Here is a 57,671-nt window from a genome sequence, read left to right as displayed (position 1 = left end):
AAGCGGCTCCGCCCTCCGGAGAACCGCAAGGAAAAGCGAGCGGAGAGCCGGTAACGATCACGTTTTTTACAGCGCAAAACTCCGTATACGCACAAGAAGCAGGCTTCGAAAACGAAATCGGGCAGTACATTAAGCGGAAATTTCCGAACGTGACGATCAAGCATATTCATAAGGCGACCGGTCAAGATTATCCCGATTTGATCGCCGCCGGCACCATTCCGGATATCGTCCTCGAATCGAGCGGCAATATTTTATCCAAGCTGAAAGAGCTGGATCTTGCGGAAGACGCTGCGGGCTTGATCAAGAAACATCAATTCGACCTCGGACGTCTTGACGAGGCTTCCGTTGCCCAGGTGCGAAACGCCAATCCGGACGGGCAGTTATACGGCATCCCGTTTACGCTCAGCAACATCATTTTGTTTTACAACAAAGATCTGTTCGACAAGTTCGGCGTTCCGTATCCGAAAGACGGCATGCAGTGGGATGAAGTATACGATTTGGCCAAAAAGTTAACGCGAACGGTCGACGGCATATCGTACAAAGGGCTTTCCGCGCATCCGGGCGTCATGATGGGCTACAATCAGCTTTCGCTCACACCGCTCGATTTGAAACAAAACAAAGCGGCCGTCAATACGACGGAATGGAAAACGCTCGTCGAAAACTTCAAGCGCTTTTATGAAATTCCCGGAAATGAATACACGAACATCGACGACTTTCCGAAGGGACAGATGGCGATGGCTGTGCATGTGGCCGAGAAAGTGACGAGCTGGTACAACGCCAATAAAGATTTGAAGTTCGACATCGCCTCGCCGCCTTCATTCAAAGAAGTGCCGGGCACCGGGATGCAGCCCAATACGTATTCGCTGTTCGTGACGAAAAACTCCAAGTATAAAGATCAATCGTTCCAGATCGTCCAGCATCTGCTGTCGGACGAGGTGCAGTCGGAGCTGTCCAAGCAAGGTATCGTTTCTCCTTTGAAAAGCAAAGCCGTGCGCGAGTTGTACGGGAAAAACATGCCGCAGCTGAACGGGAAAAATACCGGCGCGGTGTACTTCAGCAAAAACGCGCAGCCCCCGGCGCCGAGGGCGCCCGGCCTTGTGTACTACAGCGTGAACACAAGCAAAATTTTCGACAACATGTTCAAAGGCGGCATGGACCTGAACACTTCGCTTCGTTCCGTAGAGGAGGAAGCGAACCAAGCGATTCAGCAGCTCGTCACCCAGAAGGGCGGTAAGTAAAGCGCGGGGATGGCTTTCGCTTCTCGGGACTCGGCGGTCACCTTGATGGTCAATGGTGGCCGATGGCTGGGGAATGATGATGTCGCCCGTTGTGCACGTTGTTCGCTGCCGATGCGTCCGTCCCATCCCATGTGCAGACGGACGCATCGGCATGAAGAACAAGCGGGTGACGACGATCGACCAAGCCGAATTGCTCCATGCGTTCGATGCTGCCGTCGAGCGGCTGCCGGAGCGGCTGGATTAACCGCCGCAGCAGCCGGCTGCGGGAAGATACAGGCAAGGGGAGGGCAGCCTTCTCTTTTTGGCGCGGCACCGGCGGGAAGGCTTGAGCAGAAACCGCATGTCGATCACGCCGCTGCCCACCGTATTCATCCCGTATTTGAGCGGGAAGGCGTGTTTCTTCAATGTCTTTTTCACTTGCGCAGGCGTAAGGCACGGTTTCTTCTGCAGCAGCTGCGCGACTGCGCCGGAGACGATCGGCGTGGACATGCTCGTTCCCGACAGGGTGAAGTAGCCTTTGCCGACCCGCAGCCACGGCAAGCTGCGGTCCAGGAAGGAACCGGGGGACCGCAGCGAAATGATCGCTTCGCCGGGGGCAACCAGATCCGGCTTCTTGCTCCCGTTGCGGCTTGGGCCGCGGCTGGAGAAGAATGTCGGCGTATCGTCCGCTTCCCTGACGGTCCGCCGGTCGTCCACCGCCCCGACGGTAATCGCCGACGGAGCGTTGCCGGGAGAGTCAATCGTCCGCGGAAGCGGTCCTTCGTTGCCGGCGGCGACAACAGCGACGAGACCGGCCCGGACAGCCTTTTCCACCGCTTGACTTAGCGGATCATCTTTCAATGAACCGGGAGCCGGCCCGCCCAGCGACATGGAAAGAATGCGCAATTTCAGCCGTTTCCGGTTCGCAATGCACCACTCGATCCCTTTGATGATCGTGGAGTCGGAGCCGTTGCCGAAGCGATTCAGCACTTTGACTGCGACGATTCCCGCCTTGGGAGCGGGTCCGCGGTATTTCCCCTTGCTCATCCACCCGTTTCCCGCCGCGTCCCCGGCCACATGGGTGCCGTGTCCGTTATCGTCATATGGGCATTTCCGGCAGCCGACGAAATCTTTGAAGGCGACGATGCGGTTGACGGGACGTGTCAGGTCCGGGTGCGGATACACGCCGGTATCGAGGACTGCGATCCGGATCCCTTTGCCGGTCAGTCCGCGTTTTTTTTGCAGGGCGGTAGAGCCGATCGAGGGCGTTGCAAAATCGAGCGACGCTTTCTTAATGCCGTCCAAATAAATTTTACCGATGGATTTTAAGCTGCACATACAGCGCAAGCCTTTCATCGTGACTCTCAGCCTTACCGCATTGATCAACGGCAACCGGCGATGCTTCGGCAAAGCGTCGGAGCCTAGACGGCATCGCAAGCGGCGGAGGAGGGCCGGGGTCATTTTCATGTGAAATTGAACGATGACTGGAAGGGATGCCGGTCTGCGCTTGGATTTATGCGATTGCCGTACTTTTTTGCGCAGATGGGAATTCATCTTCGCAGCGTGCTTGTGCGGCCAAGCTTTTCGTTTCATGCGGGAGGTTCACCTTCTTTCTCATGCAGTATATGTGCCGCGCTTGAAATGTTGAGGGAGCGGAGTATATGGGCGGGTAGCCGGTTCTAGTAATGAATTCGCCTTTTCTAGTAGGGATAGGTACTTGAGGTTTCAAAATGTAAGCGTCTTGCATTACTATGACTATCCCTGCGAAAAGGAGTAGTGATTTAAGATGCCGATGGTTAAAAAACCGATGGCTTCACCCAAAAAGAAAATGACCGCTGTCAAGCCGAAAAGAAAAAAAGCGAAGCAAACGTTGACCCGTTTTCACGTCATTGTGACGAACGCTAATGGCATTCCTCTAGATACCCCGGGATGGACAGCCGTATTAACGAGAACGGGCTCGCCGACGCTCACTGCGAATTTTGATGATACGGGGGTTGCCCGATTCGATTCGCTGGCTACGTTGACCACAGTATCTCGTACACTGCGGGTGCGGAATGCGGATGGCGATCAGGTCGCTCAGAAGTTTGTTCCTGCAGATATCGAAGCGATCGTCGTCAGAATGTGATTTGGTTCAAATGAGATAAGACAACGCAGCCGTGCACAAAAAAGCTCCAACCGCCGGCTGCGTTTTTATGCGGTCGGTCATTTTTGGGAGAAAGGACCGCTTGACATTTTGCAGAAAATCGTGTAGAACTAAACGTAATTGAAAACAGTCGTTAAATTCGTTGACGAGAACGAGTACGCTAAACCCCTTGTTCCCCAGAGAGTTGGCCTTGCGCTGAAAGCCAACGTTCAAGACTTAGCCGAACATCCTCTCCAAGAAGGAAAGCCGAAGCAAGAAGTAAGCTGACCCGGGATCCCGCCGTTACAAGGGACGCGTATGATGGTACGTAGTATGAGGTGCTGCGAAGCGATGTTTCTCGTCGCTTGCGGAACAAGGGTGGTATCGCGAGATGGAATCTCGTCCCTTACGGGGCGGGATTTTTTTGCGTTTTCGGATGCAGGTGCCGAAAGGGCTGCCCGGACGCGGGCTTGAGCGATTCTACCCGATTACCATCGCCATTTGATCCGAGAGAGGATGGGTACGATGAACAAAGTGGATGTGAAGGAGCCGGCGAGATCGCGCGAGCTGCGCGTGCTTGAGCGATGGAAGCAGGAGGGGACGTTCCGCAGGTCGATCGAGCATCGCCGGGGAAAACCGAATTTCGTTTTTTACGAGGGGCCGCCGACCGCCAACGGCAAACCGCATATCGGGCATGTGCTGGGCCGCGTTATCAAAGATTTCGTCTGCCGTTACAAGACGATGTCCGGATACCGCGTCGTCCGCAAAGCCGGTTGGGATACGCATGGACTTCCGGTTGAGCTGGGCGTCGAGAAGCAGCTGGGCATCTCCGGCAAGCAGGAGATCGAGAATTACGGCGTTGAAGCGTTCGTGAAGCAGTGCAAGAGCAGCGTGTTCGAATACGAGAAGCAGTGGCGCGAATTGACGGAGGCGATCGGTTACTGGACGGATATGGACGATCCATACGTGACGCTGACAAATGATTATATCGAGAGCGTCTGGCATATATTGGCCGATATTCACCGCACAGGGCTGCTGTACAAAGGCCACCGGGTCAGCCCGTACTGTCCGGACTGCCAGACGACGCTCAGCTCCCACGAAGTGGCGCAAGGGTATGAGGATGTCAAAGATTTGAGCGCCACCGTCAAATTCAGGAGCGCAGCCGGGGGCGTGACGTTCCTGGCCTGGACGACGACGCCTTGGACGCTGCCGGCCAACGTAGCGCTGGCGGTCAACCGCCACATCGACTATGTCAAAGCGGAACAGCATGGCGAAGTATTCGTCGTCGCCCAAGCTTTGGCGGCCAAGGTGTTGAAGGACGGATACGTCGTCTTATCGACGCATAAGGGCTCGGAGTTTGTCGGGCTTCCTTATGAGCCTCCATTCGGTTACATCCGCGCGGACAAAGGGCATATCGTCGTCGATGCCGACTATGTAAGCGACGCAAGCGGGACCGGGATCGTTCATATCGCGCCCGCCCACGGAGAAGACGACTATCGCACGGCGCGCGAGCATGGACTCGATTTCGTGAACGTGGTCGATGCCGCCGGGCGGTATACCGGCAGGATTGCCGATTTCGCCGGACGCTTCGTCAAGGAATGCGATGTGGACATCGTGAGGAGCTTGGCCGAACGCAGCCTGCTGTTCGCCAAAGAACGTTACGAGCATAGCTACCCGTTCTGCTGGCGGTGCAAATCGCCGCTGCTGTACTATGCGATGGAAAGCTGGTTTATCCGCACCACTGCGGTAAAGGAGCAACTGATCGAGAACAACAGCCGCATCGACTGGCATCCTGCGCATCTGCGCGAAGGGCGCTTCGGCAAGTTTCTCGAAGAGCTGGTCGATTGGAACATCAGCCGCAATCGCTATTGGGGGACGCCGCTGAATGTGTGGTCCTGTCCGGACTGCGGGTCGGAATATGCGCCGGGCAGCCGGCAAGATTTGCAAGACAGGGCGGCGGAGCCGATCGATGCGGAGCTCGAGCTTCACAAGCCGTTCGTCGATCGCGTGAAGCTGCGGTGCGCCTGCGGCGGCCGGATGGAACGAACGCCGGAAGTGATCGACGTCTGGTTCGACAGCGGCTCGATGCCGTTCGCGCAGTATCATCATCCGTTCGGAGACAACGAGCGGTTCCAGGAGCAGTTCCCCGCAGACATGATCTGCGAAGGGATCGACCAGACGCGCGGCTGGTTTTATGCGCTGCTGGCGGTATCGACCTTGTACCGTGGCGCCTCTCCTTTTCGAGCGGTCCTTTCGACCGGGCACGTGCTGGACGAGAACGGGCAAAAAATGTCCAAGAGCAAAGGCAACGTCGTCGATCCTTGGGAGATCATCGGCGAATTCGGAACGGATGCTTTCCGCTGGGCGTTATTGTCCGACAGCGCGCCTTGGAACAACAAACGGTTCTCCAAGTCGATTGTGGCTGAAGCCAAATCGAAGGTCGTCGACACGATCCATAACGTGCATGCTTTCTATGCGCTGTATGCGGCCCTCGATGAATTTGCTCCGGAGCAGCATCCGTCTCAAACCTCTGCGAATTTGCTGGACCGCTGGATCTTGTCGCGGGTGCACAGCACGCTGCTGCAGGTCGGTAAAGGGCTCGCGGCTTATGATTTCCTGAACCCGGCGAAGCAGATTGAAGCGCTCGTCGACGAGCTGAGCAACTGGTATGTCCGGCGCTCGCGCGACCGTTTCTGGGGCAGCGGCTGGACGGAGGATAAGGTGTCGGCGTTCCGCACGCTGCACGAGGTGCTGCTCACGCTCGCGCGCATGATCGCGCCGTATGCGCCGTTTCTTGCTGATGACATCCATACGAATCTCGGCTGCGAGGACAGCGTGCACTTGGCGGATTACCCGCAGGCGGACGCATCGCTGATCGACGCCGGACTGGAGCGCGATATGGAGGCAGTGATGCGGATCGTCGAGCTGGCACGCAGCGTCCGCAGCGAGACCGGCATCAAAACGCGTCAGCCGTTGTCCGAGCTGATCGTTTCGCTTGACACCGAGCTGGATTTGTCCCGCTTCGAGGACATTATCAAAGAGGAAATCAACGTGAAGCATATCCGCGTGGAACGCAGCGACAGCGGCTTCGTGCGGTTGAACTTGAAGCTGAACTTGAAAGAAGCGGGTAAAAAGTACGGCAAATTCGTCGGGCCGCTGCAAAGCCGTCTGAAGCAGCTGACCGCGGCGGAAACGAAGCGGGCGGCGGACCAAGGCTTCGTCGAGCTTACAACCGATGACGGCGCAACGCACCGCGTGACGCTGGATGAGCTGCTTGTGGAGAAGCAGGCGAAGGAAGGCTTTGCCGCCGCATCCGGCTACCGGATGACGGTCGCCTTGAACACGGCGGTTACCGAGGCATTGGAGCAGGAAGGGATGGTGCGCGAAGTGGTACGCGCCGTGCAGGATTACCGCAAGAAGCTGGAGCTGCCGATCGAGAAGCGGGTGAAGCTGGTGCTCGATGCCGACCCGTCATTGAAGCTTGCGCTGGAACGTTTCGGGCAAGTGCTGCAGGAGCATGTGCTGCTGTCGGGCGTTTCCTTCGCGAGCGAGCCGGAGATGGTATCCGTGCCGATGGGAGACCGGAGCTTGCGCCTGCGGATCGAGCTCTGAGTTTTGGCCGAGGAGAGGAAGCGGGGAGGCCGACATGAAGGCCGGAAGCGGGCGGGGCGCCTTGCTTTCGCAACAAGCTCAGGCGGCCAGCGGCTGCCGGTACCACAGGACAAACAAGCGAAGGAGAGAAGCCGATGCTGCGCAAGCTTGAACGCGATGACCGTATTTTGAATACACCGCCGTTTATCGACGCGGAAGTTCCGTACAATTTACTGCACCGGATCAGCGATGACTCCGACATGTTCGGCTTGAAGTCGGCGGACGGTCGGATGATCTTCGCGCAGACGCCGGGGCATCGCGCATGGTTATGGATTTGCGGCAGCGTGCGCAGGGCGGAGCGAGACCGGCGGATTCGCGAATTGGTTGAAGCGCTGGGCAGCAAGACGCTGCCCGGCATATGCAGCGAGCCGGAAACGGCTGAACGGTTTGCGAGGGCATACGCCGAAGAGCGGCAGTGCGCCTTTCGGACGCATATGGCGATGGAAGCTTATGAGTGCCCCGAGGTTGTACACCCAGCCTGCGTAAAAGGAACGATGCGCGAGGCGTCGCCGCAGGATGCGGATACGGTCGCCGGATTTCTAGCGGATTTCTCTACCGATGCGTATGGGATCCGCTCCGAGTCCCCCGCTCAACGGCAGACGGCCGAACGTATGATTGATGCCGGGAATGTGTACCTATGGCTTGTTGAAGATATTCCGGCGTCCATGGCGAATATCGCGCACCGTTCTGCCAGACACGCGAGAATCAACAGCGTGTTCACTTGAAGTTTACGTAAACCCCAGTTGAACCGTAAGGAAGGGTACAGTTGCATTAGCGCCTGGGAGTGAGTGGCGCAGCATCCATAAGCTTGCGATAGACAGGTGTTCAAGACGAAAGGGGATCAAGGCCGCTTGTTTGCGGTCCTGGTCCCCTTTCCCCTTTCTACATAGTGTCCATCGGGCGTATTGCGGTTCGTACCGCCTACGGTCAAAAGGTTTGGATATTAAATCGGTTGCCGTCCGGATCGAATAGATGAAATTTGGCGAGGCCCTTCAAGCTGCCTTCGATTTCGCTGACGGCGAGGTTCTGCTCGGAAAGAAACCGGCGGTATTCCACAAACGCCGATTTGTCGACGAAGGTACACGGTCTTGCTCGTTCATCCTTATGAACACCCGCGTCGTTGCCGGACGAAGCGGCCGCGCCTTCCGGCAGCTGCTCCAATACCCAAAAAGGGTGCTCCTGATCGCCGGTCTGGAAATTCGCCCGCATCCCCATCACGACATACCCTTCCTCGGGGTGTTCGGAAAGAACGGACATGCCGATATAACGGCTGTACCACGCCTTGGCTTGGTGAATATCGGTTACGCCGATTCGAACCCAGTCATGCGACCATTCTTCATTAGGAATGTCCGGAGCTCCTTGGAGGGTCAGTCGAACGCCTTCCGATACCCATACGTCAATATAGTCATATCCCATGGGGCCGCGGTACAGACCCGTCATATTCTCGCCGTTCGCCGACATTTCGCCATGCAGCTTTTTCAGGTCGCGTACTTTAAAGCACCACCGGATATTCGAATGTGCAGCCTCGGGCAGCGTCACCCGGTCGTCGCAGTAGATCCATACGCCCCATTGCAGTTCGGTATTGATGTACGCGTCGCTTTTGAACTCTTTGCCCGAGCGTTTCCAGTCGGCATATTTCTCAAACCATGCGACCGTCGCTGCATGCCGTTCCCTCGAAACGTGAACCGAGCCTCCGTCATAGACGACCCGCGGTATGCGGTAAGCATTGGTTTGCTTCCCGTCTGCTTCGGCATTCTCCTTATTGCTGTCGTTGTCCGCTTGTCCCTGGATCACTTTGAAAGCGTTCGGAACGGCTGTCGGCTTATAGCCGTCGGCATTTTTTTGACCTTTCCAATCCTTCGGATTCATCGCATTTTTGCCCATGTGTGCATGTCCTCCTTATTGTTCTATGATCGGAACATAACATTTTACAGAAGTCGATCGTTCCAGATCACCCCCGTCTCCGGCGACGTATTCGGCGAACCATTGCCTGTTTCTCGTCGAGTGCGTAGTTTTCGTTCGCGTACAGCCAGCGGTGCATCTTCTCGAGCAATCCGCTCATGAGTCCGTAGGCGCCGGAGGTGAGGCAGGCGTACATTCCGCCGCCTAGCGTATGGATGCGCTGGAGAGGGTCGCTTCCTGCCGGGAAGCCGTCCGGACGGGAGCAGTCAGCAGGAGCGGAGTTCGGCGCAGCCGTGGCGCAGCTTGCGGATGCCTGCACCGGGATGCTGACTTCTTCCGGTATCGCAACGCCAAGCTCATACCAATAGCCTTCGTCCGGCTCAACGCCATAGCTGTAGGACATGTACAGCCTCATCTGCGGCATTCCCGTCATTCCTGCACGTAACAGCCAGGCGCTTAGCTCATGGTCTGCCCGCCCCCGGGCATCCGGCCCGAAAGCTCTGCAGGCGACGACGGCAAACGGAGCGATCGAGAGCGTTTCGAGCGCGGCGGACGGCTCCTGCTTTCGCTTCACCGGGAGATATAGCTTCAGGCGTGTAATGCTGCCTTGATACGTCAGAAACTCTTCGACGTAGGCATGATCGCCGAGCTCAAAGGTACTTCGGGGAAGCCATTCGGACAGCAGCCGGTCCCAGGTGGCCACGATGAGCGGCTCGCTCGTTTCCGCGCATTTGCCGACCGCATACAAACCGCCGGGGAATGTTGTGATGCGAAAATCGTCAGGAGCCGCCCGCTTTCCGTCCGCCGGCAAAGGGACCATGACGTCGTAGCCGTGCGGCAGCGTCCTGGACGCCCGCTCGACGTTCGTACCGAACAAGCGGATTCGCTCCATCGGCCATCCGGCTTGTTCGAGCTTCGCGAATACGATACGGAAAGCGTCTTCCTCGATCCCTTGCGATGATGACGCGCAGCGCCGGTATACGGCCACTGGCAGCGGAGGGAAGCGAATGACCGATACGTCGGGATACCTCGCGAAGAGCTCATTATCCGCTGTGTACGTAACGTCCGCCAGCAGATTCACGGCCTCGAAGGAGTAGTACAGGTCGGCATTCCGGTAGGCACCGGGCGTCATGCCCACCACTTTCTTGAACATTTTCGTAAACGCTTGGTACGAATCAAACCCGCAATCCAGCGCAATATCCCACACCGGTTTGCCGGAATGCCGCAAATGCATCGCCGCCATATGAATGCGCCGTTTGCGGATGTATTCTTTAATCGGATGACCGGTAAGCGAATAGAAGGCCCGGTATAAATGCGGGAGCGACACGTACGCTCGACCCGCGATTTGCTGCAGCGCCAAAGGCTCGTCCAGATGCGCTTCAATGTAATCGATCGCTTGCTGAACGGAATGGATATATTTCATGGAACACCCCACTTGCTGCACGGTATTTCATTTTTTTCCAGTGTAGCAGATGTGTGGGCCGGGCAGGTGTATTTTTTTATCAGATTCGATCGTTCCGGGGGAGAATACCGTTTGACACCGTACGGCGGTTTGGATAGAATACTTCGTAACAGAATGACTCTCGATGAAGGAGAAAGTAGTCGGTCGTCGTCAGCAAGCGCAGCGAGCCGGGGATCGTGCAAGCCCGGAGAGGCGGACCGAGCGAAATGGCGCTCCGGAGAGAAGGATGGGAAAAGAGCGGGTTCTCTTTGGGAGAACCAAGTAGGGTGGAACCGCGAGAGCTTCGGCTCCCGTCCCTACGTCTGCCACGGCGGCGGACGTAGGGATCGGGGGCCTTTTTGGCGTAATCGATCGTACGGACGCAGGCCGGATCTCATGCCCCGCGGAGGAGTGATTCGCCATGAATTTTCAGCAAATGACGTTAACCTTGCAGCAGTTTTGGGCTGAACAGAACTGTATCGTCATGCAGCCGTATGACACGGAAAAAGGCGCCGGGACGATGAATCCGATGACGTTCCTGCGCACGATCGGTCCGGAGCCATGGAATGTAGCTTATGTGGAGCCGTCGCGCCGGCCGGTAGACGGACGCTATGGCGCCAATCCGAACCGGCTGTACCAGCACCACCAGTTTCAAGTCGTGATGAAGCCGTCGCCCGGACCGATTCAGGAGCTGTACCTGGAAAGCCTGAACCAGCTCGGCATCGATCCGCGTCGGCACGATATCCGGTTCGTCGAAGACAACTGGGAGGCGCCGACACTCGGCGCTTGGGGACTCGGCTGGGAAGTGTGGCTCGACGGGATGGAGATTACGCAATTCACTTATTTTCAGCAAATCGGAGGAATCGATTGTCGTCCGGTGGCCGTGGAAATTACTTATGGGATGGAACGGCTCGCCTCCTATATTCAAGACAAGGAGAACGTGTTCGATCTCGAATGGGTGCCCGGCGTTACGTATGGGGACGTATTCGGGCAGCCGGAGTTCGAGCATTCCAAATATACGTTCGAGGTGTCCGATCCCGACATGCTGTTCCGGCTGTTCTCGACCTATGAGGCGGAGGCGCTGCGCGCGGTACAGGAGCATCTCGTATTTCCCGCCTATGATTACGTATTGAAATGTTCGCATACGTTCAACCTGCTGGATGCAAGAGGAGCGATCAGCGTTACCGAGCGAACCGGTTATATCGGACGGGTGCGGCATTTGGCCAAGTCTGTCGCTTCCGCCTATTTGCAGGAGCGGGAACGGCTCGGATTTCCTCTATTAAAGGAAGGGGGATGAACCATGCCTAAAGATTTGCTGCTGGAGATCGGCTTGGAGGAGATGCCGGCCCGGTTCGTGCGTGCCGCGATGGAACAGTTGCAAGACAAGACCGAGAAATGGCTGGCGGACAGCCGTCTCTCTTACGGGAAGATCAAGGCGTATGCGACGCCGCGCCGGCTGGCCGTCTCGGTCAAGGACGTCGCCGACAAGCAGTCCGATCTGTATGAGGAAGTGAAGGGACCTGCAAGGCACATTGCGCTGGATGCATCCGGTGAGCTGAGCAAAGCCGCGCTCGGATTTGCCCGGAATCAGGGCGTGCCGCAGGACGCGCTGTTTTTCCGGGAACGGGACGGCGTCGCCTATTTGTACGCACGCAAAATCGGGGAAGGCGAAGTGACGGGGCGGCTGCTGCCGGAAGGGCTTAGCTCACTCATTACATCGCTGACGTTTCCGAAGCAGATGCGATGGGGCGGTCATGATCTTCGCTACATTCGCCCGATTCGCTGGCTCGTTGCGCTTCACGGAGCGGATATCGTCGATTTGGAAATCGCGGGCGTCGCTTCGGGCCGTGCCACCTGCGGACACCGGTTCCTCGGGCAATATGCCGAAGTCGAAGAAGCTTCGCAGTATGCGGATGTGCTGCGAGCGCAGCATGTGATCGCCGATGTCGAGGAACGGCGGCATCGCCTCGTCTCGGGGCTGGAGTCGCTTGCAGCGGAACGCGGCTGGCATATCGACATCAGGGAAGATTTGCTGGAGGAAGTATTGTTTCTGATCGAGACGCCGACGGTGCTGGCCGGCTCGTTCGACCCTGCGTTTCTTCGCATTCCGCAGAAGGCGCTCATTACCTCGATGCGGGAGCATCAAAGGTATTTTCCCGTGCTCGATCAAGCGGGGAAACTGCAGCCGTATTTCGTGACGGTGCGCAACGGAGGCGGGGAATCGCTGGACATCGTAGCCAAAGGAAACGAGAAAGTGCTGCGGGCGCGGCTTTCCGATGCGAAGTTTTTTTACGAGGAAGATCAGAAGCTCTCCATCGCGGATGCGCTGAAGAAGCTGGAGGCGATCGTCTACCACGAGGAACTTGGCTCGATGGCCGATAAGGTGCGGCGCATTCGAATGATTGCGGATCGGCTTGCCGCGCATTTGCTTCTCGATGAAACGGTACGCAAGGATGTCAGCCGCGCCGCGGAGATTTGCAAATTCGATCTCGTGACCCAGATGGTATACGAATTTCCCGAGCTGCAAGGCGTGATGGGGGAGGCGTACGCGCGGCTGGTAGGAGAAACGGATGCGGTCGCCCGTGCCGTCCATGAGCATTACGCGCCGCGCAGCGCGGCCGACCAGCCGCCGGCATCGATCATCGGTGCGGTCGTCGGAATCGCCGATAAAATCGATACGATCGTCGGCTGCTTTTCGATCGGCATCGTGCCGACTGGCTCGCAGGACCCGTACGCGCTTCGCCGTCAGGCGGCGGGGATCGTCGGCACGCTGCTGGCTCACGAGCTGGAGCTGACGCTGCCGGAGCTGTTCCGCATCGCGCTGGATGCCCACGCCAGCCGCGAACATAAGCGGGAGGCCGCCGATGTCGTTCGGGAGATGCAGGAGTTCTTCGCGCTGCGCGTCAAAAACGTACTGGCTGAGCGGGGCATTCGCTACGATATCATCGATGCCGTGCTTGGCGCCGTTACGGACGACGTGCGACGGACGGTGCTGCGCGCCGAGGCGCTAGCGGTGGCGGCGACGGAGGAGGGCAAGGAGCGGTTCCGTCCTGCGCTGGACTGCTTCCACCGCGTCTGCGGCTTGGCGGCCAAGGCGGAAGGGCGGCACGTGGATGCGGGGCTGTTCGCGAGGCCGCCGGAATCGGACCTGTACGATACGTGGCAGGCCGTTCACGACCGATACGACAAGGCCATAGCCGACGCCCGTATGGACGAGGCGCTGGCGGCATTGACTTCGCTGTGCGAACCGGTTAACGCCTTCTTCTCCTCCGTTATGGTCATGTCCGAGGACGAAGCGGTGCGACGCAACCGGCTTGCGCTGCTGGCGAACATCGCGGATGACGTGAAGTCGTTCGTCGATTTCTCGAAGCTGGTCGGCTAGGAGCGGAAATTCACCGAACCGATCTATATTGAATTAAGCGTGTGCATATCAATAAGGGGGAGCTGCCATAGGACGGCTCCCCTTCGTCTTTACCAACCGTCGATTCTCCTGCGGAACGCTCTCGGGCCGACGCCCGTTGTCCTCTTCACAAACCGCGAGAACGAAAAAATATCCTTGAACCCGAGCTCCTCGGTAATATCCGAAATATTAAACTCGCTGTACAGCAGCATTTCCTTCACTTTTTCCATCCGCACCCGATCGATGAACGATTTCAAGCTTTCGCCGGTGTATTGCTTGAACTGCTTGGACAGATGCCCCCGGGTATAGGACAAACGAGTCGCAAGCTCGTCTACGGTCACCGGTCTGCCGTTCGCTTCCCGGATCATGTCGGTTACTTCGCGCACCAGCTTGCTTGCGTCGTCTTCCGTATGGCTGCGCTCGTCCGAGTGAAGGTAGACGAACAGCGCATCGATCAGCGCTTCTACGAACGCTTTCTCGTAGGGCCTCAGGACCGTGCCGGTTACCATCGTTTGGAGCGCTGCGCTGAATTTCTCCGTGAAGGCCGACTTCCGGATGACGCCGCCCGTCCCGCCTGTTCCGATCGGCTCCGTTCCGTTATAGTCGAATTTGAGGCTGATCCAGGCCGTTCCGGGATCGTCGTAGTAAAATTGATGCTCGCGAAAAGGAGGAATCCACAGCACATCACCGGCATGCAGCTCCTCGTTTTCACCGTCCAGCGAATACCGGATGTGCCGGCGCGTTGCGACCTCCACCTGCCAGAAAGGGTGCGAATGCAGGCCGGTTTTACCGGCGTTCTGTCTTACGGTTTTATAAAACGTGAGCAGATTCGTACTCATACACTTGGCCGCCTCCCTGTAGCTCAACCATACCAATAATGATACAAAACGACAAGTAATGAAGCGATTTTGCCATTCGTTTCGTCTGTCGTACGATGATATATTGAATGTGAGAACATAACAGGAAAGGTTGTGTCATGAACCATGGTGCAAATTGGAGTGCTGCTGCCGGTCAGCATGCAAAAAGCTATCTTTTCCGAAACGAGTCGCAAAGAAATGGAAGCGATTGCAGCTGTGCGCTGGAATGAAACGGACGAACAATTGACGGAGGAGCAGGCGTGTCAATTTCTTCAAGGCTGCGAAGTGTCTGTCGGTTCATGGAAAACGCCGAAGCCGAGCAGGGCGATCCTGGAGGCGTGTCCGGAGATTAAGCTATGGGAGCATGCCGCCGGGTCGGTCAAAGCATTTTTTAGCGATGAATTGCAGGGAAAAGACATCATGATCGCTTCCTGCGCTCCGGCGATTGGGCGGACGGTCGCGGAGATGGTGCTCGGCGAGATGATTATCGGCCTGCGCCGCATTATCCCGAACGCGCAGAGCAACCGCACCGAGCGGAGAGCGCCCGTGCCGAACAAGCTGTATTTGGCGGCGGCGACGATCGGAATTATTGGCGCTTCGCAGGTCGGTCGTTACTTTTTGCAGTTGGTTCGTCCGTTCGGTCCGCGCGTACTGCTGTACGATCCGTACATTACGCATGAAGCGGCGGCGGAGCTGGGCGCTGCGAAGGTCGATTCGCTGCTGGAGCTGTGCGCGCAGTGCGACGCCATTACGATGCATACGCCGATGACCGAGAGCACGCGGCATATGATGGGCGCGAAGGAATTTCAGACGATGAAGGACGATGCCGTCTTCATCAATTCCTCGCGCGGCGGGTGCATTGACGAGCAGGCGCTTATCGCCGAGCTGCAAAAAGGCCGGTTGTTCGCTTTTCTCGACGTATCCGATCCGGAACCGGCGGACATGGATAATCCGATCCGTACGCTGCCCAATGTCATCTACACTTCCCATTTGGCTGGAGGACAAAGCTACCATATCGGCAATCAGGTCGTTGAAGATCTCAAAGCTTATTTGAGCGGGCAAAAGCCGAAAATGGTCGTCACCTGGGATATGCTCGACCGGCTTGCCTAATTTCATTTACGGAGGGATGCTCCATGAAACAGATGACAACCTCGCTGTTCCCCAAGTTTTTTCAGAGCTGCAGTGCTGATGAGCTGGCAGAGCTTGCTCAGGAGTGCGGGTTCGAGGCGGTCGATCTCGTGGTGCGCGACGGCTATTGGGTTACGCCGCAGCGTATGGCCGAGGAGGCGCCGGCCTTCATCCGGACGATGCAGCGGCATCATGTGAACGTGACGTTTGCGACGACCGGCTACTCGCCGGAGATGCTGTCCGAGGACGATACGCCATTGCGGGTTATGGCGGACAACGGCATTACAAGCTTCCGCATGTCGTATTTCACGTATCAAGCAGGCGAAGATTTGATGGCGCAGATGGAGCAGGCGCGCATGCAGATGCAGCGCATGGCCGAGCTTTGTGAGAAATTTGGCGTGAAGGCGGTGTACCAGCTGCATCACGGCGACCGCATGCTGATTCAGCATGCGTACGAGGCGCTCGCCCTGGTCAACGGCATGCGTTCCGAATATATTGGCATTATGCTGGACCCCGGCAATCAGTTTCATGAAGGCTCGGACAACTGGAACAAAGCGATTGCCGGATTAGGAAGCTACACTGCCGCCGTGGGCGTGAAGGACGGGGCATACCGGTTTCGTCCCGAGGATGCGGCCGCTCCGAACAAAGGCTGGTCCAAAGTATGGACGCCGTGCCAGGAAGGGGTTACGAACTGGCATGTGATCGTCAAGGCGCTCCGCAAGGCGAATTTTGGCGGTGTATTCAACTTTCAGCCATTTTACCATAGCGCCAGCCTGGACCTGCTGATTCCTGCGTTAAAAGAAGAAGTACGGTATATGACGAAGGTGCTGGAGCAGACGGAGGCCGCCAATGAAGCCGTATGATATAATGGTCAAAGGACTCGAGCTGTTCTATTTGCCGGTGCAAACCCGCGTACCTTTGAAGTTCGGCTCTGAAGTGCTCACGAGCGTAACGTGCGCCAGAGTGTGCGTTCGAACGGAGAACCGGCGCGGAGAACAGGCGCAGGGATGGGGCGAAACGCCGCTCAGCGTGCAGTGGGTATGGCCGAGCGCACTGAGTTACGACGTGCGTGAACGTGCACTCAAACGCATGTGCGAGCTGATCGCCCAAGATTTGGCCGTTTGGCAGGAACAGGGCCATGCGTTCGAGCTGGGCCACGCGTACCAGAAGGAGCGACTTCCGAGGCTGGTCGAGGCGTTCAACGCAGCATCGGGCTTGTCGGAGCCGATCCCGTATTTGGCGGCGCTCGTCTGCTTTTCCCCTTTCGACATCGCTCTGCATGACGCCTACGGCGTTACGAATCAGGTCCCTGTCTACGAGACGTACAATGCCCGTTATATGAACACGGATTTATCCGCTTATTTGGAGCCGGCTGAAGGGTCAACCGTCCGGTTCGACGGGTTGTACCCCGAGCGATTCTTCGCTACACCTCCCGCCAAGGAACTGGTCGCCTGGCATCTGGTCGGCGGCAAAGACCTGCTGTACCGGCATGAGCTGAGCGGTAGCGAAACCGACGACGGGTATCCGTATACGCTGGAGGACTGGATTGAGCGGGACGGCCTGCAATGCTTGAAAGTAAAGCTTGCGGGCAACGACGCAGCTTGGGATTACAACCGGCTCGTGCAGGTCGGCGAGATCGCCATTGCCGGACAAGTGCCGTGGCTGACCGCCGATTTCAACTGCCAGGTGACGGATTGTGCTTACGTGAATGACATCCTCGACCGGTTGCTGCTGGAGCATCCGGCTATTTACAAATCGATATTGTATATCGAGCAGCCGTTTCCATACGATTTGGAAGCGAACCGGCTCGATGTCCGCAGCGTCAGCGCCAGGAAGCCGCTGTTTATGGACGAGAGCGCCCACGACTGGGAGCTCGTGAAGCTTGGAAGAGAGCTCGGCTGGACCGGCGTCGCGCTGAAGACGTGCAAGACGCAGACGGGCGCGCTGCTCAGCCTGTGCTGGGCCAAGGCGCACGGGATGACGCTGATGGTACAAGATTTGACGAATCCGATGCTGGCGCAAATCCCGCATGTGCTGCTCGCGTACTACGCAGGCACGATTATGGGAGTCGAGACGAACGGCATGCAGTTTTACCCTGAAGCTTCCGGGTACGAAGCCCGGGTGCATCCGGGTTTATATCAGAGGCGCCAAGGCAAGGTGCGGCTGCACAGCCTATCCGGCAGCGGATTCGGTTACCGTGCTGCGGAAATGGTGAGGCCGCTTCCGGAGCCCGCAGCTCGCTATTAGACAGCATAAAGGCGGTGATTCCGGTGATACCGGGAAATGGCAAAGTCAACATCGGCATAATCGGAATGGGCAATATGGGGCAGCTGTATTTGGAGCAGCTGTCCCGCATCGATCGCTGCCGGGTCGTATCGGTCTGGAGTCAGAAGGAAGAGAAAGTCAGGAAGCTGTCCGCGGAGCATCAGGTGCAGGGCTATACCGATTATCTCGCTTTATTGGACGCCGGCGACGTGGATGCGGTCATCGTCGCTACGCCGCATTACCAGCATACGCAAATGGCGATCGAAGCGCTGCGCCGAAACATTCACGTCCTCGTGGAAAAGCCGGTTGCCGCGCATACAAAGGACGCGGAACGGATGATTGCCGCTCATGAAGAGCAGAAACGGCATCATCCCGATCTTGTATTCGCCGCCATTTACCAGCAGCGTACGAGCGAGCATTGGCGAATCGTCAAGGAGATGATCGAGAGCGGCAAATTCGGGAAGCTGCTGCGCTATTCGTGGACCAATACGAGCTGGTTCCGGCCGCAGGCGTATTTCAACGTCGGCAATTGGCGGGGGACATGGTCCGGAGAAGGCGGCGGCGTGCTGCTCAATCAATGTGCGCATAATCTGGACATCTTGTGGTGGCTGTTCGGGCTCCCGCAATCGATCACGGCGACGGCGTCGTTCGGCAAGTATCATCATATCGAAGTCGAGGACGAAGTGCAGGCGCTGCTGCAGCACGAAGGGGGACTGGTCGGAAGCTTCATCGCCTCCACCGCCGAATGTCCCGGCACCGATCGGCTCGAAATCGTCGGGGAATACGGCAAGCTTGTTTATGAAGACAAAAAAATTACAATGCGCATCAACGAGCAGTCGGCGCTCGATTATATCCGGCAATCGCAGCAAGCTTTCGGCACGGTGAAAAGCCATGGGGAGGAGCTGGAGTTCACGGGAACGAAGGGGCCGGGGCATGAACGAATACTGGAAGATTTCGTTCAAGCCATTCTTGAACGGAAAGCTCCGCTCGTTCCTGCGGCTGAAGGACTGAACTCGCTCATGATGATTAACGGAATGGTGCTGTCGGCGCTGCGCGAGAGCAGGGTGCTTCTGCCGCTGGACGGCGGCGAATTCGAACGGACGCTCCAAAGCCTGATCGAGCGATCCACTTACAGCAAACCGGCTGCCAATAACGACAATGTCCATGTCGATGTCAAAGATTCGTTTCGTTAACGGAAAGGCAGGACGGGTCCAAGTCATAGCAGGACTACCTTATATAGTGGATGCATTCAAGCATCGCCGCCCCGGACGCGAATAAGCTTGATTGCTTTCGATGAATGGACAACGGGCTGGCGGCGGCCAGTGGCTGCCGCTTCTGTTCAGGCGGCTCTACTTGCTGCGTGCTGCCGCCGATCGAAGTGAAGCAGCTAACGATGCCAGACCCGGATATGGAGCAGGAAAGGGGGGCTGCGCCTTTAATCGCCAAGCGTGACGCCTGCCTGCACGATTCGTTCCCCGGCGATCAGCGCCAGCTCCGCATACAGCCGGGACTTCATGGACGCCAGCTCCGCCGCATCGGGCTTTGCTTCGTCGGAATACATGACGCTGCGATCCGTCCACCATACCGGACCTTTCGGACCCGTTTCGTCCTTTCGTCGCGGAAACAAATGCCAATGCATATGCGCGTCGCCGTTTCCGAGCAGCTCGTAGTTTAATTTGTCGGGCTTGAAGCAGCGATGCACCGCCTCGGCGACAAGGCTCATTTCGATCAGAAAGTTCTCCTTCATTTCCTTCTCGCAATGATACAGTTCGGTCACATGCTCCTTGCACAGAAAGAGCGTATACCCTTTAAAATACTGATGATCCCCGATGACGACAAATCCGGTCGTAAGCTCGGCGACAAAATGGGGGTTCGCGCCTTGATGAATTTGCGCGATTCGACTGCAAATCAGGCAATCGTCTGTCATGGTCATTCCCTCCTCCATGTGAGACATTTCATTCACTACGTCCACTGTAAACCATCGCGCGACGAATCATAATGGATTTATGTCAGTCCGTTATGGAATTATATTCCGCAAAAGCTTTGTAATCGGCCGCCTTACATTTGATTCGACCGAACGTGGAGGTAGGTCCAATGAACGGATTGGGTTTGTCGAAATATAAAGTTTTTTTTAGTTGACAATATCTGACTGAGGAACTATGATGATTATAATCATATGAGCATACGGCAAAGGCTTGAGTCCTGGAGAAAACCTTACCCGTAATCATATCCTTCCATTGTTGTGGTCTGGGTATGTTTACTAGGATAAGGTTTTTTTATCTCTCTGCAACATGTTCACGTTTGCGTAAGCGGTTGCAGCTATGTTTCGGAAGGATTCGATCCTTGGTCATGCAGCAGCGCAATTTGTAAGCGTTTCAGCGTGTTGCGGAAGTTTGGCGCTGCGCGGTAATCGGTCAAACTTCACGGGAGTCTCGCTGGCGATGTTCGTTTTTCCGTACTTGGACATCTTGAAGGTCTCGGCAGCGGCGGTTTTGTAAGCGCAACGATTGTTTCGGAAGCACTTACATTGCCAACGTGTCGAATCGGGGGAAATCTTTACAAATCCTTATCATTTTTCGAACATCGTTTTAACATTCCTCCATTATGATAGGAAAGGTTTCTCGCTTGTCCACTGTTTAATGCCGTAACGGCCGGAGCTTCTGCGCAGGAACAATATCCGGAGGGAACGCTTGAAAGGGGGGATGGAATGACCGGGCATCCTGAAGCCGGGATGAACGGGACGAGATGAGCCGTATTCTCGCATTAATGAAGCAGCATAACACATTCGTACAAAAGGGGAGTAGAAAGATGAGCCATCATTACAAAAAAATGACTGTGGCCATGCTGGCCGGCATGATCGCATTGACAGGATGTTCCTCCGGGAGCAAGCCTGCCGAACCGAACAAAGCGGCGCCGGAAGCCGAACTGAAAGTATCTACCGATCCGGTCACTTTGAAGTTTTACGTTAACGTGACAAGACTTTCGCCAGTAGAATTCCAGACGTTCTTCGTAGATCCTGTCAAGAAGAAGTATCCGAATATTACGCTGGAAAAAATCGAAGGCGATCTCGAGAAGTTGATTGTCGCCGGCGAAGTGCCGGACTTGATCTTCTCCGATAACGACTGGCATATGCCGCTCGCTGCATTGGATCTTCCTGCGGATTTGACCGATCTGGTCTCGAAATTCAAGATGGACCTGAATCAATTTATTCCGGAGACGATCCAGGCGGTCCGCAACCTCGATTCCAAAGGCAAAGAGCTTCAAGGGATTCCGTTCAGCAGAAATACGGGCGCTTTATTCTACAATAAAGACATCTTCGACAAGTTCGGCGTTCCGTATCCGAAGGACGACATGCTCTGGAGCGAAGTGCTGGATTTGGCACGCAAGTTGACGAGACAGGCGGATGGCGTTCAATATATCGGTTGGGATCCTCGCTTCCCTGACCATATCATCAGCCCTTATACGCAGCCGTTCGTCGATCCGAAGACGAACAAGGCGCTTGTAGATATTCCGATGTACCACAAAATTCTTGATCTGTTCCAGGCGAACTACAATATTCCTGGCGTTGTCAACGGCAAATCGTATGCCTATGCAGAAGCGACCTTCATGAAAGAAAAGAGACTGGCTATGGAAGCGGACTGGGTGTCCAAACTGATCAGCCAGCTTCTCGAGGCGGAAGAAACGGGCGGTGCTCCGAACTGGGATATCGTGACGAACCCGACCTTCGAGGATGCCAAAGGGAAGGGACGCCATGCGCTGGCGGATATGATGGTCATTACGAAACCAAGCAAGCATAAGGAACAAGCGATGCAAGTGATTCAGCTCGTAACGTCCAAAGAATCGCAGCTGCTCATCAGTAAGTTTTCGCGGATTCCTGTCCTGAAAGATCCGGATCTTGTCAAAGCGTTCGGAACGGAAAGCCCGCTGTTGAAAGGCAAAAACTTGGCGGCTATTTTCAAATATTCGAATACGCCGACGCCGCCTCCGAACAAATATGACAAAGACGTGCAAACGCTGATTCGTGCAATGCGCGCTGAACTGGCTCTCAATAAAAAGGACATCAACACGGTGCTCAGAGAAACGCAGGATGCAGCCGACAAGAAAATCGCCGAGCTGATGAAGCAGTAAAGTTAGGTGTTCATGTAAAAACAAAAGCTATGAAACACGCACCACTATCCAACCACTGACCCTTGCGGTCGGTGGTTATTTTTTTGGCTCCGTTTCTCGCATAATCGGCAGCGGAGATGGCAGGCTTTTCATTTTCAGCAAGCGCTCAGCTAATCTTTAACATCCATTAAGTTTGTATTCATTTTTAATTCATAATTTCGTTCTATTATATAAAGCGTAGGGTAAATTATCCAAATGAGAGGCGGATTACATATGAACAATAAAAGCAAAAAAGTGATTGCTAGCGCCATTGCGGCGAGCTTTTTGATCGGGGCCGGCTTGATAGGAGCGCATTCGCAAGTACTTGCAGCCGATACGGGGACTAGCGACACGGCGAAGAATAAATCGGAAACAAGCAAGAACAAGTCGGACAAGGAGCGCGGTAAAGGGTTCGATGCTAGAGGACAACGAGGCGGCGGTCCAGGCTTTGGCTTTGCGGGCGGCAACCTAACGAAGGAAACGGCGACGATTCTGGGCGTGGAAGAGAGCGTGGTTCAGAGCGGGCTGAAGGAAGGGAAGACACTTGCGCAAATCGCCGAGGCGAACGGACTGGCGTTGGATGCTTTCGTGCAGAAGCTGGTGGACGCACAGACGAAAGCGATCGACGAGCAGGTAGCAGCAGGAAAGCTGAAGCAGGAGATGGCCGATAAGCTGAAATCGGGTCTTGCGGATCGGATCAAGAAATCGGTGGAGAGCAAAGGCTTCGGCGGTCCGGGAGCGCGTCCTCAAGGTCCAGGCCAAGGTCAGGGATTCGGCTTTGCGGGCGGCAACCTAACGAAGGAAACGGCGACGATTCTGGGCGTGGAAGAGAGCGTGGTTCAGAGTGGGCTGAAGGAAGGGAAGACGCTGGCGCAAATCGCCGAGGCGAACGGACTGGCGCTGGACGCTTATGTACAGAAGCTGGTTGACGCGCAGACGAAAGCGATCGACGAGCAGGTAGCAGCAGGGAAGCTGAAGCAGGAAATGGCCGATAAGCTGAAATCGGGCCTTGCGGATCGGATCAAGAAATCGGTAGAGAGCAAAGGCTTCGGCGGTCCGGGAACACGCCCACAAGGTCACGGTCAAGGTCCAAGCTTTGGCTTTGCGGGCGGCAATCTGACGAAGGAAACGGCGACGATTCTGGGCGTGGAAGAGAGCGTGGTTCAGAGCGGGCTGAAGGAAGGGAAGACGCTGGCGCAAATCGCCGAGGCGAACGGACTGGCGCTGGACGCTTATGTACAGAAGCTGGTGGACGCGCAGACGAAAGCGATCGACGAGCAGGTAGCAGCAGGAAAGCTGAAGCAGGAAATGGCCGATAAGCTGAAATCGGGTCTTGCGGAAGGCATTAAGAAAAGAGTTCAAAGCGCGCTTCGCGACGGAGGACATGACAAGCGGCACGAGGCATGGGCGGCTCCGGGCGAGTTGGCGCAAAAGCTGGGAATGACGACAGAAGAGCTGATGAAGCAGTTGCAAGCGGGCAAGTCGATTGCCGACCTCGCCAAGGAAAAAGGAATCACGCTTGATGCTGCGGAATTGAAAGTGAAAAAGAATCACAAAAGTAAAGAAGAGCAGAAGCAAGAAGCTTCTTCTCAAGCAGCCGCCAATTAATTGTGGCGCAGCGCATGCTGCACAGTGACAGAAAGACGGTATCCAACTGTGGATGCCGTCTTTCGCTGTACCGTTAGATGGATAGATTGAATCCAGCAGGATAAAACATCACGCTTCTATTCGTTCCTGTGATACGATAAAGAGTATGTGAAAGCTAGGAGGGCAGAGATGAGCGAAATGACCATACGAAAGGCGCAGTTATCGGATGCTTTGCCGCTATGCGGCTTGTCCGAACAGCTGGGATATCCCGCAGAGGAGCGGCTAATGCGCGAGCGGCTCTCCCGGATTATGCAAGATACCGATCATGCGGTATTCGTGATGGAGCATGAAACCTATGGTGTCGTCGGTTGGGTGCATGTCCATGGCCGACATTTGCTCGAGAGCGATCCGTTCGCGGAGATCGGCGGGCTGGTCGTAGATCAGCGCTGTCAGCGCATGGGAATCGGCAAGCAGCTGATGCGGTCCTGCGAGCAGTGGGCGCGTGAAGCCGGTTATGGCATCGTGCGGGTGCGGTCCGGCGCGCAGCGAACGGATGCGCATGCGTTTTACAAAGGGATCGGTTACGAGCATGTGAAAGCCCAGCAAGTGTTCAATTTGAACTTGAACGCGAACCGGTAGAGTCCGCCTGCGGCTTGAGCGATCCGGTCCGCAAGTCCATCCATGAGAGAGGCCGTTCCTTCTTGGCAAGGAACGGCCTGTTGAATATAACGAATACATCTGCATCAACCCAAAAAGGTCCTTTTCCTATCGCAGCAGGAGGGGATCAAGCGTATGCAATCAAGGCCGCCCGCGCAATATCCGGGGCGGCCTGATCAACATGCCGGACCGGCGTCGCTTATCAGGCGAGCGTGCTCAGCGCAGACGCTTCGACTTCGCCGGTGAGCGGCTGGCCGGATGCAAACTGCCGGACTTCCGTGACCGCGAAACGTCCGAGCCGGCGCAAACCGTTCGTCACGGCTCCGGCAATATGCGGCGTCAGCACGCAGTTGGGCAGCGAGCGGAACGGGTGGTCCGGCGCAGGCGGCTCCGGATCGGTGACGTCCAGGCAAGCGAACAGCCTGCCGCTTTGCAATTCGGGAATGAGGGCACTTTCGTCGATGATGGATCCGCGGGCCGTATTGATCAGAATGGCGCCGTCCTTCATCAGGGCGAGCCGATCCTTGTTGATCATTTTGTTCGTGGAGGGCAGCGACGGCGCATGAATCGAGACGACATCGGAGGCGGCCAGCATCTCCTCAAGGCTGCACAGCGTAACGCCGAGCTGCTCCGCTTCAGCAGCGCTCAGGAACGGATCATGTACGAGCACCTGCACGTCGAACAGCTTCAGCAGCTGAATGTAGTGCCGCCCGGCTTTGCCCGCGCCGAGCACGCCGATGCGCACGCCGACCATTTCCCTTACGCGATCGCGGCCTTCCTTCCATCCGCCGGCGTGGGTGGCGCGGTTCAAGGTCCACATGTTTTTCAGTGCGGTGATCGTGAACCCGAGGGCGGTTTCCGCGACGCCTTGGCCAAGCGGCCCGTTACCGCTGGAAACCCGGATGCCTCGCGCCCACACGTCCGGTGAAGCGATGCCTTTGATCGTCCCGGCGGCATGCACAATCAGTTTCAGTTCCGGCGCCCGGTCGAGCACATCGGCGGTGAGCGAAGGGCAGCCCCACGACGTGATCGCGATGTCGGCGCCTTGAATCACTTCCATGACCTGTTCCTTGGAAGGGTCGCCTTCCGTGGCGTTGCAGACGACCGCGCCGAACGTTTCCAGCTCGGCGATATGCTCTTGGGAGAACACGGCATGCTGTCTTGCGGCTGAGGGTAGTATCGCAATTTTCATTGTTATTCCTCCAGTAATTTATGAAATGGGTGAACGGGCGTGCGCCTTGCATCTTGTGAAAATTATACAAGCGGCGTAAAGCGCATACAATCGATTTGGCTGACGAAAAAATGACCAAAAAAGAGTTCTTGCGGGCGTAGGTAAGTACGGGCCGGAATGTATTCATTTTTTGGCAATTCATCGAGTTGTCCGACGGAAATCTGTAGTTTACAATAGCACTGTCTGGTGAAATTTGTTAGTTTGGTCTTGGAATCGACAGTACCGGAAACGAAAGGGAGCGAACGCAATGGACTTGGCTTTGAGCATGTGGAGCGTGCACCGGACAGCGAAGGAGAAGGGATGGCGCGCGACCGACTTCCTGCGGTTTTGCGAAGCGGAAGGCTACCGGAAGGTAGAGCTGCTTGCCCATTTTTGGCAGGATGCGGCGAGCGAGCTGGAGGAAACGGCGGCCTGCGCGAAGCAATGCGGCATTACCGTCGTCAGCTACGCCGTCAGCAACAATTTCGTAAGCCAGGATCCGGAAGCGCGCCGGAAAGCGCTGCTGCAGATTACGGAAGCGTTTCCTGTTGCGCAGCAGTTAGGAACTCGTACGATACGCGTTTTTTCCGGAAATTTGCTGGACGGCATCGATTATGGCGACGCGCTGCAGTGGATCGTGGATGGACTCGGCGCTGCCGCCAAGGAGGCGGAAGCGGCGGGTATGTCGCTGTGCCTTGAGAATCACGGCAAGCTGGCGGGCAGAGGCGAGCAGGTCCGCCATATCATTGAAGCCGTCGGATCGCCCGCGCTCCAATCTACGCTGGACGTCGGCAACTTCCTGCTCGTTGACGAGGACCCGGTTCACGCTGCCCGGTTGCTGCTGCCGTACATCGGCCACGTTCATGTGAAGGACTTCAAGAAAAGCGACGGCGGCCGGTACAAATCGCTCGGGAACCAAGCGTTCGACGGCGTGCCGGCCGGTGGCGGAGATGTCGATATTCCGGCCATTCTCGATCTGCTCAGGAAGTCGGGCTATGACGGGGCCTATGTGCTGGAATACGAAGGGCAAGGCGTGGAAGCGGACGGGATTCGCGAAAGCTACCACAATATGAAATTACTTTAGGAGGCAGGCATACAGATGGGCGACAAATTAAAAATCGGCGTGATTGGCGTCGGCTCGATTTCCGAGCATCATATCAAATCGTATTTGAACAACAAGGAGGTCGTGCTGCACGCGTTTTGCGACAGTAACGAAGCGCGCGTCAAGCAAAAGGCGGAGAAGCACGGCGTCCCGAATACGTATACGGACTACCGCGATCTGTTAGCCGATCCGGAGATCGACGCCGTCAGCATCTGCACGTGGAATAATTCCCATGCGCCGATCAGCATCGCCGCACTCGATGCGGGCAAGCATGTGCTCGTCGAGAAGCCGCTGTGCAAAACCGTCGAGGAAGCGTATCAGGTGCAGGAAGCGGTCAAGCGTTCCGGCAAAGTGCTTCAGGTCGGATTCGTGCGCCGTTTCGGCACGAATACCGAGGTGCTGAAGACGTTCCTCGACAACGGGGATCTGGGCGAAATTTATTATGCGAAAGCAACCTGCATCCGCCGTCTGGGCAACCCGGGAGGCTGGTTCTCCGACGTCGAGCGTTCCGGCGGAGGACCGCTGATCGACCTTGGCGTTCATTTTATCGACTTGTGCTGGTATTTGATGGGCAAGCCGAAAGTAAAAACGATCAGCGGAAGCACGTTCAAGCGTCTCGGCAACCGGTCGAACGTACGGAACCTGAACTTCTACAAAGCGTCCGACTATAACGCGGAGCATAACGATGTCGAGGATTTGGCTTCCGCGTTCATCCGCTTTGAGAACGGGGCTACGCTGACGGTGGACGTGAGCTTTACGCTCCATGCCAAGAAGGACGAGGTGTCGGTCAAGCTGTACGGGGATAAAGGCGGCGCAGAAGTGGAACCGGAGTTCTCGATCGTCTCGGAAAAGCATAACACGATCTTGAACATCACGCCGCAGATCAACCAGGTCGGTTTCGATTTCGCGCGCGGCTTTCAGGAGGAGATCAACGGCTTCGTCAGCGCCTGCTTCGGCCGGACGGAGACGAGAAGCCCTGTCGAGGACGGCATCGAAGTGATGAAAATGCTGTGCGGCATTTACGAGTCGGCCCGCTTGGGACGCGAAGTGGAGCTGTAGGCTCCAGTATAAAGGCGGTATCGGACCTAGGGTCCGAACCGCCTTTATCTCGTTAAGCGTATGTATATCGGTCGATCTTGTGCATGGAAACGTCGCAGCCGGTTCCGGGTCTGCCCGACAGCCGGATCGCGCCGTCCTGCAAATCCGGGAAGCTTTCGACGGGATCGTCAGCAAGGAAGAAGGGCCCGTTCAGGTCGACCGGCGTGCGGATCTGCAAATGGTGGAACAACTGGGCCGAGGCCGATAGGCCGAGTCTGGACTCCGTCAAGCCGCCTCCGAGCAGGCCAAGGCCGGATGCTTTGGCGATTTCACCGCACAGTTTGGCGCCGGACAGTCCGCCCATCTTCGTCACCTTCACGACGATCATATCGCATGCTTCGAGCCGGATCGCCTGCAGCGTATCTCCGGGGGACCAGACGCTTTCGTCCAGCGCGATCGGGACGCCGATCTTTCTGCGCAGCTCGGCGTGGCCGAGCAGGTTGCCCGCTGCCAGCGGCTGCTCAAATACGTCGACGCCTAGACGTTCCAGCGCCTTGCCGGTCCGAACGGCGGCAGGCAGGTCGTACGCCTGATTGGCGTCCACCCGGAAGAACAGGCCTGGCGCATGCTGTTTGACTGCTTCGAGGATCTCCATGTCTTTGGCCGGGTTCAGGCCGATTTTGACATCGACGCCGAGATAGCCCTGCTCCTTGGCGGCCATCGCATGAGCGGCCGCTTCATCGGGGCTTGCGGTGCTGATCAAATAAGACAGGTTCACGGCGCCTTGCCCTGAAGAAAGCCACAGCCCCGCAAGCGGAACCTGCCGGCGCCTGGCGATCAAATCATGCAGCGCCATATCGACGGCGGCTTTGGCGATCGGCTGTCCTGCGCTCTGACCGCCGGCGATATGCCGGTTCATTTGCGCCGTAAGCCCTTGCACGTCTTCGGCCGGCTGGCCGAGGAGCAGCGGCTTGATATAGTGCCGAAGCGTCGATACGACGCTCTCGAGCGTTTCGTAGCTCCACCGGTGACTGGGCCGGCATTCGCCCCAGCCGACATGGCCGGCCTCATCCGTCAGCTTGACATAGACGTGCGGGGCGCCGGATGAAGGGTCGCCGACCTTGCCGCCCGATATGGCAAAGCTTTGCTTCATCGGCAGCCGCAGCGGATATACATCAACGTCTTTAATGATCATCGGTCGTCCTCCTGATTGTTCTAAACATGAATTCATCTTCAACGAGCCGGCTTCGGCTAGAAGCTTTCTGCACGCGAAGCGGTTTGCCACGCGCAAACCCTCGGGTCTGCTGCTGTGAAGCACTCCGATAAGGAGCTTTTCTTAATTCTAGTATAGCTTCTCTGAAAATGTCATCCTTGTCATTAATATGTCTTTAAATCGCGCAGCGGGAAAGACGGCGAAGACGGAGGATGAATCGGATGGAGCGCATAGAAAATTTCAGATTGCTGTCGGTCCGGATTCCTTGTATTATGAAACTGAAATGACCGAATACTTCTTTTTAATGATCGAAAGAATCATTATGAATACGCGTAAACATTAATAATCAAGATTGCAATCGCAATCGGAGGAGGAAACGGGAATGGTACAGCAGCATGCAGGCGGTGGATCGGAACGGTGGATGACAGGCACTTCGACGAGCATAGCGTCGACGCTTGAGATGAACGAGATCCGGGCGGCGGGTCTGGGGGCCATCGAGCTGACCTGGCAAAAGATGAATATATTCGATCCGGAAATCAAAGCGCGGTGCGATGCAAAAATCGCTGCGGCCCGGGCGGCCGGTCTCGAGGTGTGGTCTGTTCATATTCCTTACGGGACGGACTGGGACCCATCGTCACTCGACCCGGAAGTGCGTAAAGACGTGGTCGATAAAGTGAAGCGTGTCCTTGGTTACGCGCAGGAATGGGGCGTCGGACGTGCCGTCTTTCATCCGAGCTGGGAACCGATCGCGCCGGAGGATCGCGCGCGCCGGCTGCAAATTTGCAAGGAAACGCTGAGCGTTCTGGCGGAGGAATCGGTGAAGTACGGCGTTCGTCTTGCCGTCGAATGTTTGCCCCGCACGTGCCTTGGCAACTGCGCGGACGAGATGGAATATTTGGTCGGTGATGCGCCGGCCCTGGGCATTTGCTGCGATGTAAACCATCTGTTCAAGGAGACGCCGGACCGGTTTATCGAGCGGCTTGGTTCGCGGATCGTCACGACGCATATTTCCGACAACGACGGCAACGACGAGAAGCATTGGCTGCCCGGCGACGGCGTGATCGGCTGGCGCGCGGTACTGGATGCGCTGGTTCAGGCCGGCTACGACGGAGCCTTCATGTACGAAGTAAGAAACCCCGACCCGCGCGTATTGGCGGACAACCGGGAGGCGTTGAACAAGCTGTACCGCGGAGAAGCCGGAGCGCTGCTCAAAGGCTGAGCAGACCGGCGGCAAGGAGGCTGCTGAGATGGATAATACAACATACATCGACGATCGTCTGATCGCGGTGACGGATCAAGGGTCCCGGCGCATTCTCGTATTTGATCCCGCAGGGAAAGACTGGAACGCGTCCGAAGCGCTCAAGTGGTCCTGGGCGCCGAATGCCTCGAACGGCTTTACCGACGAGCCCCAAGGATGGGGGCTTCCGTCCGACGTCAAGCTTCGAAAGAACGCCGCGCTCGGCGGCGAATCGATGATCGTGTGCGACTCGTACGGCTTGGCGGCGATCGTTCCTTACCCCGCAGGTAATGCGCGTCAATGGTCGCAGACCATTCCGGGCAACCTGCATGCGGTCGAGCTGCTGCCGGACGGCAATCTCGCGATTGCGGCCAGCACCGGAGGCTGGGTGCGGCTCTACGCTTCGTCGCAGGGACCTGATGCGGCGCAGCATGCGCATTGCGATCTGCCCGGCGCGCACGGCGTCTTGTGGGACCCGGAGGAGCGCGTGCTGTGGGCGGTCGGGGACGAATGGCTCGTAGCGCTCCGCGTAGGCGGTACGGCAAGCGAGCCGGAACTGGCGGAAGACGCGGAGCGTAAATTCCGGCTGCCGACCTTGTGGGGGCATGATCTTTATCCCGTATATGGCGATCCCGACAAGCTGTGGGTTACGACGAACACGGCCGTCTATCAGTTCTCCAAGTCAGCCCAAGCGTTCTTGACGACATACACTGGCGCCGACGAAATCAACCGGGCGCACGTGAAAGGAATCGGCAACCGGCGATCCGGTCAAGTCGCGCTAACGGCGCCCCGGAAGGGCGGGCTGTATGCGTGGACGACGGATACGGTTCATACCTATCACCCGAACGCATCCTTCTCGTTAGAAGGAGGCGCTTTCTATAAGGCGCGAATCTGGAGCGCCGAATACCAGTAGGCGAGCCGGCTGGCGCAGAAGGCGGGACATAGCTATAGCTGCCATAGCGGCACGGCGTTGCTGCTGCGAGGCGTTGCGGGCGCTGCTCGAAGCCTTGCGTGTGCTGGGAATGCTCCCATGCCGTTCTCAAGCCTCCCGCCTGTCTGTCTGCCCGCCCGCGATCACCTTGCTTTCGTCCGAACCGAGGAGGCGATGCGTACGCGATGGATACGCCAAATCCGTTAGAGCATGTGCGGTTTGTGAAGTCCCGCAACCGGGGGAAGCGAACGTGCGAGCCCGGCTGGCTGTGGGACCACCAGACGCCGTTTCACGATTACGATATTTTCTACGTCGTTTCCGGCAAAGGCGTGATGCGGCTTGGAGACGAGCTGTTTCCGTTGACGCGCAAAAGCTGCGTCGTCCTGCGCCCCGGCGATTTGCCCAAAGCGACGCAGGATGACAACGACCGGCTGGTCGTGCTTTATATGCATTTCGACATCGAGGATACGAGGCCGCGCGAAACCCGCGCGTTCCCGTTCCCTTTTCCGCGTTTTACGCAGATGAACGATAACGTGCAGGCCGAGAGCATGCTATCGCAAATGCTGGAAGCGCTGGAGTTTCCTTCGCTGTGGCAGGACTTTGAGTTCGACTGCTTAATGAAGCGTTTTTTTGTCATGCTTTACCGTCAGCACTGGAGCGACAAGGATCATCTCGGGCTGTCGGCGAAGCAGATTCAGAGCATTAAGAAAGTGATCGCGTCGATTCATGAGCAAAAGGGGAGAGACGTACACATCCCGCAGCTGGCGGAAGCGGCGCAAATGTCGCCGCAATATGTAAGCCGGCTGTTCAAACGGTATGCCGGCTGCTCGCTGAAGGCGTATATCGCACGGATCAAGCTCGACTACGCGCTGGATTTGCTCGCCCAGTCTTCTCTGACCGTGACCGAAGCGGCGCTGGAGCTCGGCTACGCGGATGTGTACGCGTTCAGCAAACGGTTCAAGGCGCTGCACGGCATGTCGCCATCGCATTATATCGCGCAGCTGCGTCCCGCGAAGCCTGCGTCGGGCGACCGGAGAAGAGCGCCGTAGCCGGAGTTTTGAAAAATATACGTCTCGGGACATCAATGTATGCCGCAATCCATTCCTTCCTTATTGGCGTTCGGGTTATGATGAAATCAATCCAGCGATAGGAGGAATGAACATGTTTAACCCGGCCGAAGATCCGAAAACCATTGCAGAGAAGCTGTATCGCTTCGATAAAACGGCGACGCACCGCATTCGCACGCCGGAGGAAGCGGATGAGCGAACGGCGGCCGCGTACAAGGAATTGGGCTACGTGGCCATTGAGGAAGTGTTGACGCAGGAGGAAGTCGAAGCGGCGCTTCAGGACATCGACGACGTGATTCACGGCCGTATCGCCGGACCGAAAATTCAATATTTTCGCGGCCGCAACGAACGGAAGGACAGCCCTGATTTCGATTCGCCGGAAGAGAGGGAGCAGGCAGTAAGGAAGCTGCATAAATTCATCGATTATTGCCCCGCGCTGCATCATATTTGCTATCATCCGAAAATTTGGAGCGTGCTGGAGAAGGTGTTTGGCGACAAACCGAGATTTTGCGAAGACCAGGCTTTGCTCAAGCCGCCCTCGAAGGACGCGGGGATCGAAAAGCCGTGGCACCAGGACATGGCGTACAACAGCTTCTCGTACGATCGGATGGTCGCCGGCGTTTGGGTCGCCTTGGACGAAGCGCTGCCGGAGAACGGCTGTATGCACGTCATTCCCCGTTCACATCGCAGCGGACCGGTACCGCATTATGCGGTACGGGATTGGCAATTATGCGACACTGTGGTGGATGTGGACAAGGATGAGATGGTACCGCTGAAGCCTGGGGGCATCCTTATATTTTCCGGTTTGCTGCATCACGGTACCCCGCCGAACTTGTCGGATAAACGCAGAAGAGCGCTGCAATTCCATTATGCGCCGGAACCCGCCGTCAAGATGACGCCTGGGGAATATAAACGGGTGTTCACCAACGAAATGACAAAGGCGGAATGCTGACACCGTCCCCCATAAAAAGTCTTTCTTAAATAAATAATGGAAGCCCGATTCGTCCCGATGCCCCTGGAGGTCATCGGTTTTTTTGTCTTTAAAAAGGATTTTAGTTCGCCGCCCAAAGTATGATATACTTATGTGGAATTTACAAAAATTTTAAAATAAATGTGGTGGAATTATGGGGGAACTGCAGGCTGCCATTCTTCACAAAGGTATGAAAGCGGTACGCCGCCTGCCTTTGGTATTGTGGTCGCTGTGGATCGTATTTTTGGTCGAGCTATTAAGCCGCGGCGGCTGGGGAGCCGCGTTGAATTGGACGGTGGCGGCCGTACCTGAAGCGGTGCTTAACGCGATGGTTGTTCTCGGGTTTATGCTGCTGCTCACGGCCATTATCGGAAGTCTCCGCACATCGTTCTGGCTGATCGCGAGCATTTGTCTGGCGTTCGGGCTGATCAGTGGAGTCAAGCTAAGTATTCTAGGCGTTCCTTTTTTGCCGTGGGACTTGCTGCTGACCAGCGAGACGAAAGACATGGCTCAATATGTAAGCGGTTTGCTAAATTTTAATGTCATTTCTGGTCTGATATGTTTTATCGCGATCAGCATGCTGCTGCTGTACAAGCTTCCCCGCGTGACGCTGCGGTTGAGGTGGAAGCAGCGCCTCATCGTCGCCATCGGATCGGCGTTGCTGTTAGTATCCATTTATAGCGACGGCACGTTATCGCTGAAGAAGGCCGTTCATATCCAGAACATCGCCTGGGATCAGACGCAGAATGTGAAGACGAACGGATTTCTGTTGACGACGCTGATGAATATCCGTTTTCTGTTCCTGAACGAGCCTGACGGTTACGACGAGAAAGTTATCAAGGAGCTTGCGTCGGACGTTAAGCCGGCCGTAGCGGTACCGGGGGAAACGAAGCCGAACATTATCGTCATTTTGAGCGAATCGTTCTTCGATGCGACCAAGCTTAAAAATATTAAGTTCAGCAAAGATCCGCTGCCGTTCTTTCACACGCTGATGGACAATTATACAAGCGGTTCCATGCTTTCCCCGCAGTTCGGCGGGGGGACGGCCAACGTAGAGTTCGAGGTGTTGACAGGCAATTCGATGGCGTTTTTGCCGCAAGGATCGATTCCGTACAACCAGTACATTGACAAAGGAATCGATTCGCTCGCCAGCATCCTGACGCGTCAAGGGTATACGGCTACGTCGATCAACCCGTTCCATTCCTGGTTTTATAACAGCAAATACGTGTATGAAAACTTCGGTTTCGGCCAGTACATTCCGCAGGAATTTTTTGAGCCGGATTACGAAGGGCCTTATATCGCGGACCGCGCGGTGGCCAAATATATTATCGAGACGAGCGAGAAAACGCCGGGCCCGAAATTTATTTTCGCCAACACGATGGAAAACCATTATCATTATTATCCCGGAAAATTCAAGGAAAATACGATTGAAGTGACAGGGCAAACCGGAAATTCCGCGGGCTTGCTCGAAACGTATGCGCAAGGCTTGCTTGGCGCGGACGACATGCTGAAACGTCTGGTCTCGCATTTCGAGAAAAGCCCGGAGCCGACGATTATCGCGTTTTTCGGCGATCATTTGCCGAGTTTGGGTGATGATTACCAGGCCTACAAGGATACGGGCTACTTGCAGGAGAATGACCCGGATTTCCTGAACAAGATGCACCGCGTTCCGGTGCTGGTTTGGAACAATTATTTGCCCAAAGAGCAAAAAGAGCGACTGGACATGAGCACGTCGTTCTTGGGACCCTACATTTTAAAGCTTGCCCAAAGACCCGGCACTTATTATACGGACTTCTTATATGACTTATATCAAAGAGTTCCGGTGCTCCCTTCGAAAAATGAATTCTCGACGCTCGGGCCGGATGCTGAGAAGATGAAAATCTACGAGAAGCTGCAGTACGATATTATGTTCGGCAAGCAGTACGGCTATATCGATTGGAAAGATAAAATTAAAAACCCGAATTATGTATTAGGACTTGGGAAACTGAATGTGCAGAACGTCGAGCTGGAGACGGCGGAAAAAGAGCCGAAGCTCAAAATCAAGGGCAGCAGCATTCCGCATGACGGCATTGTTATGATCAACGGGCAGCCCGTCGCGTCGACTTGGATCAACACGAACGAGGTATCCGCGGTGCTGACACCGCAGCTGGCCGCGGCTGCCGCGGGATCCACGCCGCTCAAAGTCGAAATTGTCGTCAAGGATTCCAAGGAGAGCGTAGTCGTCAAATCCAATGAGTATGTTCCCAACCAGGTTGTATTCAGCGGGCTGAGGAAAGAGAACGTGAAATAAAGCGAAAAGCGGCTTACGGGCCGCTTTTTTTGCGTTCAGAGGTGCTGGAAGCACGGATGTTCCACAGCTTGCGCGCGTTTTGCGCTAAGCATTCCGGACCATGCTTGTCACCCCGTAAAAACCGTGACGCAAGCTGCTGCTTTCTAGTTAGGCTTTTCTGATAGAAGGCGGCTCGTCTTTGTCAATTATTACCCCGGTCAGCATGTTTAGAAACAGCTGCACGGCCAATGTCGGAGTCACATCTTTGCGATGGATGAAGCAGGTCGGGACTCGGCCGTATGCCTCGGGCAGTTCTTGACACGACAAGGCATACAGTTGTTCGGCACGGGCGACCACGGACCGGGGCAATAGGGAAATGCCCAGTCCGGCATAGACGCAGCCAAGAATTACTTCAAGCGAGCCGAAATCCAGCGTCGCGCCTGGCGTCAGTTGCTCGGAGATAAGCCAGTTCTCCAGCTTTTTTCGATAGGAGCAGCCTTCGCGGAAAACAAGCAGCTTGCTGCTGCGCAAATCAAGTTTGCCATCGTCGTTACAGGGAAGCGGATGCTTCGAAATGAGCACCAGTGTTTCCTCAAATACGGGAAGCTGACCGAGCTCGGGATGATGTACCGGGCCGGCTACAAAAGCACCGTCCAGCTCGTAGCTGAGCACGGCTTGGATCAATGCTTCCGTCGTCCCTGTGCGAAGGGTCAAGTCGATGTCCGGGTAAGTGTTGAGATAGTCCGACAAGGCCGCCGGCAGCCGGATGGCCGCGGTCGTTTCCATCGAACCGAGCAGCAGCGGCCCGGAGGGGATTTCCGGAGCGATCATCGTCTTCTCGGCTTCGGAGAAGATGTGTGTAATCTGGTCCGCGTACGCGAGCAGATGCTTGCCTGCGGATGTTAGCGTAACCCCGTAGCGGTGCCGGTGGAACAGCGGCGTCTGAAAATGCTGCTCCAGCTTTTGCATTTTTGCCGTGACGGTTGACTGGACGAAGTTCCGCGCCTCGCCCGCTTTGGAGAAGCTGCCGAGCTTGGCAACGGTGCGGAATAAGCTGAGATCGTCGATATCCATGGTCGCCCCTCTTATATCAGGTATCGTGATTTGGCATAGCTGGTATTCGGAAATATCGTTTTACTCTATACTATAACATGATTATGATGAAGAAGAATCGCGAAATCCGCATGGCATGGAGGCGCTTATCTCTTATGAATTACGAATTGCGGCCGACACGCATATTGATTGGGGGGATCGGGGCTTTAGTCATCGCCATGGGGGTCGGCAGGTTCGCTTATACCCCGATTCTTCCTTACTTGCAGCAGGAAGCCGGCGTCACGGGCGAATTGGCCGGTTATTTGGCCTCGTCCAACTATTTGGGTTACTTGCTTGGAGCGCTGCTGGCTGGGGCGCTTGGCTGGCGCAGCAGAAAATCCGCTTCCCTCAAAGCCTTTTTGGGCATCAACATATTGACCACGCTGGCGATGGGGATGACGGAACAATATGCATTGTGGCTGCTGCTGCGCTTCGTTTCGGGTGTTACCAGCGGCCTTATTTTTGTGCTGGCCTCCAGCGTTGCGCTCGATGCATTCGCAACCGCCAAACGTCCCGGATGGTCCGGCCTGCTCTACAGCGGCGTCGGTATCGGCATTGCCGTTTCCGGCATCGTCGTGCCGATCCTCGCCGAACGGTACGGGTGGCAGGGAGCGTGGATCGGACTTGGCATTTTTGCCCTCGGTATCGGATGCTTCTCATGGCTGTGGCTGGAGGATAAAGTGTCCTCGCCAGAACGCACGACTACTTGCGAGACGAATGAATTTTCTAACGCGTTCGAAGCGAAGGCGCAGGCAAATGCAGCTTCGAGGACGCTCGACGAGACGGCAGCTCGGGAGACGGAAGGAGCGAAAGCCAGACGGCTGCTTCCTTGGCTTCTTGCATCATACGGCTGCGAAGGATTAGGATATATTATAAGCGGCACCTTCCTCGTGGCGATTGTGAAGGAGATTCCGTCGTTCGGCGCGCTCGGCGCGTTAAGCTGGGTGCTGGTCGGAACGGCGGCGATTCCTTCATCGGTCATGTGGGCCAAGATCGCCGGGAAGACAGGGAACGTCACCGCGTTATATTTGGCCTTCCTGGCGCAAATCATCGGGGTCGTTCTGCCAGTCTTCATGTTCAACGCGGCCGGCGCGCTGCTCGGAGCCGTATTGTTCGGCGCAACGTTCATGGGGATTACGACATTGTCCGTCTCCGAAGCCCGCAATTTGCTTCCGAGCCGCAGCAGTCAGGTGATCGGCTATATGACGTTCGTTTACGGTATCGGCCAAATGCTCGGGCCTGCGATCGCCGGCCGTTTCATTACGCATTTCGGCGGCTACAATGCTTCGCTGCTTTTTGCCGCATTCGCGCTGGCCTGCGGGATGTTATGCCTTGCCGTAGGCCGCGCAATGGCTTCGAACCATCCAAAAACAAGTAAAGGATGAGAAACGCATGCCTTATGTTAATATTAAAGTGACGAAAGAGCAGGAACCGATCACCCCGGAGCAAAAGCAGCGCCTGATTCAAGGCGTTACCGATCTGTTGAAGGAAGTACTGGGCCGCGGCCCCAAAACGACGGTCGTCGTAATCGACGAAATCGATATGGACAATTATGGGATCGGCGGCGAGACGGTAGCGGTCAGAAGACAACGCGGCGAGTGATTGGCCGCGCGACAAGTCCTAGCGTGCGAGCGTACGAGGATACGATTCGAATAAGTTCGTCGTCCCAATTTGCTGCATATAGCATCGGAGCGTGCACTTGTTTACGAAATCCTCCTTACAGTTAAAGACAAGGCCATTTACAAATCAAAGCTTATAGCGTAATGCCCTCCAGTCTCACAGATCGTTGTGGAGGCAGGAGGGTTGTTTTTTTGGTATCCCTGTATTTGAACCGTCTGGGTCAAGTGAGAAGTGCGCAGCCCGCGCGAACACGTGCTTGAGAAGGCGGGCGAGAATATCGTTAGTAGAGTCAGTTTAATATTGTTACGAGCTGCACACATTTTATAGTTGGACGAATCCAACTAATTATTGGACAATACCGTCTAAATCGGACACAAAACAACCGGATTATACTCGCAGTGGTGCTAGGGCAACTATTCGGAGGGCAAGGGCTTTAAATTGTTCTGAAAGGCTATTAGAATGGTAAAATAGCAACTTTCGGGCGAAAACAATGGGAATATACGTATTAATAGTTTGAACGAACCAACTAACTCCAAACACCCCCCCTTTAAGTGCCCCCCAAGAGAAAGAAGCGGGGAGAGCCGTTATCCGGCTCTCATAAGAAAAAGTAGGCGAGCTATTCTCCGACTTCGGGGAGAACGAAGAAGGCGGAGGAATCCTCAGACCTCGGGGAGAAAGAAGAAGGAGAGCAGTCCTCCGTCCCCCCGGGAGAACGAAGAAGGCAGAGCTATCCTCAGCGACCACCGGGAGGAAAGAAGTAGGAGAGTTCCCCTTTGGCTCCTGGGAGAAAGAATCACGGAACTCTGTGTCCTCCAGTGCTAGGAAACAGCCCTCGGAACCCCCGTCCCCACGTATACGAACCAGCCCCACCGACTTGCACAGCCGAAGACCACTTGGCAAGTCGGTCCGGCCCCCGCAAGCCACGCACGGCCGGACATCATGACAAAAAGGATAGCCATCCGATCGGCAACAGCCGACGAAGAAGCTATCCTGGCTTGCCTTCAAGAACGGCTGAGCCGCTTCTCGGGCATAGGTTACAGCGCATACGGGCTGATGGCCCGCCGGTTTATTTACCTGTTGATTCTGCCGAGCCTTTAGACGGATAATCCTTCTCGGTGATCACATGCAGCTCTTTTCCGTCGGATGTGATCAACAGGTTGCCGTGCAAGGCGGTCACGTAGGCGCTCTTGCTGTTTTTTTGATAATTGAGCAACTGCTTGAAATTGCTGAATTTGTTGTAGCTGATGACGGACACTTTCGGAGCGACCGTCTGCAAAAAGCTTTGCGACGAGGACGTGGTGATCCCATGATGCGGTGCATCCATGAAATCGGCGCGCAGCTGGTCGCCGTATTTCTCGACGAGCTCGACTTCCCGTTCCCGGTGAATGTCGCCGGTGAACAAGAACCGGGTATTTTTGTATGTCATCAGCAGAACGATAGAAGGATTGTTCACTTCGTCCAGCTCAAATTTGCGGATCGAACCCGGAAGCTCGCCTTTCTGCGGATTGAGAACCTTGATGTGGACGTCCTTACCCAATTGGAATTCCATGCCTGCTTCGAGAAAAGTTTGTTTTACCTTTTTGGCGTTGGCGGCTGCGATTGCGCTCGTATACGAGCTCCATTCGACAGGGCGCAGGTTCAACAGGTAAAACTGATCGACTTGCTTCGAGCGAAAGACGCTCTCGAAGCCGCCGATATGATCCGGGTGCGGATGCGTGTTGACGGCGATGTCCAGCTTTTCGACGCCCATCTGGGTCAAATAACTGACGACTTGCAGCCCGACGGCGGGAATGCCTGCATCGATCAGCATCGTCTGGCCGTCCGGCGACTGAATGACGATGCTGTCGCCGCTCGCTTCGCTATTCTGCAAATCCAGATAGCGCACGGTCAGCAACCCTTTGTAAGGCGCGGTTGCAAAGACTGCCTGTTTACGCTGCTCGGCACTCATCGCCGCCTTATCCGGGCTGCCCGATCCGGAGCTGGCTGAGGAGGCGGGAGCGGCCGAGCCGCACCCCGCTGCCAGCGCCAGCAGAACCAGTACGAGAAGCAGATGGAATAGCTGCTTATTCATTCGCGTCCTCATTTTTTCTGCTCGGACTCAATGAGTTTGTTGATCGCTTCTTCCGATTCGCGAAGCGCGGTATTGACGTCTTTCTTGCCGTTCACGTAATCGACGAAGTTGTTCACGAGCAGTCCGCGGGCTTTGCTGTAGTACATGGAGTAAGCCGGTGCGGCGGCAGGTTTGCTCTTGAAGATGCTTTGGATTTGTTTGTTCTTCAGCTCTGGCGTATCCTGCAAATAAGCGGCATTAAACTTCGGATCTTTCATGACCGGAAGCTTGCCCGCCGTCTTGGAGCTCAGCAGCTGTACCTCATCAGAGAACAGCACCTCCAGCACGCGCATCGCATCGTCCTTGTTTTTGCTTGTCTTGCTAACCGTCATGACGTGCAGGTCGTACATGCCGTACGTATTCGGGCGCTCCTTGAAGCTCGGAAACTGCACGACGTCCCAATTCAAGTCCGGCGTTTGCCGCAATCGGTCCAAAATGTTGATCGTCGACAGCATGGCGACGGTTTTGTCCTTCGTAAACCGGTCGAGCGCGCTGCCCTTCATGACATCCTTCGGCTTGTTGCCCGGCACATCATAGATGCTTTTCCCGATTTCAAATACGCGTTTGTATGCATCGTTGGCGAGCGAAGCTTTATTCGTTTTTCCATCGACGATGTTCAGCGAGAGCGGTGTCAGCAGCCGCGTCAAATAATCGGGATCGAGACCGCGGTATTCCACGCCTCCGTCGGAGCGGGATACTTTGCGCGCCGCCTCGATGGCGTCTTCCCACGTCATGCCGTCCTTCGGATAGGGCACGCCGAAGCGGTCGAAAATTTCTTTGTTGTAGTAGAGCGCGTTGAATTGCAGCATATTCGGCAGACCGATCAGCTCGCCCTTGTCCGACAGCGCTTTGATCGAATCGAGCGAGCCTGGGTCGAACCGGCCCAGATCGAACTTCATCTTCTCGGCCAGCGGCGTAATGTTATCGAACAGATCGAAATCTTTGTAGTACGGCATATTGCCGTTCCACACGGCGATGAGGTCGATTTGCTCGCCCGCCGCCATCGCTTTCTCTACATCCACCTTCGGAATGAATTCGATAGTGATGTGCGGGTATTTTTTCTTGAGGGGTTCGGCGATCAGCAGATTGAAGTCGGCCTCCGTCCAAAGCGATTGAATCTGGTACATTTTGAGCGTGACCGGTTCGAGCGGCTTGGCCGGCTCGCCGGGCTTGTCCCCAGCAGCCGCGCCGCTGTTTCCTCCGGATTTACCGCAACCGGCCAGCATAGCGGCGGTCAGCATAATCGTTAAAGTCGTTTTCATTTTCGTTCTCACGAGAAGTCAATCCCCCTAAATGGATGAAAATTCATCTTGGCTGCTCGGAATAGCACCGATACGAAATGGTCTTCCTATCGCACGATCCCACGTGCGCAGCCTCAAGATGTGGAACCTTGCGGACGACATCTTCGTAGTAAGCGGTAGCCCTTCATTCCCATGCAGCATTAGCGCAGGAAATCAGGCCATTTCAATCTCTCGGTTGGCATGGATTGTAACCGCTTAGTCCAGACGTCTTTATAGTGATCGGGGGTCCCGGTTTCCGTCCGATCTTGCGTATTCATGAATCGCTATATTACTATATGAATAGATTATATTTTACTATTGCTTATAATCAATCTAATGATTTTCGTTTTATGTAACTATTTTAAGAGATGGGGGTTTGGCATGGAAATTCGGTACGGCAATGTCTACATGACCATCACCGATCTGGAGAAAAAACTGCCGGTCTATTTGACATGCGTGGGAAAATGGAGCAATCAATATCCGCTTGAACGGGCGGACGGATTTCCCGACTATCAATGGATCCAATGTACGTCCGGGCAAGGCATTCTTGAGATGAACGGACAAAAATATACGGTCGAGGCCGGACAGGGTATGCTGCTGTTTCCGGATGTGCCGCACCGGTATTATCCGCAGATCGAGCCGTGGGAAGTGCGCTGGATGGCGTTCAATGGCACGTATGTCGGCGAAATGCTGCGTTCGCTCGAATTCAACAGCTCGCGGATCATCACCGTAGCAAGCCCCGACCCGCTGCTCAAGCATTTGTACGAGCTGCATACGACCGCTCACTCGACCGAGCCGCTCAAGAGCGTCAAATGCTCGTCGATCATTTATACCGTTATCGTCGACTTGTACCGCTACGGTACGAACGTCGATTTGCGCTCCAAGCAGCAATATTTCGAGCAGCTTTCGCCTGCCCTGCGCTTTATTGAAAGCCATTACAATGAAGCGATTACATTGAACGATCTCGCTTCCAGGCTGTCCGTCAGCCCGCAGCATACATGCGTCTTGTTTCAGATGACGCTGGGCCTCAGACCGTTTGAATACATCACCGGGGTGCGGCTGAGCAAAGCCAAGGAGCTGCTGCACCGCGAGCCGAATCTGGACATCGGGGAGCTGGCGGGAAAGGTCGGGTACGAAAGCACGAGTTATTTTATCAAGGTGTTCAAACGGATAGAGGGCGTAACGCCAGGCGATTTCCGCAAGCGTTTCCATAACAGGCGGGAATAAGCATCGGCAGGAAACGGGGACAGGACGCGTAAAGATGGGAGCAATCGAGGATACGTAAGGATGGAAAAAGTGATAAGGACGTAGATGGAGATTCGGAAGCGATATGGCAAGGCCGTGCTGCGTCATATGCCTTGCATTCCCGCTACGTCGCTCAGATCGGCGAGAATGCGGGTGCGTTCGCGCATAAAAAAAGACGCTCCCCCATAACCGCGACTCGTCCGGTGCGGCGGTCAGGAAAACGTCTTCGGGAATGCCGCTTCATGAAGGAGCTGCGGTTCGTCCAAGGCCATCCGAACGATACAAGCCGGTTCTATCGCTAGTCCGTGCCTTCGCCGGAGCGGCTGGAAGACGCGAGCTGCTGGCCAAGCGGCGTAACGACGCCGTCCATGCTGACGGTATTTTTCTCGCGGTGATATGCATCCAGTCCTTGTTCGCCTTTCTGTGCCGCCCATTTCAACAGCGTCTCGCGCTCGCCCTCGTACGAAAAGAAGGGGACACTGAAGCCGCAGGACGTTTTGACGGTGTGAATGTCGGCATAAATGATTTGGCGGGCGCCGGGGAGCGGTTCGAAGTGCGGAATAAGGCGGTCCCATTCCGGCGTAGAGGGCAGGATCACGCGCCCTTTACCATAAAGACGCAGGATCATCGGCGCTCCTTCGAATGCCATGAACATCAGCGTGATGCGGTCTTGCTTGGTCAAATGCGCGCTCGTCTCGTTGCCGCTGCCGGTCAAATCGAGGTACGCAACTTCTGTGGGCGAGAAGATGCGGAAGACGTCATGCCCTTTGGGCGAAATGTTGACATGGCCTTCCGCCATCGCTGAGCCGACAAAGAAAATGCGCTGTTGCTTAATAAACGCTTCATGCTCCGGAAGCATCGCCGGAAACTGCTTTCCCATGCAAACCACCTCATCGCTATGGATTTATGGAATGGCTTCATTATGGGATATCGTTCCGGATTTGTGAAGTATATATTTCCGCACAAACCTATAGGCTATGCCTATAACTGTCTCGCTGCATCCGTGAAGTCCGGCGGCAAGGAGACAGACAAGCGTTCCTGCTCAGCCTCGCCGTTTCAGCACATATTTGCCGTAGCGGACCGGGTTGGCGTAAGAATCGTAAAAAGTCGACCCCATTCCCGCCTTCATGAAGCTGTACCGCTGGTCACGGCAGTTGAGCTCGATGAAATACGGCTTCCCCTTGCGGTTCACCCCGATGTCCAGACCTACGTCCGCAAGCCGGTGCAGCCGCTTGCTCAAAAATTTCGTGATCCGCAGCGACAGTTGCTTGACGGAATCGGAGGCACTTTGCGGATGGGGAAGCGATCGGAACAAAGAGGTGCATTTCTTCGCTTTGCCGCCGCGGGCCAGATTCGTCACGTGGCTTCCTTTTCTCGCTACCTTGCCGACGATCCCGGTGACATGCCAGTTCCCGTCGCCGCTCCGCTGAACGCTGACTCGAATATCGAACGGTTTACCCTTGTATTTGGCCAGGGCGATGCCTTCCTGGATCAAGTACGGCTTCCGCTTGGCCTTCTGGTGAACGATCTTCCTCGCGGATTCCTTCGTCCCCGCATGCTTCCGTCCTGGCAGCTGCGCCACCCATCGACCGTTACCGCTCCGCGAAAGCTTCATAATGCCGTCGCCGACGCTGCCCTTTTGAGGCTTGACGTAAAGGCTGTCGAACTTTTTCATCATACGCTTCAGGTTGGACTTGGAGTAGTTGGCCGTGCGCGGGAGGTTCGCGCTGAATGCGCTTTTCAGCATCTTATGAATGCGGTATTTGGAGTAACGGTTGCAGCCGTTAAACACATAGGAGATGCGGCTTAGCCGGCTCAAGTTTTTTCTGGACCGGCCGGAGCTCGGGAAGGTGCGGTTATGGATGGCGCGGGGTATGCGCACCTTGCCGTACACGTACTTTCCGCGAGCGTACGTCCAGCCGTACGCCGTGCCTTGTCCCGGGTTCATATGGTTCAGACTGAGATAGACCGGTTTGACGCCGCAGGCCGATGCGGCTTTGTTGTAGAGCGGTATTCTTTCGGTGCCCGTGCGTTTTTTGCGCAAATTGCGGAACACCCGGTCGTCAACCAAGATTCCTATGCTTTTCATCGTTATCCCCCACAGTCAGAGTCGTACCATATCATACGCAGCCAGAGCCGCAATGGGGATACGAATCATGAGGATTGGGCCGGGGAAGATAGTGCAATGCCAGTAGAGTGAACCTAAAATAGGCTGCGTGCCGAATCGGGCGGATAAGCACTCCCTCGTGGGGTTCGACCGACTACCGCGGAGCACCGCAACGTGCGCTAGGGATTCGTGTACGCCGGGAAATTACGCTGCCGGGAGAGGGCGGGTCATAGGCGCAGGGAAGAGGCTCAGCGGGCGGAGCGCTGATGGACCGTGCCTTCACCGACCCGAAAATTTTATTGTTTTGCTTCTTCCGTTCGCAAGCGGATTCTAGTAAAATATTGGAATGCGGCTAAGCGAAGTAAGTATTCGAAATAGAGATTAAGCGCTTAACCTATTTATTTTGTCGGCTCAGTCATCGGAGTACTACCGCACTATCGCACTATCGCAAGCGGCACAGCCGCACGAGAGCCGAGTACCGAATGCTGCAGCGGGTTGTTATTTATTTATTTATTTATTTATTCATTCAGGAGGGGATATGGATGGTTCAATTTCGCAGTGCGCGCCCTGAAGATATTCCTGCCATGGTCGCGCTGTCGGACCGCGTCTTCCGCAAGCCGTATCAGACGTCGATGGGCGAGGCGTATTCGCTTCTGTTCTCGGAGGAAAATGCCGGCAATATGCTGGTTGCGGAGGAATCCGGCCAGATCGTGACGGTCGTCGGTCTGCTGCCGTCCGAAATTCATATCGCCGGATGCACGCTTCGCGTGCTGAGCATGGGCTCCGTCTGTACGGATGCGGACCATCGGGGCAAAGATTACGCCGGCTCGCTGGTCAGAATGGCGATCGAGAAGTGCGAGCGCGAGGACGTTCACTTGCTGCTCGTGTCCGGCAACCGGACGCTTTACCGCAGGAACGGCTGCTATGAGGCGGGGCTGATCCGCCAATTTACGCTTACGGCGGAACAAGCCCGTCAGGCGGCTGGGCACGGGGCCAGTCTGGCCGAGACGATGGATTACGTCGAAGCGAGAGATCTTGAGCCGATGCTTCGCATCGCGAGCAGCGGGCCTGCCCGCTACGTGCGGACGAAGGCACAGTTTGCCCGGCTGATTCGCGGGGCCGCCGTATGCAGCAACGGCGCGATGACGCAGCGGATCGCCGTTCGACGAAGCGGGGAAGAGACGCTGGCCTATGTCGTATATGGCTTGCCAAGTGATCACGAACCGGGCCGGACCCCGTTCGTGATCGAGTACGCCGGCGCCGACCAGGCGGTGCTGGAGCTGCTGCGAGATGTGATGGAACAGCATCGACTGGAGCGGCTTCGCGTTTCCGCGGGGGGAGAACGCAGCGCACTCGGCGAAGCGCTGGCGTCGTCGGGAGCTGCGCTGCGGTGCGAGCCGATTCCGGGAACGATTCGCGTGACCGATCTGACTTCTGTATGGCAGTCGCTCGTGCCTTACATTCAGGAGCAGTTGGGAGTGGAGACTGCAGCGCAGTTGAGCTGCACGCGCCATGGCGACGGGCAGTACCGCATCGCTTGCGGCGAAGAATGGATCACGCTCGACGCCCGAGGGGTGTTGACACTGCTGTTCGGCGGAGCGCCTTGGCATGCGGGAGATACGCTTGGCCCGCTGCTTGCGAAGCTGTTTCCGCTGCCTTTCGTGAACCCGAACAATTTGAATTACGTTTGAATGCCGGCCTTTCTGCATCTTTGCATGGATCGGAAAAATTGCGGTTGACAACTCCGCTGCCCGTAACTAGAATTAGCGGTAATGGGATGGTTAACCGCTTACCCAATCGTGGTGGTGACAGTCCCGCTGCATCAATCGGTATCGCGTATCCGGTTCTCCAGGAAGCGCTCAGACCGATGAGCTGCGGGAATGACAGCTATCATATAATGCGAGCGTTTACACGAACCGCTTTATCGGACGCCGGCGGAGGGCCAGGATCGGGTCTCCACCGCCGGTCCGGCAGCGGGAAGCATATTGTGCGCGCCCATAGGGTAAGGGTAGCCATACAAAGACAGCGCATTCACGGAGGAATAACGCTCCTTTTCGAACGAATGGGGAGAAGAGGCGCGTTTCGCGCCGTGAATGACGCCATGCGGAGGGACAAGGCATGAAGGAAAGCATTTTATCGTTAACAGGGCTGCAATGGAAAGAGATTCGGTCAGGGGAAGCGCTGGAGGCGGAGTTCGAGCTGCGCCAAGCGGGTTTCGTGGAAATGAACATGACCGCGCGTTCGGAAAGCGACTGGCGCATCGCCGATAACGAGGCTTCTGTGCTGCGAATGACGCTGAACGGCGAGTATAATCAGGATTGCGTGCTGTTTTACGGCGATCGGCCTTTGACGTACACGAGGCTGCTAGGGGCTCTGAAGCCGGGGGCATATCGGCTGCGGTTCGAATTCAGCGAGCAGCTGTCTTCTCCCCAGGTTCGCAGAGCTTTTATCGATTCCGTCGAGCTGCTGCGGATCGGCGTCGATTCCGAGCTATACGAGATTTACCGTCATGCGCCGGTGCTGTACGGGCGCAACTTGTACAGCCCGCATGACAGCCGGTATACGGATACGCCGCTGCTGCTGTTTTATTGGGAAGAGCCGCGCGAAGACGGCCGGATGATCGAATACCAGATCATGTTCAGCCATGAGGACGAAGGGACGCCGACGCCGCTGCTGATGAGCAAGTGGGGCCGGACGACCGATATCGAGTGGGTGTACCGCGTCTTTGTGGATGCTGACGGCAGTGTGCGTCACGCGGAGTTTCAAGGACCGCATCACAAGACGACCGCGCACCGGGGGAACACGCTGATGGGCGGGCATCCGGTGCTGCAAGTGGCGACGGCCAACGGGATGGTGCACGACGAGGTAACGTCGGCATACCGGTTTCTGTTCCCGCCGATTCACCGCTGGCGCCCGGAGCGCGAGCCCCGCGAGCGGGTCATGGACGCATTTCCATTTACATATCAGGTGACCGCTTGGGAGATGCTGCGGCAGTTTCCGATGGAGCAGCCGCACGTGCTTAATTCGTTTCAATTGACGGACCTGCGTCATTACCTTTATGTGCAAACGGCGAAGCAGACGATCGATCCGAAGGTGAAGACGTCCATCGATATCCAGGTGAAGCTGAAAGGCGTCAGCGGCTGGTTCTCAGGCAGCTTCGGCGACTTGAAGCACGGCAACTTCCGCTGCGCCTACGACGGGCCTTATTCGCAGTTTTCCACGACGGTGAAGCTGCCGCCGGGAACAGGCTACGCGGACATCGAGGAAATATGCGCCGTATGGCTGCCCGGAGGCGAGGAGCAGGTCGTCGTGCCGGAATTCAAAGCCATGTTCCTGGACGCCGACTATTTGCCGCAGCCCGCTGTGCGCAGCGACTCCCCGGTGACGGTGACGAAGGCGCAGCCGAGACAGACGCTGTGGCGGGGGGAAGGGCGATGAACACGCTGCTTCAAGTCGGAGGGACGGTGACGTCCGGATGCTCGCAGAGCCATATTACGTATACGGTGCATCTTCGAGATACGATCGAAGAGCTGCATGCGGAATTCGCCTATGAACCGAAGACGCTGGAGGACGACGAGAAGGCGAAATCGCTGATCGACGAAGGGCTGCAGCGCTATATATTGCCGGAGTCCCAAGCGTCCTACATGAGCAACTGGCAAAGCTACCTGCCGCTCAAAAATTTAATGACGCTCTCGTTCGACGACGAGAACGGCTTCCGTGGAGCCGGGCATCGCCATGATCCGGAGCAGCATCTTGTCATTGCGTCAGGAAAAGCGTCGCCGGGCCTCATTCCCGGGCCGCTGCCGCGCGGCCAGCTGCGCATCACGATCTCGCTGCACTGCATCGTAACCGAAACATGCCGCTACCGGCTTCACGTATGGGAAGGGGGAGACGGCGATGAACGAACCGATGCTGCGCTGGCTTCCATTTGAGCTGCACACGCACACGTTTCACAGCGACGGCAAGCAGACGCTTCTGGAGCTTGCGGAAGGGGCGAGAGCGCTTGGCTTCGCCGGCATCGCGCTGACGGATCATAATACGATGACAGGTCTTGCGGACAAGGAGACAGTCAGCGGACAAACCGGCGTCGGCATTATTCCCGGTCTGGAATGGACGACGTTCTTCGGGCATATGGTAACGCTAGGGATTCGCGAGTATGTCGATTGGCGCAATCTGAGCCCGTTTCATCTGCATCGCGGGATCGAGGAAGTACACCGGCAGGGCGGGCTGGCCGGCATCGCGCATCCGTTCCGCGTCGGAAGCCCGATGTGCACCGGCTGCTTTTGGGAATTCGAGGTATCGGATTGGCGGGAAATCGATTATATTGAAGTATGGTCGGGTTTGTTTCCGTCGATTCAACGCAACAACGCGCGGGCGTTTGCCTTATGGACCGATTTGCTGAACCGCGGGTACCGCATCGCCGCCACCAGCGGCAGAGACTGGCATGTCCCGGGACCGGTCGCGGAACCGGTATCGGCCACCTTCCTCGGGATAGCCGGCGAAGCGGACAGCTCGTCAACGCGGGCGCTTCCTGGTGCGGCGGTAGATGCGCTGCGCAGGGGAGCTGCGTCCATCTCGATGGGCCCGCTTCCGCTTGTGTCCGTGCGCACGGAAGACGGGAGCGGCGCCGCAGTCATCGGCGAAGCGCTCGGACGGCCGCAAGACGGACTGCGGCCAGTGGTCATTGCCTCGCTCGCCGTTGATTTTACGGTGCGTGACGGGCTGTGGGAGCTGCAGAAGCCGGCGGTCGAGCTGCGCTTGAACAGCAATCGGGGCGTGTTTGCGGCTTGCGAGCTGTCCCGCGAACGCCCGGAGGCGGCCAGCGAAGTCGACGTAAGCGGCGTCAGCTGGGTTCGCGGAGAGCTGTACGGCGTCATGCATGGCGTTCATACGATGATCGGATTCACGAACCCGATTTATTTTGACATCTATTGAACTTGAAGGAAGTGTGCAGCATGAATGTAGTATCAAACATTTGGTTCATCACGCACGGCGAGCTGCTGCTTCGGATGGTGATCGCCGCCGTACTGGGCGGTCTGATCGGCTTGGAGCGGGAATGGAGCAATCATGCGGCAGGCTTTCGGACGCATATTCTCGTATGTCTCGGCTCCGCGACGATTATGCTTTTATCGATTTACGGTTTTTCCCAATTCGTCAATCAACTGAACGTGCGCGTCGACCCGGCGCGTCTTGCGGCGCAGGTCATCAGCGGCATCGGGTTTCTTGGCGCGGGGGCGATTCTGCGCAACGGTTCCGTCATCAGCGGTCTGACGACGGCGGCTTCCATCTGGGTCGTAGCGGCCATTGGCTTGTGTGTAGGCGCCGGTTTTTTGTTTCCGGCATTCTATGCCACGCTGATGGTGCTGATCAGCCTGTTCCTGCTTAACAAGTGGGAACGGCATTTGCTGCGTAACCGCCGCAATCAGGAAGTCATTGTCAGAGCGCATGACAAGCCGGGGGTGCTCGGTACGATCGCGTCGTTGTTCGGAGAGCAGGGCATTCAGATTGTAAACGTGAAGATGATGCCCGATACCGAAGCCGGCAGCGAAACGAGGCCAACGGTCCATTTGAACTTCAGCTTGAAGGCGCAGGACCAGGAGAAGTTTATGCATGCGCTGGACAAAATCAATTCGCTGGAGTTCGTGTGCTGGACGGAAGCGGGCAAGAGCGGCCAGCTGGCGTCGGCCGCCGGCGCCGCAGCGCGCAACAAGGCGATATAGGGGTGCCAGTACCCGGGTAGCCCGGCATCCGTTGAGGATGTCGGGGCCTTTTAGGGCCGTACGGCAATCGGGATTCCGTGGGAAGACCGCATGGCGCATATAAGAAAAGAAGTTCTTTCGGCGGAATGTAATCCGGCCGGAAGAACTTCTTTTTTTGAAGCGAGGATGGATTCGGGCATTCAGCTTCCGGCGCTCTCGGGCTGCGCTGCGGCTGTTTTTTTGAATCGGAACGCAATAATGATCAGCAGGCAAGGAATCAGGCACAGAACCCCGCTCCACAAATAGGCGCCGTCTGCCCCGAATGTTCCTGCCATGAAGCCCATAAGCAGATTGCCGACCGGCGTCGAGCCGGCGAATACGAGCGAGTAGACGCTCATGACCCGCGAACGGTACTCGTCCTTGGCATGCATTTGCAGGAGCGAGTTGGAGTTGGTGGAGAACAGGATGTTGGCGAATCCGGTTGCCGCCAGCGACAAGCCGAGCAAATAGACCGATCCGGTCAATCCGTTCAAAAACAGGAAGCATGCAATCACGACCGAACAAATGATCGTTTGCGCCAGCTTCGGCCCACGCTTGCTGCGAAACGACATCGTCAGGGCTCCCGCCAGCGATCCGACGCCGAGGCAGGACATCAGCATGCCGTACGCTTTTTCGTCCAAATGCAGTACGTCTCGGGTGAACACGGGGATCAACACGTTGAAGTTGTAGGCCAGCGTGCCGATAATCGTGACGAGCAGCAGCGTTTGCGCCAGCAGCCGGTCCCTTGCGATATATTGGATGCCGTCCTTAATTTCCTTCAGGATGCCGACGTCTTTTTTCTTTTGCCTTACGTAAGGAACCGCCTGAATTCGCGTCAATCCGTAGATGACGGCAATAAAGCTGAGACCGTTCAGCAGAAAGCACCAGCCAGCTCCCAGATAGGCCATCATGACGGCGCCGATGGACGGGCCGATGATCCGCGCGAGATTAAAGGTTGTCGAGTTGAGCGCAATGGCGTTCATCAAATCTTCTTTGCCGACAATCTCGATATTGAACGACTGTCTCGTCGGCATATCGATCGTATTGGAGAGACCGAGCAGGAACGCGACCGTGAGCACATAGCCGTACTTGATCGTATCCGTGAAGACGAGCACGGCCAGTGTCAACGCGAGCACCATCGAGATCGATTGGGTGACGAGCAGAATGTTTTTCTTCGGAAACTTGTCGATGAGCGCTCCCGCGAACAGCGAGAAGCACGTAATCGGCAAAAACTGGATCGTACCGACCAGACCCAGTAAAAAAGGCGATCCCGTCAGCGTAAGCACGAGCCACGATTGCCCGATGTTTTGCATCCAGGTGCCGATGAGGGAGACGCATTGGCCGAACCAGAAATAACGGTAATTTTTATGAGTAAGCGCATGAAAATGATTGTTGACGAGCCGGGCTCCGGCGCTTCGAATATTCACTAGGTTCACCTGCCTGCATGTTTCGATCAAGATGTATAGAGGTTGATATTATTTTTCGCTGTTCTTCTCATATTTGGCGGCATTGCTGCCCATTCGCTCCAGCAGCTCGAGCGCAAGCTGCTTCTGTTCCTCGGTCAAGCCTTCGGTCAAGATGTTGCGCCACTCCACAAGCACGGAGCGGACATCATCCTTGATGAGCAGCGCCTTCTCCGTCAAAAACACACGATAGGAGCGTTTATCCTCCTCTCGCACTTGTCTTACGACGTACCCTTGCGCTTCCAGCTTCTTGAGCGCCTTCGCGGTCGTGCCTTTGTCGATTTTCAAATCGCTCGAGATTTGCTCCTGGCTAAGTCCGTCTTGCTTGTAGAGCGCATTGAGAAAGATGTATTGGCCCTTCCCGATATCGTAATGCTTCAGCCGTTCGCCCACGTACATTTGGCCGTACCGATATAGAAGGGATACCCAGCGGGGAATCGTATTTTTACGGTCGGTCATAACTTCCTCCTTCAGGCCGGACGATAGTTGCCTTTGCCACTATTCATTATAGGACTGGAATCGTTGCGCTTGCAACTATGATTTCGCAACAAAGTTCATTGAAAGGGTTTTTATTCCTTGCCGATTTAAAGTATACTTGTCCTATATATCTTTTTTAACCGACACTTTCACGGGGGCTGAACATTACATGAGTCAAATTGGAGATATCGGCGCGCTAGGCCGTCATTACTTGCAGGCGGAATCGTACGGTGCGGCAGCGTTTTGCTTTTACCGCGCGATGCTGGAGGATCGGGAGAGCGGCAACGCCTGGAACGGCCTCGTACTGTCGTTAAGCCTCATGCGGAAAGAACAGGATTCCCAGACGGCGCTTGCCCGGTTCGCGCTTCAGCCGAACTTGCCTTACGACCGCGACCTGATCGCCTTCGCGATGATGCTGTGGCAGCAAAATCCGCGCGCGCTGTCCGAGTGGGTGCGGGGCGTCGTAAACCATCATAGCCCGTCCGGGCAAGATAAAGAGACGCTCAACGAGCTTGCTGACGATCTGGAACGCTCCTACGGGCAGCTGGTCGAGCGGCACGGGGAAGACGCTTTGCGGGCTCAAGGGATGCTGTCGCTGGAGGAATATGCGGGACGGCGCCTGGAGCTGGACTGGCTCATGGATGAAACGTTCGATCAAATCATTAACCAGGTGAAGCAGTGGATCGACAGCTCGGATACGGAAGCGGTGCTGGCCGGCGTGCGGCTGCTCTGTATGCTTCCCGATCCGCGGAGCGAGAAGATGCTGCGCCGCGTATGCCGCAACGAGGAGCTTGACGGCAAGGTGCGGACCCATGCGCTGCTTGCACTTCGCTGGCTTGGCGTGCGCGGCAATGCCCGGATTCATAAGATGGGCGAATCGTTCGTTATCAATCTTGACGATCCGAAGCCGGAGCTTACCGTCTCGGTGCCTGCGGCCTACAAGCCGGCGCTTGACCGGATGAAGCTGTGGCTTGCGAAGCAGCAAGGCTTCGTCACGCAGGAAGAATACGAGGGCCACGCTTCGACGGACGAGCCGGAGATGCCGGAGGCACTCGCAGCGAAAGTAAGCGAAGCGGAAATCCCGGCGATTTACCAGGAAGTGGTCCATATGCTGGTCCGGGCGGCATACGATAAGTACTATCCGCTCGTGCCTACGGTGCGGGAGACGCGTTACTGGGCTGCCGCGCTGCTGATGCTGATGAAAGATTACGTGGAAGGCATCGGCGAGAGCTGGACGTACGGCGAGCCGGAGCAGGAGGAGACCGCCGTGCGCCATCGCAACTGGCTGCTGAGCGGAAGCCCCGACTATTACGACAATATCGACGCAGCGAAAAAAATGAGAGCCGCGTTCAACGGTTGATCCGGTATGGCGAGGAGCCGCGCTTTGCAGCGCGCGCTCCGTTTTCATTTGTATACAACAACCAGGGGGCAACGGAATGAAAAAAGTGCTTGTGATGGGCGGAACCCGCTTTTTCGGAAAAAAACTGGTGCAGCATTTGCTGGATGAAGGCAACGAGGTGACGATCGCCACCCGGGGCCGTACGCCCGATCCGCATGAGGGGCAGGTAAAGCGGCTCGTTCTGGACAGGGAGGATGCCGGGTCGCTGCGAGCTGCAGCAGACGCCGGACCGTGGGATGTCGTCTACGATCAAATCTGCTATTCTCCGCAAAACGCGGCGGATGCGTGCGAAGCGTTCCAAGGAAAAACCAGCAGATATATCGTTGTCTCGACGCGCGGGGTGTATGACCATCAACCGCAGCGCATTACGGAAGGGGATTTCAACCCGTATGCGTATCCGGTTAAGCTTGCAGGCCGCTCGGAGTTCACATACGAGGAGGGGAAACGGCAGTCCGAGGCCGTGTTTTTCCAACAGGCCAACTTCCCGGTATGCGCGGTGCGCATTCCGATCGTACTCGGAACGGATGATTACACCCGGAGGCTGCATTTTCACGTCGAGCATGTGCGCGGCGGGCTGCCGATCGGCGTGCCGCAGCCAGAGGCGCGGATGTCGTTCATTCATTCGGGCGAAGCGGCATCGTTTCTTGCGTGGCTGGCGAACGTGCCGCAGCTGACTGGTCCGGTCAACGCCTGTTCCGACGGCGAGGTTACGATGCGGGACATCATCGCTTGGACGGAGGAAGCGGTGGGGCGCCAAGCGATCATGACGCCGGCTGCGGAAGCGGAGCATCTGTCTCCGTTTGCCATCCCCGATTCGTACTATTTGGATACGTCCAAAGCTAGAGCGGAGGGCTACCGCTTCGAGTCGATCCGGGATTGGATGCCGGCGTTGATCCGGGAGATTGCGTCGGCCGGCGGCGAAGCTTAAGTCTAAGCCTAAGCTGTGGCGTTTTTGATACTGCACTCACTTCCAATCGAGGTCCGGTTGGAACGAGTGCTTTTTTTGTTTTATCGACGACTTTTCGAAACGTCAGGGGATTGGCAGCGGGCAAGCTGCGCGGGTACACTAATCGTAGGATGAGATAATCGCACGGGGAGTGGGGAGTATGACGAGTGTACGGCCTCCTTTGTTCGATGCATACCATTACCGGCGCACGTGCGGTAGCGATCATCAGCGCTCCGGCGTGCCGCGGTACGAGATATATTATGTTCATGAAGGTGCGGGAGAGCACTTGGCGTTGGAACAAGCAGTTCAGCTGGCTCCCGGCGACCTGATCCTGATGGACGGAACGACGCAGCACAGCATGCGCGCGAACGCTCGGGCCTCCCTAGTCCATACAATGATGGCTTTCTCGCCGTCCCATTTGAGAAGACTGGAAGGACAGGTCAGCGGGATCGATTTGCTGCTGCCTTTTGAAGTGCTGGGGCAATACCATATTCGGCTGGCGGGGGGAGCGAAGGCGGAATGCGAAGAAACGCTGGCGAGAATCGAACGGTTTCGCGCCGGTTCGGATTGGGTTCAGTTCAATCGGCTGGTGATGGCTTTCTTCGATTTGCTCGTGATGGCGTATGCCGAGTGCGAGCCGGCGATGAAGGCGTCGAACTATACCGTAACCGATAAGGAGCGCAACGTTCGCAAAGTCATCGCCTATCTTGAAAACGCATACGAAGAAGACGTAACGCTGGATCAGATGCAGCGCGAGCTGCATATCAGCAAACAATATATGTCCAAAATATTTCGCGAGCGGATCGGCATGACCATCTTCGATTATTTGTACCGCCGCCGCATTCATCAGGCCAAGCAGCTGTTTTATTCGCAGCAGGCGCATACGGTGACGGACATTTGCTTTCAGGTCGGATTCAAGAACGTGTCCCATTTCAGCAGAATGTTTAAGACGCAAGTGGGGATGACGCCGGAGCGGTACCGGAGACATCTGATGCAGCAGACGGCGGCGCGCGGCCGGTAGCCGAAGCGGTTCCTGTTAACAAATCAAATACAGTCAAATGACGAACCGCCCGCATGAATGGGAGGACAGCGCAGACCATCCGGCTATGTTACGTTAATGATGCAGGTACGGACAGTTTCGCGGGGAGGAGGGGAGTCGATGAATTTATCGAGGCGGTATCCGCTGTTCAACGAATATTATTACAAACACAGGAGCCCGTTCGTCAAATCGTTTCATACGCATACGCAGTATGAAATTTATTTTTTTCATCAAGGCCAATGCGAGTATATGATCGGCGACGAAATCTTCGAGCTGGAGTCCGGCGATGTGATTATTATGAACGGGATGACGCTGCACGGGCCGATCGCCGACCAGGCGAACGAATACGTCAGATCGATGTTTTCGTTTTATCCGGAAATCGTGCGGGTATTTCACAAGACATTAGGTCCGCTCAATCCGCTTCGCCCGTTCGAGCTGTTGAAGAACCGGCGCATCCGGCTGCGCGGAGAACGCAAAGCCGAATTTGAAGCTTTGCTGGAGCGTATTCATAAGTACTACTACAGCGACAATACGGCGTTGTTCAACCGTTTTTTACTCGCTTTTTTCGATATGCTGTGGCTCATTTACGGCGAATGCGAAGCGGCGATGGAACAGAAGGCGCAGGGGGGAGCGCCGGATGGCGCGGACAAGGAGCGGAACGTGCAAACGATCGTGTCGCTGATCGAGCAGCGATACCGCGAGACGATCACGCTGGAATGGCTGGAGCAGCGCGTCTTCATGAACAAGCATTACATGTCGCGGTTGTTTCGCGAATGGACCGGCACGACGATTATGGACTACTTGTACAAATACCGGATCAATCAGGCGAAAATTATGTTTATTTTGAACAGGGACTGCGCCGTAACGGATGCGTACCGCGAAGTCGGGTTTCAGAACATATCCCATTTCAGCAGGCTGTTCAAAAAATACGTCGGTCTCTCGCCCGAACAATACCGGAAAAAAGTGCAGCCTTTTTTGCTAGAGCCTTCCGCGCTGTGCCTTCCCGCATTCGAAACGGCGCCGAACCGCACAGGCGAATGGAGCTGAAGGAGGTCATGGACCATGCGGCAGAGGAAAAGTACGGTCTTGATATGGATGTTGGCGGTCAGCGTAGTGACGTCCGCTTGCGGAGGAGCGGCAAGCGGCACCGTTGACAAGCCGAAGGAAGAGACGCCGACGGCAGATCCGGCGGCACAGCCGGCCGAGCTGGTCATTTACGATACGACCGGGGAAAAGCTGGAGCTGCTCATGGACAAGTACGGGAACAAGCTGAAAGAAAGGTTTCCGAAATAAACGTTCGAGATCATTCCCCAAGTCAACAGCCAGACGCTGCCGACGCTCATCACATCGGGCAAAACGATCGATATCGTCGTCGAATCAACCGGTGTGAATGTCATGAATTACAATCTGCAAAGCGACATTACCGATCTGATTACGAAATATAAGGTCGATCTGAACCGTTTGGAGCCTACGGCAATGGAGCTTCAGCGCAAGATGGCCGGCGGCGGCATCTACGGGCTGCCGTCTTGGACGCGTTCGCTGATCCTTTATTACAACAAGGATTTGTTCGATAAGTTCGGCATCCCGTATCCGAAGGAAGCGATCACGTGGGACGGGCTGTACGAATTGGCGCGCACCATGACGCGTCAGGACAGCGGCACGAACTTCAAGGGGCTGACGATGGCGTTCGATTTCGGCCTGATGCTGAACCAGCTTGAGTCGCCGACGCAGGATCCGGCAACCGG

Annotated in this window: 48 protein-coding genes and 1 other annotated feature (2 of these 49 running past the window's edge); of the genes, 34 read left to right on the top strand and 14 right to left on the bottom strand. The window is 56.1% G+C overall.

Going from position 1 to position 57,671, the window contains the following annotated elements:
• Window positions 1-1,238, top strand: the 3' portion of a protein-coding gene (locus KXG62_RS11115; RefSeq protein WP_246627393.1) for an ABC transporter substrate-binding protein. 82 nt of this gene lie to the left of the window's left edge; the window shows 1,238 of its 1,320 coding nt (coding positions 83-1,320); the start codon falls outside the window, past its left edge; it ends in the stop codon at window positions 1,236-1,238.
• 240 nt (window positions 1,239-1,478) lie between these two features.
• Here KXG62_RS11115 and KXG62_RS11110 read toward each other — a convergent pair whose 3' ends face one another.
• Window positions 1,479-2,810, bottom strand: coding sequence for a S8 family peptidase (locus tag KXG62_RS11110; protein WP_218092019.1), 1,332 nt, complete (start codon window positions 2,808-2,810; stop codon window positions 1,479-1,481).
• Between the two features lie 193 nt (window positions 2,811-3,003).
• Here KXG62_RS11110 and KXG62_RS11105 point away from each other — a divergent pair, with 193 nt between their 5' ends.
• The 3 genes from KXG62_RS11105 (at window position 3,004) to KXG62_RS11095 (ending at window position 7,715) form a co-directional block, all read left to right on the top strand.
• On the top strand, window positions 3,004-3,342 hold the full coding sequence (locus KXG62_RS11105; protein ID WP_218092018.1) for a hypothetical protein: 339 nt from the start codon (window positions 3,004-3,006) through the stop codon (window positions 3,340-3,342).
• Window positions 3,343-3,493: 151 nt separating this feature from the next.
• Window positions 3,494-3,749, top strand: a binding site (T-box leader).
• A gap of 115 nt (window positions 3,750-3,864) precedes the next feature.
• A complete protein-coding gene (ileS, locus tag KXG62_RS11100; protein ID WP_218092017.1) occupies window positions 3,865-6,951 on the top strand; it encodes an isoleucine--tRNA ligase in 3,087 nt (1,028 codons plus the stop codon).
• A 134-nt stretch (window positions 6,952-7,085) separates the two neighbouring features.
• Window positions 7,086-7,715, top strand: a complete 630-nt coding sequence (locus KXG62_RS11095) for a GNAT family N-acetyltransferase (protein ID WP_218092016.1) — start codon at window positions 7,086-7,088, stop codon at window positions 7,713-7,715.
• A 202-nt stretch (window positions 7,716-7,917) separates the two neighbouring features.
• On the opposite strand, the gene KXG62_RS11090 is transcribed toward KXG62_RS11095, so the two are convergent.
• Window positions 7,918-8,874 carry a VOC family protein gene (locus KXG62_RS11090; protein ID WP_218092015.1) on the bottom strand — a complete coding sequence of 319 codons (957 nt, stop codon included), beginning with the start codon at window positions 8,872-8,874 and terminating at the stop codon, window positions 7,918-7,920.
• Window positions 8,875-8,941: 67 nt separating this feature from the next.
• Window positions 8,942-10,315, bottom strand: a complete 1,374-nt coding sequence (locus KXG62_RS11085; RefSeq protein WP_218092014.1) for an AraC family transcriptional regulator — start codon at window positions 10,313-10,315, stop codon at window positions 8,942-8,944.
• Between the two features lie 439 nt (window positions 10,316-10,754).
• Between KXG62_RS11085 and glyQ the strand changes: the two genes are divergently transcribed.
• The gene (glyQ, locus tag KXG62_RS11080) at window positions 10,755-11,630 is read left to right on the top strand and encodes a glycine--tRNA ligase subunit alpha (RefSeq protein WP_218092013.1); all 876 of its coding nucleotides are present in this window, start codon (window positions 10,755-10,757) and stop codon (window positions 11,628-11,630) included.
• A 3-nt stretch (window positions 11,631-11,633) separates the two neighbouring features.
• Complete coding sequence (gene glyS, locus KXG62_RS11075; protein WP_218092012.1) at window positions 11,634-13,715, top strand: glycine--tRNA ligase subunit beta; 2,082 nt, start codon at window positions 11,634-11,636, stop codon at window positions 13,713-13,715.
• Window positions 13,716-13,804: 89 nt separating this feature from the next.
• On the opposite strand, the gene KXG62_RS11070 is transcribed toward glyS, so the two are convergent.
• On the bottom strand, window positions 13,805-14,572 hold the full coding sequence (locus KXG62_RS11070) for a helix-turn-helix transcriptional regulator (RefSeq protein WP_218092011.1): 768 nt from the start codon (window positions 14,570-14,572) through the stop codon (window positions 13,805-13,807).
• A gap of 144 nt (window positions 14,573-14,716) precedes the next feature.
• On the opposite strand from KXG62_RS11070, the gene KXG62_RS11065 reads away from it, so the two are divergent.
• The 4 genes from KXG62_RS11065 to KXG62_RS11050 are packed head-to-tail and all read left to right on the top strand — an operon-like array spanning window position 14,717 to window position 19,176.
• Entirely contained in the window at window positions 14,717-15,700 is a 984-nt protein-coding gene (locus KXG62_RS11065; protein WP_218092010.1) for a hydroxyacid dehydrogenase, read from the top strand.
• Between the two features lie 23 nt (window positions 15,701-15,723).
• A complete protein-coding gene (locus KXG62_RS11060; protein WP_218092009.1) occupies window positions 15,724-16,581 on the top strand; it encodes a sugar phosphate isomerase/epimerase family protein in 858 nt (285 codons plus the stop codon).
• On the top strand, window positions 16,568-17,965 hold the full coding sequence (locus tag KXG62_RS11055; RefSeq protein WP_218092008.1) for an enolase C-terminal domain-like protein: 1,398 nt from the start codon (window positions 16,568-16,570) through the stop codon (window positions 17,963-17,965). Before KXG62_RS11060 ends, KXG62_RS11055 begins: the two co-directional genes overlap by 14 nt.
• Window positions 17,966-17,988: 23 nt before the next feature.
• Window positions 17,989-19,176, top strand: a complete 1,188-nt coding sequence (locus KXG62_RS11050; RefSeq protein ID WP_218092007.1) for a Gfo/Idh/MocA family protein — start codon at window positions 17,989-17,991, stop codon at window positions 19,174-19,176.
• Window positions 19,177-19,418: 242 nt separating this feature from the next.
• On the opposite strand, the gene KXG62_RS11045 is transcribed toward KXG62_RS11050, so the two are convergent.
• Complete coding sequence (locus KXG62_RS11045; RefSeq protein WP_218092006.1) at window positions 19,419-19,910, bottom strand: HIT family protein; 492 nt, start codon at window positions 19,908-19,910, stop codon at window positions 19,419-19,421.
• Between the two features lie 881 nt (window positions 19,911-20,791).
• Between KXG62_RS11045 and KXG62_RS11040 the strand changes: the two genes are divergently transcribed.
• The 3 genes from KXG62_RS11040 (at window position 20,792) to KXG62_RS11030 (ending at window position 24,355) form a co-directional block, all read left to right on the top strand.
• Window positions 20,792-22,111 carry an ABC transporter substrate-binding protein gene (locus tag KXG62_RS11040; RefSeq protein WP_218092005.1) on the top strand — a complete coding sequence of 440 codons (1,320 nt, stop codon included), beginning with the start codon at window positions 20,792-20,794 and terminating at the stop codon, window positions 22,109-22,111.
• Window positions 22,112-22,363: 252 nt separating this feature from the next.
• A complete protein-coding gene (locus tag KXG62_RS11035; protein ID WP_218092004.1) occupies window positions 22,364-23,737 on the top strand; it encodes a hypothetical protein in 1,374 nt (457 codons plus the stop codon).
• Window positions 23,738-23,905: 168 nt separating this feature from the next.
• Window positions 23,906-24,355 (top strand): GNAT family N-acetyltransferase, encoded by a 450-nt coding sequence (locus tag KXG62_RS11030; protein WP_246627392.1) that lies wholly within the window; start codon window positions 23,906-23,908, stop codon window positions 24,353-24,355.
• A gap of 220 nt (window positions 24,356-24,575) precedes the next feature.
• Here KXG62_RS11030 and KXG62_RS11025 read toward each other — a convergent pair whose 3' ends face one another.
• Window positions 24,576-25,565, bottom strand: coding sequence for a hydroxyacid dehydrogenase (locus KXG62_RS11025; protein WP_218092003.1), 990 nt, complete (start codon window positions 25,563-25,565; stop codon window positions 24,576-24,578).
• Window positions 25,566-25,851: 286 nt separating this feature from the next.
• Here KXG62_RS11025 and KXG62_RS11020 point away from each other — a divergent pair, with 286 nt between their 5' ends.
• Window positions 25,852-26,667 carry a sugar phosphate isomerase/epimerase family protein gene (locus KXG62_RS11020; protein ID WP_218092002.1) on the top strand — a complete coding sequence of 272 codons (816 nt, stop codon included), beginning with the start codon at window positions 25,852-25,854 and terminating at the stop codon, window positions 26,665-26,667.
• A 15-nt stretch (window positions 26,668-26,682) separates the two neighbouring features.
• Window positions 26,683-27,744 carry a Gfo/Idh/MocA family protein gene (locus KXG62_RS11015; RefSeq protein WP_218092001.1) on the top strand — a complete coding sequence of 354 codons (1,062 nt, stop codon included), beginning with the start codon at window positions 26,683-26,685 and terminating at the stop codon, window positions 27,742-27,744.
• 52 nt (window positions 27,745-27,796) lie between these two features.
• Here KXG62_RS11015 and KXG62_RS11010 read toward each other — a convergent pair whose 3' ends face one another.
• Window positions 27,797-28,918 (bottom strand): mandelate racemase/muconate lactonizing enzyme family protein, encoded by a 1,122-nt coding sequence (locus KXG62_RS11010; protein WP_218092000.1) that lies wholly within the window; start codon window positions 28,916-28,918, stop codon window positions 27,797-27,799.
• Between the two features lie 400 nt (window positions 28,919-29,318).
• On the opposite strand from KXG62_RS11010, the gene KXG62_RS11005 reads away from it, so the two are divergent.
• The 5 genes from KXG62_RS11005 to KXG62_RS10985 all read left to right on the top strand — a co-directional run bounded on the left by KXG62_RS11005 (window position 29,319) and on the right by KXG62_RS10985 (window position 35,431).
• Window positions 29,319-30,155 (top strand): sugar phosphate isomerase/epimerase family protein, encoded by an 837-nt coding sequence (locus KXG62_RS11005; RefSeq protein ID WP_218091999.1) that lies wholly within the window; start codon window positions 29,319-29,321, stop codon window positions 30,153-30,155.
• A 28-nt stretch (window positions 30,156-30,183) separates the two neighbouring features.
• On the top strand, window positions 30,184-31,086 hold the full coding sequence (locus tag KXG62_RS11000; RefSeq protein WP_218091998.1) for a DUF6528 family protein: 903 nt from the start codon (window positions 30,184-30,186) through the stop codon (window positions 31,084-31,086).
• A gap of 203 nt (window positions 31,087-31,289) precedes the next feature.
• Window positions 31,290-32,153 carry an AraC family transcriptional regulator gene (locus tag KXG62_RS10995; protein WP_218091997.1) on the top strand — a complete coding sequence of 288 codons (864 nt, stop codon included), beginning with the start codon at window positions 31,290-31,292 and terminating at the stop codon, window positions 32,151-32,153.
• A 112-nt stretch (window positions 32,154-32,265) separates the two neighbouring features.
• Window positions 32,266-33,123, top strand: coding sequence for a phytanoyl-CoA dioxygenase family protein (locus tag KXG62_RS10990; protein WP_218091996.1), 858 nt, complete (start codon window positions 32,266-32,268; stop codon window positions 33,121-33,123).
• A 172-nt stretch (window positions 33,124-33,295) separates the two neighbouring features.
• Window positions 33,296-35,431, top strand: a complete 2,136-nt coding sequence (locus KXG62_RS10985; protein WP_218091995.1) for an LTA synthase family protein — start codon at window positions 33,296-33,298, stop codon at window positions 35,429-35,431.
• Between the two features lie 147 nt (window positions 35,432-35,578).
• Here KXG62_RS10985 and KXG62_RS10980 read toward each other — a convergent pair whose 3' ends face one another.
• Window positions 35,579-36,484 (bottom strand): LysR family transcriptional regulator, encoded by a 906-nt coding sequence (locus KXG62_RS10980; protein WP_218091994.1) that lies wholly within the window; start codon window positions 36,482-36,484, stop codon window positions 35,579-35,581.
• A gap of 134 nt (window positions 36,485-36,618) precedes the next feature.
• On the opposite strand from KXG62_RS10980, the gene KXG62_RS10975 reads away from it, so the two are divergent.
• Complete coding sequence (locus KXG62_RS10975; RefSeq protein ID WP_218091993.1) at window positions 36,619-37,887, top strand: YbfB/YjiJ family MFS transporter; 1,269 nt, start codon at window positions 36,619-36,621, stop codon at window positions 37,885-37,887.
• 7 nt (window positions 37,888-37,894) lie between these two features.
• Window positions 37,895-38,104: a tautomerase family protein gene (locus KXG62_RS10970; protein ID WP_218091992.1), complete on the top strand. Its 210-nt coding sequence runs from the start codon at window positions 37,895-37,897 to the stop codon at window positions 38,102-38,104.
• Window positions 38,105-39,188: 1,084 nt separating this feature from the next.
• Here KXG62_RS10970 and KXG62_RS10965 read toward each other — a convergent pair.
• On the bottom strand, window positions 39,189-40,193 hold the full coding sequence (locus tag KXG62_RS10965; RefSeq protein WP_218091991.1) for a ComEC/Rec2 family competence protein: 1,005 nt from the start codon (window positions 40,191-40,193) through the stop codon (window positions 39,189-39,191).
• 8 nt (window positions 40,194-40,201) lie between these two features.
• Window positions 40,202-41,506 carry an ABC transporter substrate-binding protein gene (locus tag KXG62_RS10960; protein ID WP_218091990.1) on the bottom strand — a complete coding sequence of 435 codons (1,305 nt, stop codon included), beginning with the start codon at window positions 41,504-41,506 and terminating at the stop codon, window positions 40,202-40,204.
• 387 nt (window positions 41,507-41,893) lie between these two features.
• Here KXG62_RS10960 and KXG62_RS10955 point away from each other — a divergent pair, with 387 nt between their 5' ends.
• Window positions 41,894-42,739 carry an AraC family transcriptional regulator gene (locus KXG62_RS10955; RefSeq protein WP_218091989.1) on the top strand — a complete coding sequence of 282 codons (846 nt, stop codon included), beginning with the start codon at window positions 41,894-41,896 and terminating at the stop codon, window positions 42,737-42,739.
• Window positions 42,740-43,055: 316 nt separating this feature from the next.
• Here the strand turns inward: KXG62_RS10955 and KXG62_RS10950 are convergent, their stop codons facing one another.
• Entirely contained in the window at window positions 43,056-43,637 is a 582-nt protein-coding gene (locus KXG62_RS10950) for a pyridoxamine 5'-phosphate oxidase family protein (protein ID WP_218091988.1), read from the bottom strand.
• A 162-nt stretch (window positions 43,638-43,799) separates the two neighbouring features.
• On the bottom strand, window positions 43,800-44,846 hold the full coding sequence (locus KXG62_RS10945) for a YheC/YheD family endospore coat-associated protein (protein WP_218091987.1): 1,047 nt from the start codon (window positions 44,844-44,846) through the stop codon (window positions 43,800-43,802).
• Window positions 44,847-45,406: 560 nt separating this feature from the next.
• On the opposite strand from KXG62_RS10945, the gene KXG62_RS10940 reads away from it, so the two are divergent.
• The 5 genes from KXG62_RS10940 (at window position 45,407) to KXG62_RS10920 (ending at window position 50,584) form a co-directional block, all read left to right on the top strand.
• Window positions 45,407-46,555, top strand: a complete 1,149-nt coding sequence (locus KXG62_RS10940) for a GNAT family N-acetyltransferase (protein ID WP_218091986.1) — start codon at window positions 45,407-45,409, stop codon at window positions 46,553-46,555.
• Between the two features lie 427 nt (window positions 46,556-46,982).
• A complete protein-coding gene (locus KXG62_RS10935) occupies window positions 46,983-48,302 on the top strand; it encodes a hypothetical protein (protein WP_218091985.1) in 1,320 nt (439 codons plus the stop codon).
• Window positions 48,299-48,796, top strand: a complete 498-nt coding sequence (locus tag KXG62_RS10930) for a hypothetical protein (RefSeq protein WP_218091984.1) — start codon at window positions 48,299-48,301, stop codon at window positions 48,794-48,796. Before KXG62_RS10935 ends, KXG62_RS10930 begins: the two co-directional genes overlap by 4 nt.
• Complete coding sequence (locus tag KXG62_RS10925; protein ID WP_246627391.1) at window positions 48,762-49,799, top strand: CehA/McbA family metallohydrolase; 1,038 nt, start codon at window positions 48,762-48,764, stop codon at window positions 49,797-49,799. Before KXG62_RS10930 ends, KXG62_RS10925 begins: the two co-directional genes overlap by 35 nt.
• Before the next feature lie 20 nt (window positions 49,800-49,819).
• Entirely contained in the window at window positions 49,820-50,584 is a 765-nt protein-coding gene (locus tag KXG62_RS10920; RefSeq protein WP_218091983.1) for an MgtC/SapB family protein, read from the top strand.
• Window positions 50,585-50,763: 179 nt separating this feature from the next.
• Here KXG62_RS10920 and KXG62_RS10915 read toward each other — a convergent pair whose 3' ends face one another.
• Window positions 50,764-52,029: an MFS transporter gene (locus KXG62_RS10915; RefSeq protein WP_246627390.1), complete on the bottom strand. Its 1,266-nt coding sequence runs from the start codon at window positions 52,027-52,029 to the stop codon at window positions 50,764-50,766.
• Window positions 52,030-52,077: 48 nt separating this feature from the next.
• Window positions 52,078-52,524: a MarR family winged helix-turn-helix transcriptional regulator gene (locus KXG62_RS10910; protein WP_218091982.1), complete on the bottom strand. Its 447-nt coding sequence runs from the start codon at window positions 52,522-52,524 to the stop codon at window positions 52,078-52,080.
• 187 nt (window positions 52,525-52,711) lie between these two features.
• Here KXG62_RS10910 and KXG62_RS10905 point away from each other — a divergent pair, with 187 nt between their 5' ends.
• The 6 genes from KXG62_RS10905 to KXG62_RS10880 all read left to right on the top strand — a co-directional run.
• The gene (locus KXG62_RS10905; protein WP_218091981.1) at window positions 52,712-53,902 is read left to right on the top strand and encodes a HEAT repeat domain-containing protein; all 1,191 of its coding nucleotides are present in this window, start codon (window positions 52,712-52,714) and stop codon (window positions 53,900-53,902) included.
• A gap of 76 nt (window positions 53,903-53,978) precedes the next feature.
• The gene (locus tag KXG62_RS10900; protein ID WP_218091980.1) at window positions 53,979-54,869 is read left to right on the top strand and encodes an NAD-dependent epimerase/dehydratase family protein; all 891 of its coding nucleotides are present in this window, start codon (window positions 53,979-53,981) and stop codon (window positions 54,867-54,869) included.
• 178 nt (window positions 54,870-55,047) lie between these two features.
• The gene (locus KXG62_RS10895; protein WP_218091979.1) at window positions 55,048-55,908 is read left to right on the top strand and encodes a helix-turn-helix domain-containing protein; all 861 of its coding nucleotides are present in this window, start codon (window positions 55,048-55,050) and stop codon (window positions 55,906-55,908) included.
• A gap of 138 nt (window positions 55,909-56,046) precedes the next feature.
• Window positions 56,047-56,973: an AraC family transcriptional regulator gene (locus tag KXG62_RS10890; protein WP_218091978.1), complete on the top strand. Its 927-nt coding sequence runs from the start codon at window positions 56,047-56,049 to the stop codon at window positions 56,971-56,973.
• Between the two features lie 15 nt (window positions 56,974-56,988).
• Window positions 56,989-57,219 carry a hypothetical protein gene (locus KXG62_RS10885; protein WP_218091977.1) on the top strand — a complete coding sequence of 77 codons (231 nt, stop codon included), beginning with the start codon at window positions 56,989-56,991 and terminating at the stop codon, window positions 57,217-57,219.
• Window positions 57,220-57,228: 9 nt separating this feature from the next.
• Window positions 57,229-57,671, top strand: partial view of an extracellular solute-binding protein gene (locus KXG62_RS10880; RefSeq protein ID WP_218092033.1) — the 5' portion only. It continues 619 nt past the right edge of the window; the window shows 443 of its 1,062 coding nt (coding positions 1-443); the start codon lies at window positions 57,229-57,231; its stop codon lies off the right edge, out of view.

The organism is Paenibacillus solanacearum, assembly GCF_910593845.1.
GTDB classification, from domain to species: domain Bacteria; phylum Bacillota; class Bacilli; order Paenibacillales; family NBRC-103111; genus Paenibacillus_G; species Paenibacillus_G solanacearum.
Note: the sequence above shows the minus strand (reverse complement) of the source record. Positions and strands in the feature narration are given on the sequence as shown.

Bases quoted from the DNA above. Each gene is read 5' to 3' on its own strand.
- KXG62_RS10900 (WP_218091980.1), top strand. From the start codon at position 53,979: ATGAAAAAAGTGCTTGTGATGGGCGGAACCCGCTTTTTCGGAAAAAAA.
- KXG62_RS10920 (WP_218091983.1), top strand. From the start codon at position 49,820: ATGAATGTAGTATCAAACATTTGGTTCATCACGCACGGCGAGCTGCTG.
- KXG62_RS11040 (WP_218092005.1), top strand. From the start codon at position 20,792: ATGAGCCATCATTACAAAAAAATGACTGTGGCCATGCTGGCCGGCATG.
- KXG62_RS11015 (WP_218092001.1), top strand. From the start codon at position 26,683: ATGGGCGACAAATTAAAAATCGGCGTGATTGGCGTCGGCTCGATTTCC.
- KXG62_RS11030 (WP_246627392.1), top strand. From the start codon at position 23,906: ATGAGCGAAATGACCATACGAAAGGCGCAGTTATCGGATGCTTTGCCG.
- KXG62_RS10890 (WP_218091978.1), top strand. From the start codon at position 56,047: ATGAATTTATCGAGGCGGTATCCGCTGTTCAACGAATATTATTACAAA.
- KXG62_RS10940 (WP_218091986.1), top strand. From the start codon at position 45,407: ATGGTTCAATTTCGCAGTGCGCGCCCTGAAGATATTCCTGCCATGGTC.
- KXG62_RS11085 (WP_218092014.1), bottom strand. From the start codon at position 10,315: ATGAAATATATCCATTCCGTTCAGCAAGCGATCGATTACATTGAAGCG.
- KXG62_RS11000 (WP_218091998.1), top strand. From the start codon at position 30,184: ATGGATAATACAACATACATCGACGATCGTCTGATCGCGGTGACGGAT.
- glyQ (WP_218092013.1), top strand. From the start codon at position 10,755: ATGAATTTTCAGCAAATGACGTTAACCTTGCAGCAGTTTTGGGCTGAA.
- KXG62_RS10965 (WP_218091991.1), bottom strand. From the start codon at position 40,193: ATGAATAAGCAGCTATTCCATCTGCTTCTCGTACTGGTTCTGCTGGCG.
- KXG62_RS11090 (WP_218092015.1), bottom strand. From the start codon at position 8,874: ATGGGCAAAAATGCGATGAATCCGAAGGATTGGAAAGGTCAAAAAAAT.
- KXG62_RS10950 (WP_218091988.1), bottom strand. From the start codon at position 43,637: ATGGGAAAGCAGTTTCCGGCGATGCTTCCGGAGCATGAAGCGTTTATT.
- KXG62_RS11055 (WP_218092008.1), top strand. From the start codon at position 16,568: ATGAAGCCGTATGATATAATGGTCAAAGGACTCGAGCTGTTCTATTTG.
- KXG62_RS10895 (WP_218091979.1), top strand. From the start codon at position 55,048: ATGACGAGTGTACGGCCTCCTTTGTTCGATGCATACCATTACCGGCGC.
- KXG62_RS10980 (WP_218091994.1), bottom strand. From the start codon at position 36,484: ATGGATATCGACGATCTCAGCTTATTCCGCACCGTTGCCAAGCTCGGC.
- KXG62_RS10990 (WP_218091996.1), top strand. From the start codon at position 32,266: ATGTTTAACCCGGCCGAAGATCCGAAAACCATTGCAGAGAAGCTGTAT.
- KXG62_RS11045 (WP_218092006.1), bottom strand. From the start codon at position 19,910: ATGACAGACGATTGCCTGATTTGCAGTCGAATCGCGCAAATTCATCAA.
- KXG62_RS10970 (WP_218091992.1), top strand. From the start codon at position 37,895: ATGCCTTATGTTAATATTAAAGTGACGAAAGAGCAGGAACCGATCACC.
- KXG62_RS10935 (WP_218091985.1), top strand. From the start codon at position 46,983: ATGAAGGAAAGCATTTTATCGTTAACAGGGCTGCAATGGAAAGAGATT.
- KXG62_RS10955 (WP_218091989.1), top strand. From the start codon at position 41,894: ATGGAAATTCGGTACGGCAATGTCTACATGACCATCACCGATCTGGAG.
- glyS (WP_218092012.1), top strand. From the start codon at position 11,634: ATGCCTAAAGATTTGCTGCTGGAGATCGGCTTGGAGGAGATGCCGGCC.
- KXG62_RS11065 (WP_218092010.1), top strand. From the start codon at position 14,717: ATGGTGCAAATTGGAGTGCTGCTGCCGGTCAGCATGCAAAAAGCTATC.
- KXG62_RS11005 (WP_218091999.1), top strand. From the start codon at position 29,319: ATGGTACAGCAGCATGCAGGCGGTGGATCGGAACGGTGGATGACAGGC.
- KXG62_RS11020 (WP_218092002.1), top strand. From the start codon at position 25,852: ATGGACTTGGCTTTGAGCATGTGGAGCGTGCACCGGACAGCGAAGGAG.
- KXG62_RS10910 (WP_218091982.1), bottom strand. From the start codon at position 52,524: ATGACCGACCGTAAAAATACGATTCCCCGCTGGGTATCCCTTCTATAT.
- KXG62_RS10975 (WP_218091993.1), top strand. From the start codon at position 36,619: ATGAATTACGAATTGCGGCCGACACGCATATTGATTGGGGGGATCGGG.
- KXG62_RS11035 (WP_218092004.1), top strand. From the start codon at position 22,364: ATGAACAATAAAAGCAAAAAAGTGATTGCTAGCGCCATTGCGGCGAGC.
- KXG62_RS10985 (WP_218091995.1), top strand. From the start codon at position 33,296: ATGGGGGAACTGCAGGCTGCCATTCTTCACAAAGGTATGAAAGCGGTA.
- KXG62_RS10995 (WP_218091997.1), top strand. From the start codon at position 31,290: ATGGATACGCCAAATCCGTTAGAGCATGTGCGGTTTGTGAAGTCCCGC.
- KXG62_RS10945 (WP_218091987.1), bottom strand. From the start codon at position 44,846: ATGAAAAGCATAGGAATCTTGGTTGACGACCGGGTGTTCCGCAATTTG.
- KXG62_RS10905 (WP_218091981.1), top strand. From the start codon at position 52,712: ATGAGTCAAATTGGAGATATCGGCGCGCTAGGCCGTCATTACTTGCAG.
- KXG62_RS10930 (WP_218091984.1), top strand. From the start codon at position 48,299: ATGAACACGCTGCTTCAAGTCGGAGGGACGGTGACGTCCGGATGCTCG.
- ileS (WP_218092017.1), top strand. From the start codon at position 3,865: ATGAACAAAGTGGATGTGAAGGAGCCGGCGAGATCGCGCGAGCTGCGC.
- KXG62_RS11010 (WP_218092000.1), bottom strand. From the start codon at position 28,918: ATGATCATTAAAGACGTTGATGTATATCCGCTGCGGCTGCCGATGAAG.
- KXG62_RS11025 (WP_218092003.1), bottom strand. From the start codon at position 25,565: ATGAAAATTGCGATACTACCCTCAGCCGCAAGACAGCATGCCGTGTTC.
- KXG62_RS10925 (WP_246627391.1), top strand. From the start codon at position 48,762: ATGAACGAACCGATGCTGCGCTGGCTTCCATTTGAGCTGCACACGCAC.
- KXG62_RS11095 (WP_218092016.1), top strand. From the start codon at position 7,086: ATGCTGCGCAAGCTTGAACGCGATGACCGTATTTTGAATACACCGCCG.
- KXG62_RS11060 (WP_218092009.1), top strand. From the start codon at position 15,724: ATGAAACAGATGACAACCTCGCTGTTCCCCAAGTTTTTTCAGAGCTGC.
- KXG62_RS11105 (WP_218092018.1), top strand. From the start codon at position 3,004: ATGCCGATGGTTAAAAAACCGATGGCTTCACCCAAAAAGAAAATGACC.
- KXG62_RS10885 (WP_218091977.1), top strand. From the start codon at position 56,989: ATGCGGCAGAGGAAAAGTACGGTCTTGATATGGATGTTGGCGGTCAGC.
- KXG62_RS11070 (WP_218092011.1), bottom strand. From the start codon at position 14,572: ATGAGTACGAATCTGCTCACGTTTTATAAAACCGTAAGACAGAACGCC.
- KXG62_RS11110 (WP_218092019.1), bottom strand. From the start codon at position 2,810: ATGAAACGAAAAGCTTGGCCGCACAAGCACGCTGCGAAGATGAATTCC.